This is a genomic window from Psychrobacter sp. KH172YL61, assembly GCF_007182895.1.
Classification (GTDB): domain Bacteria; phylum Pseudomonadota; class Gammaproteobacteria; order Pseudomonadales; family Moraxellaceae; genus Psychrobacter; species Psychrobacter pacificensis.
The window spans coordinates 1384120-1441790 of sequence record NZ_AP019516.1; the positions used below are offsets into that span (position 1 = coordinate 1384120).

Below are 57671 nucleotides of genomic sequence, written 5' to 3' on the forward strand. Positions count from 1 at the left end.
ATGGTGCTAAAAAACTTTTACAACAATGGCACAAGCAAGAGATTATCTTTTTGAAAACATGCTTTTATCTTATTAACGTGCGTCTTACTTTACGTTTTCAAAGCACGTTATTGATATATAAATAAAGAATCACAATTAGTTTCAAAAATTAGCATGGATAGCTGTTATAATTTGAGATTACTACAGATATAGTAGCCGTCAAATACAGTTGTCTTGGTAGTAGATAGCTATTAACTTTTACAGAAAAAACGCTTGATGAAACAAGTAGTTACTTAATTATTTACAATAATAACGTATTCGCGATAAAGTGGAATAACTTAAGAACAATGAATATTTATTTAGATACGTTTTATAAAGAAAACATATTATTGTATCTACCTTTTAGCCACTATAATTAAATTGACACTTAGAATAATTGGCACTCAAAACATAACTATATAATATTTAGGAGAGATTTCATGTCAAAAGGACAAACTTTACAAGATCCATTCTTGAATTCGCTGCGCAAAGATCGCATTCCTGTCTCTATTTTTTTTGGTTAACGGTATCAAGCTGCAGGGCCAAATTGAATCGTTCGATCAATATGTTGTACTCCTCAAAAATACAGTCAGTCAGATGGTATATAAACATGCCATCTCAACCGTAGTGCCAGCTCGTAACCCGCGTAGTAGTACAACCACTACAGGTACTGGCGCTCAACCTCAAGGCTTAGCGCAAACTGGCTATCAAGGTGGTGGCTTTGAGCGTGGCAGCAATCCTGCTGCGGGTGGTTTTGAAGAGCGTGGTTTTGCCTCTAGTCGTAGTGGATTTAATCGCGGAGGGTTTAGTCAAGGTCAAGAACGTGGCTTTGAGCGTGGTAGCTTTGGACAAGGTCAGGAACGCGGTTTTGAGCGCGGCGGCTTTGGACAGGATCGTGGTTTTGATGCATCGACAGACGGTACGGGCTTTGAAGAAAAGCCGGACAACGGATCGAATGATACCAATAGTTAATTAGCTGCACGCATTGAGTGTATTATCCAACTATACATTAAAAGACATGATTTATACGATTAAGACCTGCTAACATAGTGGGTTTTTTTTATATAAATAAGCAGATAGTTACTGTAAAAAATAATGGCTGTCTCCATTATATAAATGGTAGGCCATTATTAATATGAAACAGAGTATAGTAAAATACTAGGTTGATTCATTATAAAAATAGAGCAGATCCATGAGCGATACTACAACTGATTTGACCCATGAGCAATTTATCACAACGGCTATTGACGCGATTAATACTGAGATATCTGCATTAGCATTGTTGACAGAGCAGATAGATGACAGGTTTGCACAAGCATGTGACGTTATTTTGGCTTGTCAGGGTCGAGTGGTAGTAACGGGCATGGGTAAATCAGGATTGATTGGACGTAAAATAGCAGCGACTTTTGCCCTCGACGGGTACGCCTGCTTTTTTTATGCATCCTGGTGAGGCAGGTCATGGCGATTTGGGCATGCTGGTCAAAGGTGATGTACTGCTTGCTATCTCGAACTCTGGTGAATCCGATGAGATTAAGATGCTACTGCCAGTGGTCAAACGCTTACACATCCCCTCTAATTAGTATCAGCCGAGATAAACGCGGTATGCTGCCACGAGCGGCTGATATTGTTTTGACCCTTGGCCACTCACAAGAGGCTTGTCCGCTCAATCTTGCCCCTACATCGAGTACAACGGCTACCTTAGCGTTAGGGGATGCTCTAGCGGTCGCCTTGGTACATGCTCGTAACTTCACTTCTGAGGACTTTGCATTATCGCATCCAGCGGGCGCATTAGGTCGTCAACTATTGACGCGTGTCGAAGATTTAATGCATACCAAGTCAGAAGACTTACCCTTGATTCACCAACAAGCACCGCTACAGCAAGCACTATTTACGATGTCTGCTGGACGCTTAGGGATGACCGTGGTGACGGATGATAGTGATAAAGTCGTTGGCGTATTTACAGATGGTGACTTACGCCGTGGTCTTGAAAAAGGTATTGATCTACAAACGCCGATGAATGAGGTAATGGTCAGTAACCCACGCCATATCAGTAAAACAATGCGCGCATCGGATGCCTTGAGTGTCATGAATGAAAATGGTATCAGTCAATTACTAATTATTGATGATGAAGATCGTTTAGAAGCAGTCATCACGGTTCATGATCTATTACAAGCTGGTGTAAAGTAATTCATTAATAGTTGATAGAACGATTGGTTTTTCATATAAAATAGTTAGAAAAATATTCGTCAAAAGAGACAAATAATGCAAGATTTAATAAAAAAAGCCGGACAAGTAAAGCTATTGATCATGGATGTCGATGGGATTTTATCTAATGGTCAAATTATCTACGACGCAAATGGTATCGAAACCAAAGCGTTTTCAGTACAGGATGGCGTCGGTGTTAAGTCTCTAGCGCGTTATGGCATTTTAACTGCTATTATTACTGGGCGTAGCAGCGCTATGGTTGATAAACGTGCAACAGAAATGGGTGTCAATCATGTGGTACAAGGACGGGATGATAAGCTCATTGCACTAAAAGAGTTATTATCGTCTCTTGACCCTGCGCTCAATATTACTGCTGCCGACTGCGCTTATATGGGTGATGACTTGCCAGATATTAAAGCGATGCAAACGGTAGGGTTTGCAGCAACCGTACCCAATGCACACGCGGAAGTCATAAAACGCAGTGATATGGTCACCACTCGAGCAGGTGGTACCGGCGCAGTACGTGAAGTATGTGATCTCATCTTAAAGGGGTACGGACATTATCAAGACTTTATTGCACATTATACGCTTGATGAAACTCAAGCTCAGGATGAACTGTCGTGAATACACGTGTTCTCATTATATTAGCGTTGATTATTGCTGGTATTGCGGGCTGGTTTTTCCAGCAACAAGGGGATGTGTCGCCACCAGTCAATATCGAGACGACAGATGTCGATTATGAAGCCACTGATATCAAAGCAGTTCAGACAAATGAGCAAGGTGAAACTGAGTATGAACTTACTGCTGAGTCTTTAACGCATAATCCTGAGACCAATCAGGATGAGATGTCAGGCATCACGATGAATTGGGAGCCGTCAACAGAGCAGCGCTACCGTATTCAAGCAGGTAGTGCAGCCATCAGTCAGCAAACAGGGGAGTTGAGCTTATCAGGTGGCTTTACACTGGTTAGCGAAGGTAATAAAGAGGCGTCTGATATTGAGCCAATCAAAGTGACTGGTAGTACCCTAAAAGGCAATACAAAGTCTGGTCAAGTGTATAGCGATGAGCCCGTCAAAATTGAACAAGGGATGAATCGTTTTGAAGCATCCAGCATGACTGCCAATCTGGAAACGGGTGAATATGAGTTTGGGCAAGTTGCTGTCGCTTTTACGCCCGCTGATCGTCAAGACAAAGCATTATTTTAAACTAGCGTTTTCTACTACATTAAAACAGCAGCCATCATGAAGTTTGCAAATCCTATCAACAATTATGAAACGAGTTATTATATGAAATCTAAATTTTTGCCTACTTTATGCGCATCAATCTGCTCACATAAGCTACGTGTTGTTCCAACGTTTATGTTGTTAGCCCTACCATTGTATGGCCATGCACTGCCATCAGATGCCAATCAGCAAATCAAACTGCTAGCGGACAAGGCCACTTATAGTGAGCGTACTGGCGTCACTAGTTACTCAGGTAATGTCATTATTACTCAAGGCACTTTTAAAATGACTGCGGACAATATCACAGTCAATCTCGCAGCAGCGCAGCATTAATTCAGCGGTAGCGACGGGTCGTCCAGCAACTATGCAGCAGGTTGTGACGCAAGAAAAAGGCTTGGCAAAAGGTCAGGCAAATAAGATTGATTATAACGCGGTATCTGGCATTATCACTCTAACAGGAAATGCCAAGCTGGTTCAGAATGGGGCAAGTTTTGCCGGTAATGTTATTCGTTATAGTCTAAAAGCAGGTGATGTAGAAGCGACCGCTGGTGGTAATCAGCGAGTAGAGTTGGTATTTCCACCAAATAATAATACCAACCAAAGTGGCGTTCGCTAACCTAGCCAACCAAAGCATGAATAGGTTTTTGGTAGTATACGAATATCGTGAAAGCAAGAGTAAGCTATGAGTGACAATAAAAATATAGATTCTTCAGTATCAAATAGCAATACGGCGCCTGTCGCTCGCTTGACTATGCAAAATTTGGGTAAACGTTACGGCAAGCGCTGGGTAGTCAAAGATGTCTCGTTTTCTGTTGAGCAAGGCCAAGTTGTTGGACTGCTAGGCCCGAATGGTGCTGGTAAAACGACCAGTTTTTACATGGTGGTGGGACTGGTCAATATGGATAAGGGCCGTGTCACTCTAGGAAAAATGGATCTGTCTAAATACGCTATGCACGAGCGTGCTCGTGCTGGTATTGGTTATTTGCCGCAAGAAGCGTCGATTTTCCGTAAATTATCTATCGAAGACAATATATTGGCGATTTTGCAGACTCGTACAGAATTAAGTAAAGCTGAGCAGCAGCAAGAGCTTGAAAAGCTGATTGGCGAATTTCATTTAGAACATGTACGTACCTCACTTGGAATGAGTGTGTCAGGCGGCGAGCGTCGTCGCTGTGAAATTGCTCGTGCGCTAGCGGCGGATCCTAAATTTATCTTATTGGATGAGCCATTTGCCGGTGTAGACCCCATTTCTGTTGGCGATATCAAGGATGTTGTTTTGACACTGAAAAATCGTGGTATTGGTGTCTTAATCACTGATCACAATGTTCGTGATACGTTAGCCATCTGTGAAAAGGCTTATATTGTTTCAGAAGGGGCTATCATTGCCGAAGGTACTTCATCGGAAGTCTTAGAAAATGATCTGGTCAAATCTGTTTACTTAGGTAAAGACTTTCAAGTATAGCCCGCTGTGCTAAATCATTTTTACTCATATTCTTATCTACACGAACTGCTGATTTTAGCATTGCAACTAACTGATAAAGCCAGCAGTCAACATTTTCATTATATTTAGAATAACCTACGCTTAACGCTCTCCCCTTCTATCAGATACAGCTTTCGATACTCACAACTGGCTGATCGCGACAAACACTCTTACATTCCTACTCATCAAAGAGCGTACGATATTTTATTCATTATTCTCGACTAATCATCTGGATAAGGCTCATCATTTATGGCAAAAAATAAAAGCAGTTATGTCTGTCAGAATTGCGGCGCGCATTTTGGCAAATGGGCAGGGCAGTGTACAGATTGCGGCGAATGGAATAGCTTGGTAGAAGCGCCAAATGTCAGTATGCCGCATCACAATAAAAATACCGCCAAGCCTAATGCCGGCCGATCCACTTCTCGTAGTACTGCTGCACCAGTTGGTAACTACTCTGGCACTCACAGCGCAGTTATGCCACTTAACGCAGTCAGTGTGACGCTAGACACACGCTTGCCAACAGGCATTAGCGAGTTTGATCGTGTGCTGGGTGGCGGATTGGTAGCTGGTTCTGTCGTACTAATCGGTGGTGACCCGGGTATTGGTAAGTCAACCATATTGTTGCAGACAGCGACTAATATGGCACGTGCCGATTCTTTGGCAGGTAGCGCGCTTTATGTGACTGGCGAAGAGTCACTTGCACAAGTAGCTATGCGTGCCAAACGCTTAGATTTACCTGCTGATAGACTTCGCGTACTCGCAGAAACCAATGTAGAAACCATTTGTGCGGCCTTGACCCAAGAGCAGCCAGCCATCGCTATTATTGACTCTATCCAGACTATTTATACTGACGCCATCAATTCTGCACCAGGCGGCGTCAGTCAAATCAGAGAGTCTGCCGCGATCTTAACGCGCTATGCAAAGCAAACAGGTACAGCGCTATTTTTAGTGGGACATGTGACGAAAGAAGGCACTTTAGCAGGCCCACGTGTACTTGAGCATATGGTCGATACGGTATTGTATTTTGAAGGTCAGTCTGACTCACGTTTTCGGATGATTCGTGCAGTCAAAAACCGTTTTGGTGCGGTTAATGAGCTGGGTATTTTTGGCATGACTGACATGGGACTCAAAGAAGTTGCCAACCCATCAGCGATATTTTTGAGCCGTTATGATAAGCCCGTTGCTGGATCTGTTGTTATGGTTAGCCGTGAAGGGACTAGGCCATTACTGGTTGAAGTGCAAGCGTTGGTGGATGACTCCCAAGGACAGCCTAGACGCATGGCGTTGGGTTTGGACTTCCAGCGTTTGTCCATGCTACTAGCAGTGATGCATCGTCACGGTGGTATTCATACCAGTGGACAAGACGTCTATGTCAACGTTGTTGGTGGCGTCAAAGTCATAGAGACTGGATCTGATTTGGCAGTGTTGTTGGCATGTGCCTCAAGCATCAAAGAAAAGCCATTACCATCGTCATTAGCAGTGTTTGGTGAGGTCGGTTTATCTGGTGAAATCCGTCCAGTACCGAATGGTCAAGAACGCTTGAAAGAAGCAATGAAGCATGGTTTTAAACATGCGATTATTCCAAAGGCCAATGCACCTGCTAAAGGAGCTCCTCAGTTTAAGGGTATCAATGTGATTGCTGTTGAACGTCTTGACGATGCCATCGAAAGTGCGTTTGAGTTATAACCAATCTTGAAAAGTATAAAGATTTGATCAAAAAGCCCTTAACTCATGATAAGTTAAGGGCTTTTTTATATGCTATAAGTTTTAAAACTAAGGTCCTGAAACACGCTCAATAGCGACATTACCGACACCTTTATTAGTGATACCTAGGCGCTTAGCTGCACCATACGATAAATCTAATACGCGGTTGCCATGGAATGGACCACGATCGTTCACTTTTACTACAACGCTTTTACCGTTAGTTTTATTAGTGACTTTAACATAGCAGTTGAGTGGTAATGAGCGATGTGCTGCCGTCAAACCATTCATATCAAAAGTTTCACCACTAGCAGTTTTACGACCATGAAACTTACGACCGTACCAAGAGGCAAGACCAGTTTGCTTAAATTTACTAACAGAATTAGAGGCTACTGCGGTTAGACGCTCTAACACATCTTCATCATTAGTGACTTGAGTGGTATCACTCGCTAATAGTGAACTACTAAGTGCTAATGAAGTAGGCTGACGTGCTGATTTGACCAAACTTGATGCACCATCATGCTGACGGCTAAGCTCACCAAGTACACGATCGATATGGGAGGCGTTATCTTGTGAAATCATCGCAAGGGAGGTTTTTGCTTCTACAGCATTTACATTTGTAGCAACTGCAGAGCCAGCGAATAAAACTGCCGACATTGTAAGTAAACCAGATAAACGCTTATTCATAAATACCTCTATAACTTATACACCAAAACCTAACTCTAAATTTTTAGATTGAGTATGACAGCGTTAGACCAATCTAACAGTGAATCAAACTCTAGAATCTTTATATTAATCTATTGTTTTGATAGCGATTAATATTTAGGGCGAGACTCTTACAGGTTTCAATATATGGTAATTTTTCATTTTATGATCATAAGTAGCGGTAGTAATGACCGTAGTTACTTAGAACATGCTTAAATGATAGTCAGCGATATTCATTGAGTACTTATTTTTAACTTAGAGAGTAAGTACCAATGTCACTATATGTCGTATCTATAAAACTTCCGATATACAAACTTTCTGATATTGCTAAAGTAATGAAGGGTTTAAAAGTTTTTGCGTGATGCTTTGTTATTAAACCGTTAATTAAGTAGTGTATTTGAAAGTCTGAAATCTACAAGATGCTAACTATACGACCAATCTACAACCAAAGTATAATTAAATGCAAATTTTGTTAGTGGCTATGTACGGGTTATGTATCAAAGTACAGTAAAACGAGGTTAACGCAATTTTTTGTAAAAAACAAGAAATAAAATATTTCAGCCTTGATTTGCAATTCATTTTGGTTAAAAAAATCACTGCTAATGACAGTATGATACAAGTAATTAAATAACAATACTTTTATGTCTCATGACAGCATTTTGATAGGCTGGTCATGAATGGGGATTATGTAGTATCTATTAAAAGTAACAAAATATTAATAGTAGCAAAATCGCTGATACTTTGATTTAATCTAAACTTTGTTGTCATTAGTCATGCGAGAGTGCTTTATTTTATGCTCAGTGTTTTTGAGAGATATAAATGATGTGTGTTTGTCATATTTCAATGATAATTTACTAATGTTTTATATATAAGGTATTGTTTATCAGTGTTTTTAACCAGATTTGTGAGTGTGAATCGACATCAATAAGCCAAAACCTGCCATCAAAGTCACGATAGCGGTACCACCATAGCTGATGAAAGGAAGGGTACGCCAACAACAGGTAAAATACCGCCAACCATACCGACATTGACGAATATATAAACGAAGAAAGACATGGCAATAGCGCCCGCAAGCAGCCTGCTATAAATGTCAGGATGGGTGAAAGCGATATACAAGGCACGCGACAAAAGGCAAAAGTAAATAAACATCAGCAGCATGACACCTAGTAAACCAAATTCTTCAGAAAAAGCTGCAATAATAAAGTCAGTATGACCTTCTGGTAAAAAATGCAGATGCGACTGTGTGCCTTCTAAATACCCTTTGCCAGTGAGCCCGCCTGACCCAATGGCGGTCTTTGATTGGATAATATTCCACCCAGCACCTTGTACATCGGCTTCAGGATTGAGTAAGGTTAGGACGCGCGTACGCTGATAATCATGCAACAAAAGTTCCAAGCAAACGCAATAAAAGGTATCGCTAAAATCACAGCAGCAGAAATCAGACGCCAAGACAGACCCGCCAAGAACAGCACAAAAATGCCACTAGCAGCGACTAAAAGCGAAGTGCCAAGATCAGGCTCTTTTGCAATCAGCAATACAGGAACGATAATCAATGCCAGAGTGATGGCAATACTGGACGGTGATGGCGGAAGATCACGCTTGGACAAAAACCAAGCACACATCATCGGCATACCAAGCTTCATAAACTCAGACGGCTGCACACTACCAAACCCAGGTAAGTTGATCCAGCGCTGAGCACCCATACGCACTTCACCAATGATATCAACCAATACCAATAATATAAGACCTAATACATAAAACACAGGCGTAAAGGTACGGTAAAGGCTTGGCGGTATTTGTGCCATCGCAAACATTACGGTGAATGCCACACCGTAACTTACCATCTGACGTATGACCATGCCGATGTCTTGACTGGCAGCACTATATAAAATCGTCAGGCCAATGCAGCAAACCGTTAACAAAAGCAAGGTCAACCACGGATCGATGTGAATACGTTGCCAGATCGTCGGTGCATGACCTTGGCCTAAGTGATGGCTCTGACGTGAAAAACGGTATTGCGGGTTAGAAGACATAGGCAAAGTTTGGCTAGCAGTTGGAGTAAAAGGGAGAGGTTCTCTAAGCTGTCTTATATAAAATATGTGATGAGTATTTGACGGTCTCTATTCTAATAGAAGCTCACGGACAAAAACAAGCAGATACTTAACATCTAGGCAATAAAGTCACGTAATTATAAAAGTGATAAGGATAAGTGTTAATTACGAATATCCTGCCTCAGATTAGAGGCGATAGTTTAGCCTGCTTGCTGAAAATTTGATAGTATCGATAAAACGTTTTAGCGGTAGATTCCTGCAATGATAAAATCAAAAAACCATAACTATGGACAAATCCAGAAGCCTATTCTTGCACTGGTTGTTTGTATGAGTAGCATCAATGTTCATGCCGCTATTATAACTGATAGTAGTGAACGCCGTATCGAAGTGCGTCAAGGCAGTGGCGACACTAGCAATGCTTATATATCGCCTTCTAACAATGTCTCTAGTCAGCGCCCCTGGTGTCACTATGTTAAGTGGCGCAAATGCATCAAATGGCGATAGTATGCAAAGCTTGATTGCACAAAAGCAGCGTGATTTTGAAATTGATGCCAGTCTGTCTATCGAGGAAAACAAACGCGTCAATGTGAATCAACGAAGACCGACTTATAATACAACTTACCGTAATAACAGCTACAGCACAACGAATAACACCTATAATAGTGCTAATAACGATCTTACGAGCATGGACTTTAATGCATGGCTCAACAGTAACAGTTACCGTGCTAGGCAAGTAGCCGAATATCAGCGCTATTTGAGCGCACGTGTGGGTGCACAAAATGTACCACCACTGTCTCAGCTACTTACCACCGCGCGCAGCTGGGACAAATGCGGTTATGAGCCTTATCAGCTGCCACCGCGAGAGTTGTGGGCCAATATCGTGCCAACACTACACCTCTATAGTGAGCTAAAAATCAAGGCATTTTGCCTTTAAGTACTGAGATACGCTCGGTGTATCGTAGCCCTGGGCTGAACGACTGTGCTGGCGGTGCTGGCAGTAGCAAGCATATGAATGCAAGTGCCATGGATATTTGGGTGCCAGAGTACGAAGACAACCTATGGCGCCTCAGTACGATGCAGGATGGCTTGTGCCAGTTTTGGCAATATCAAGGACAGTCTTACAACTTTGGCTTGGGTTTATATGCCACAGGTGCGATTCATCTAGATACCGATGGTTATCGTAAATGGGGTTTTAACCATACCAGTAGTAGCTCTTATTGTCGCTATTAGATAGCTAAGGGTTAACGCGTCATAAGCAAGCGCACACTCAAATTAGTGACAATAAAAAAACGAGAAACAGTATAATATCGCTTATAAATTTTACAGCTAAATGATTGGTAGGGATGAGCTGGCTAGACGCGCAAGTTCACCAAAAAAATGTTTGGAATTTAATATTTATGTTCTAATATGAATATTTTCATTTACTATCTTTATATCCTTATCACTCTTCAAGGAAGAAGATTATGGTTATTATAAGCGGGATTTATGACAAAGCAGCATTCAGCAGTTGCAAGATGCAGTAAATCGAATGAAAGGAAACAACGTTTTTTCGCTCAAAATATATTTACACCACGTTAATAGGAATGGCATCATTTTCCATATTATTGGTGAGTGCCTGCAGTCCAGAACCCTATCCTGAAAACAGCTCGCTGGTGACAGATAAAACTGCGCTAACACGTGATAGCATCGCACAAAATTCTGAAAACATTGAAGACAGTATTAGAAACTCTTATGCTCGTTTGGCCTCAGAGCGCGCTGATGTATGCCCAAAGTTGATAGAAGAACAGGGTAGTCAGGTTATTGAGCGCGTTGCAGAAGTAATGGTAAACGATTATTGTGACTATTTCCTATATCCTCGAGAGGGTCAGCATATTTCAGTCGCCACCAACAATCGCCAAATCGAAGCCTTACTTATAGTTCCCGCGCTACATAACTTTGCTAATGGTGGTTATAAGGTCATGTCTTACGACAAGCATATCATTCGACTGAGCTATAATGGTGCCACCTATAAGCCTCAAAACCCTCAATTACGACATCGTAATGACCATTTCTGATAACTCTGATAAAGAGTATTCGTAGTCTTTTTGATAGCACAAGTCAGTCACAAGATAATAAGCACATGAGTGATGAGTCGGGCATACTGAATCGCTCATCACTCACGCTATTTGTTATCTAACTGAGTGAATTTAACCTAGCTTATTTCCCTCTTGTTATTTGGTCGTTTTTGTCGTAGCTTCTATCCCCTTCCAAGGATCGTCTTGCCCAACTGTCACGATTAAAAAGTTATCCGGATTTAAGGTATCGCGCAGCGTTTTGTTGACCCCCTGACAGCGTGACTTGATCAATACGGTTGACATAATCGGCCAAGTAAGTGTTTGGCAATTGATAGAAATTCATCATTCCTAACAACCCATTGATCCCTGCGTTACTTGCAAAACCCATCGGGAAGCTATTTTTGAGATTGTCTTTGGTCAGGCGTATCTCGTCCTGAGTGACTCCTTTTTCTAACGTGTCATCGATAACCGCTAAGCTTGCATCGATTGCCGCACGTGCTTTGTCATTACGTGTCGAAAAGCCAATCTGATAAGGCCCGCGTGCTAGCATCGGATTCATTGATCCTGAAATACCGTAGGTGTACCCGAGATTTTGTCTAATCTCAGTCATCAAACGGGCATTAAAGTCACCACCTGCCATTACCTCGTTACCAACCGCAAAATTGGTTTGCTGCTGCTGGGCTGTTGGATTGGTTGCACGTTTACTGCCTAATTGTCCCATCAATACGGTAGTTTGGGTACTTGGGAAGGGAATATGAATGTGCTGTGATTTAGTGAGAGGTTTAGGCTCAGGTAAATCAGCGGCAGCTTGACCAGCAGATAGTTTAGTCGTGATATCTTCAGCCAGTTTTTTCGCCTGTACCAAGGTCAGATTGCCTGTCATAGCGATAGAGGCATTTGCCGCCACTAAATACCGATTTTTAAAGTCTATCAGCTGTTGCTTCTGGATAGTTGGCACGCTCTCTAGCGTACCGACTGAGGGATGAGCGTAAGGATGACTGCCGTATAAAGCCTTATCAAAGGCAATACTGGCAAGACTGCCAGGGTCTTGTTTTTGCTGCTGTAAGCCAACGAGTAATCGTGACTTGTTACGTGCTAATACCTCGTCATTAAACGTAGGCTCACTCACCATTTGCGTCATCAAATCAACAGCTGGTAACAGGTGTTTATCGTCTGATAAGCTGCGTAGCGAAACAATGAACATATCCTTATAGGCACTACTGCCCAGATTGATGCCTAGTGTTTCAACAGCACGCGTGAACGCATCTTCATCTAAGCTTTTGGAGCCCTGCTCAAGCATCGTTGCGGTCATGTTGGCGATGCCAAAACCGTCTTTACTGATGCTGCCATCACGGGCACTACCAGCATTGAAACGTAAGTCCACATCGACGATCGGTAAGGCTGTGGTCTGAACGAACATGACAGGAACGCCAGCTTTGGTCTTAAACTCTTGAATCGTTGGCACTGTGACTTTTAAAGATTTGGCATCATCGATACTGGTAAGTTTAGATAAAGCTGCAATCGGCGCACTTGCATCAACAGCAGTAGGGGCTCGGTAATCTTCAGCGCCTGTAGTGTCGGCTTGGGCAGTATTAGCCAATATACTCAACGCAAAAACTATGCTGGTACTAAGGTATGATAGCTTTTTTAATGGGAGATTAGATGATGTAGAGGGCAAAGCATTACTCAAAGATTTGTGTGTTGCTTGAGAGTTATATTTATTCTGAAACATGATGTTCTTCTTATTAAGAATACGGTTATATCGTCGCTTTTATGAAACGTTCTGATAACAGGCAGTATTTATTGTGCTTTGGTAGTGTTCTCTTTCGGGGGCACAATATGCATCACCGTTAAGTTGTCCTTAACCAAATACTTCTTACTGGCAGCCTGAATGTCAGCGACACTGATACCATCTAGTTTGGTTGGTAACTTAGCAAGTAATCTGTCATCTAGCCCGATAGACTGTAGTGAGCCGATCATACGTGCTTGTCCCTTCCATGCTATCTTGTGCATATACTAGGCCAGTGACGGCATTGGTCTTGGCGCGACTGATTTCATCGGCAGCAATGGGATCGGTTTTGAGTTTTTCTATCTCTGATATTATGGCTTGTTGCGCTTGCTCTAAACTGACACCTTCACGTGGTGTCGCTTGAATCATAAATAGCCCATCGCCGCGATCTAACAAATCGTAAGAAGTACCAACCGTGGTCAGTAGACCTTGCTCACGTATCAATCGACTCTCCAAGCGTGCAGATAGACCGCCATCGAGTACGTCTTGAGCAAGCGAGAGGGCGTAAGCCTGTTTTTCATTGTTTGCGCCTGCTGTCACTAGGCTAGGTACGTTGTAACCCATAAGTAGGACGGGCACTTGCACCGCTTGCTCAGAGTCTACTTTTGATAACCACGAAAGCCTTTTTGAGTGACAGCGTTACGCTTAGGTACGTTGCTTGGCGCCAGCTCACCAAAATAGCGTTTGACTTGAGTGAGTACTTCTTGTGGTTGCACATCGCCGACGATGACTAAAGTAGCATTATTGGGTGCATACCATGTCTTGTACCAGTCTTTTAGATCCGAGAGTTTGATGGATTCTAGCTCACTCATGGGCCCAATGACAGATTCACCCTTTGGACTGTTAGGCAATGCTAGCAAACGAAATAATTCGTAAGCTTTGGCAAGGGGATTGTCATCAGTACGCTGACGTCGCTCTTCCATGACGACTTGGTGCTCTTTGGTAAACTCTTTGTCATTGAAGGTGAGGGTTTTTCATTCGATCTGCTTCAAGCTCTAACGCCAACGGCATACGATTGGCAGGAAATAGCTCGTAGTAGCCCGTATAATCATAGCTGGTAAAAGCATTGTTAACCCCGCCAAACTTGGCAATCAACCGCTCGTAATCATCACTTGAAACATCAGGAGTGCCTTTAAACATCATATGCTCAAGTAAGTGAGAGATGCCGCCTTTATCCAGCGGCTCATCTGCCGAGCCCACCCGATACCAAATCTGGGTCATGGCGACGGGTGCACGGTGGTCTTCTTTTATGACCACTTTTAGGCCATTTTCTAACTGGTATTCATGTCGACCTGACATATCCATTGTCAAAGCAGAGGGCTTTGCCTCATCAGTTGTTTTATTTTTACTAAATGCGCTTTGAGATGACCCATCTGTCGTGACCGTATTTTTTGTAGTGGTAGTCGTGCTAGAAGGTAATGCGGTGGTTTGACAGGCAGAAAATAATGTTGCCACCGTTAGAGCACAGGCGATACGTAATGGCGTAGTAGTGAGCGTTGAAGACAATGGCATGGTATGGTCTACTTATATAAAATAATGACTGAAGTGATGGACGTAATCATAGCAATACAATGCATCACAGTGATGTCTGTGTGCCAACCATGACACTAGCGGTCGGTCTAATATCTTGCGTCGTATTGCAACCTGCCACAGATAATACAGTTGTCGTTAGCAAAATCGCCACACTGATATTGGCAATGCTTTTATAGTGTTTAGAGAGTGATGACATAAGCGTTTCCTAATAAGAATTTTTAGATGAGTCTTGGTAGAGTAGGCGAAGTCTTGCAAGGAACAAGTCAGAATTTTGTGTCCAAACCTTAAGCAAAACTCTCTCAAATCATTATGTGATTTTTTGAGCAGATAATTTTTGACGACAGTCTACTATGGTAAGGGCTAAGCGCGACTTGAATTATGCTAAAATAGGCTAAAGTCCATGGTCATATAGCTGGCAAGCTTATGACAATCTAAAAATCCATTTACAATAAACAAATAATTAATAGCGATAACTTTTAGGGCAAACTTATGAATAACCCAAACAATAGCAACCGTGTGGTCATCAATCTTGATGATGGTCTCGATGATTTAGATGACGATGATATTACCTTACCCAGTCTACCGGTGCAATCGGTGCCAATCATTGATGAAACAGAGCGTGCTGCGCTACAAAGGGATAATACGGCAAATCCAGATGTCTCAAACAATCAGGCAGCAGAAAATATTGCTTTGGCCACGCCAATTGTTATGACAGAAGAGCATAACGTCCCTAAAGGTGCCTCTGAGAGCTTTTCAAGTGCTAAAGAGACAGGCACTACGAGCAAACCTAGCACTGCGACAACCATTCCTGCCATGCCATTACAAGAGCAACTTGGGGATACACCAAGGGTAAGTCCAGTCGCTAGCAGCAATACCCAAGCAGCCACGCCACAAGAGCCTGCTGCAGAGCCACCAGAAAATAAGAAAAAAGGCAGCTGGTTTAACCGTATGAAGACGGGGCTGAGTAAGTCACGTAAAAATTTGGCCGAAGGGATGGTCAGCATACTTATCGGTGGTAAAGAGATCGATGACGAGCTGTTAGAAGAGGTCGAAGATCAGTTATTGGTTGCTGATATCGGCGTTAATGCAACCAACCGTATCATCAAGAACCTGACCGAGCAGACTGCCCGTGGTGACTTGATTTATGCTCACTCACTCTATAAAGCCTTGCAAAGTGAGCTGGTTGATATCCTAACGCCTAAGGTTGAGCCGCTGGTGATCGATACCAGCAAAAAACCATTTGTTATCTTAGTTGTGGGTGTCAATGGTGTTGGCAAAACCACAACCATCGGTAAGCTCGCCAAGCGCTTACAAGGTGAGGGTAAATCAGTCATGCTAGCGGCAGGGGATACTTTTCGCGCGGCTGCCACCGAGCAGCTACAGATTTGGGGCGAGCGTAATCATATCCCAGTGGTGGCACAAGGTCATGGCTCTGATAGTGCTTCTGTCATTTTTGATGCGATGCAATCTGCCAAAGCAAAAAATATCGACGTACTCATAGCAGATACCGCTGGCCGTCTACAAAACAAGACACATTTGATGGCAGAGTTAGAGAAAGTGGTGCGCGTGATGCGTAAAGCTGATCCAAGCGCTCCGCATGAAGGTATGATCGTACTCGATGCTGGCACGGGTCAAAATGCCATTAACCAAGTTGAGCTATTTAACAAGATTGTACCATTGACAGGTATCACCATTACGAAGCTAGATGGTACGGCAAAGGTGGCGTGGTGTTTAACATTGCCGAAACGACAGACGTGCCTATCCGCTATATTGGTGTGGGTGAGTCGATTGATGACTTGCGCGCCTTTAGTCCGAAACAGTTTGTCGCCGCTTTGTTTGAGACAGATGACAAAGAGTAGAACCGCTATTTGTAACGGCTAAACAATCTTTAAAATAATTTGGAAATCAAAGCCATGATAGTGACCGAAGCATCTTTTGGATCGTATCGATTAACGCTCATTGCCCGTCTCGATGAGCATGACCAGCCTGTGCTCGTTGAAGCCAACTGGCTGCTGCCCGGTAATACTTGGCACAGCTCAAAATCTGTCCCCAAGCTTAAAAAATATTATGGCCTGACAGATGAAGACTTTACCTTTATAAACAGCAATAGCCTAAGCATGAAAGAGCCTACTCAAGCTTTACTGATAGAAACGATTTTCCAACTCAAAGATTATGCTGCTGGTAAACGCAAGACATTGGACTTGCCCTTAGATTTTTCTATGGGTACTGAGTTTCAACAAAGCGTATGGCGGGCACTACAAGAGATTGGCTATGGCGAAACCATCAGCTATGCCACCCTCGCGCAGCGTGTTAATAGCCCGAAGGGGTTCCGCGCGGTTGCACAGGCTAATGGCAAAAATCCTTTTAGTATCATTGTGCCTTGTCACCGAGTGATTGCAAGCGACGGTAAGCTTGGCGGTTATACAGGTGGATTAGATAAGAAGGAATATCTGCTGGCGCTTGAAGGGGTTAGGTGTAGAACGTAAAGATAAATATAACGCTTCAACTATTGAATGAGTGAGCAGAAAAAAGCACCAAACCGACAATTGATTGGTGCTTTTTCTGGGGGTGTTCTTGCCAGTATTTAGTTATTAAGCTGGCTATCCCTCAAGCTGCGCCATGACGTCAGCAGAGAAGTTCACGTTAGTATAAACTTCTTGCACATCATCCGCATCTTCTAACATATCGATCATCTTTAGGATTTTTTCAGCATCTTCCACATTGTCGATTTCAGCCGTGGTAGATGGTGACATGGTGACTTCAGCATTGTCAGAGACAAGACCAGCAGCGTTAAGCGCGTCTTGAACTTGACCGAAAGTTTCCCACTCAGTGATGACAAGCAAGCTTTCACCATCGTTTTCGATATCAACGGCGCCCGCATCTAGTGCCACCATCATGACTTCATCTTCTAGGCTTACATCATTAAAAGTGATCTCGCCGCGTTTGGTAAACAGATAAGCCACTGAACCTGAAGTACCAAGATTGCCATCACATTTGGTAAAGGCGTGACGGACTTCACTGACCGTACGATTGAGGTTATCAGTCATGGTTTCGACCAGTACCGCTACACCGCCGACACCGTAGCCTTCGTAACTGACTTCTTCCATTTTTTCATTATCACCGCCGCCTGTACCACGGTCGACAGCACGGTTGATCGTGTCGCGAGTCATATTGACTGATAGCGCTTTTTCGATAACAGCACGTAAGCGCGGGTTTTTGTCAGGGTCGGGGTCGCCTTGTTTGGCAGCTGAGACGATTTCACGAATAATTTTGGTAAATATTTTACCTTTTACTGCATCCTGACGGGCTTTACGGTGTTTAATATTTGCCCATTTTGAATGGCCTGCCATATAACATCCTTAAGGTTTACGTATTATTTTTTATGTGCAAGAAGGCGATGAATTACAGCCTTCGATGTCTGATCACCTTGTTTTATACTATCATTATTTTGTCTATATCAGGTAATAGCGCTACTTGCACGTTAACGATTTGTATGTTGTTGAGAGTGCTTTTTTGCTACACTGTGGCAAATTATAGATTGTATTCACTGTGATAAGTGAGCAATATTATAAACCAGTTTTAACTATTTTGACCAACTTGCCCTTATCCATCACATTTTAAGTCATGGAACGCTATCAAGCCATTGATTTTATAAAGTTACTGATTCTATGAAGCGACCAACTGCTGAAGCCCTAACACACTTGCGTAACCGTACGCATATTATTATTGAAGGTACAGATACCCGTTTGGGTAAGCTCTTTGATATTGTATTATTGATTGCGATTTTGACCAGTGTGGCTGTCGTCATGCTTGATAGTGTGTTGTACATGCGCTTGCAATATGGCACGTTGTTTTTTTTATGCAGAGTGGTTTTTTACGATTCTATTTACCATTGAGTATGCACTAAGGTTGTTTTCAGCACCCAATCGCTTGCGCTATGCGTTTAGTTTTTTTGGCATAGTGGATTTGTTGTCTGTTTTGCCAAGCTATCTCAGCTTACTATTTGTAGGTGTGCAGTATCTACTTGTCATACGAGTGCTACGTATCTTACGTGTATTCCGTGTCCTAAAACTTAAAGCCTATATGCAACAAGCAGGTTTTTTGGCTTCTGCACTCAAAACCAGTCAGCAGAAAATTACCGTTTTCTTCTTGTCGCTTGTGCTATTGGTAACCATCTTTGGTTCAATCATTTACGTAGTAGAGGGGCCTGAGAACGGGTTTACTAGTATTCCATTGTCTATCTATTGGGCGGTCGTCACGATGACGACAGTTGGCTATGGTGATATGTCGCCCAAGACGCCGTTAGGCCAAGCAATTGCAACCATGGTTATGATCACAGGTTATTCGATTATCGCTGTACCGACAGGTATTTTTACCTCTGAGCTGGCTCGTAATATGCGTCCGCAGCTTAATCCTGTCACTTGTCCGAACTGTGGTAAATTCGGTCATGCAGTGGGCGCAGACTTTTGCGATCGCTGCGGGCACGCGCTCCACATTTAATGACAGGTTTGACTGTTATTGCCAATTGATCGCTTATTATACGTCAATGTACTCATCAACGAGCGGCGAGAGGTCAGTCTCAACGCCAAGATTGACCAGATTCCAGTACTGTCCAGATACGGTACGGTCTAACATCATGGTGGTGGCAGAGGGCTGAAACTGACCGAAGTATTTTAATGAAGTGCGCATTTGGGCAATCACCTCATGGTGTATTTGACTGCTACCAAAATCAAATGGCCCTTCTTGGTATGGGCGGATAGATAGTGGTTTTAGACCAATAGATAGCCATTTTTCATAAAACTCGCCAGGGATGTTTTTATCATCATCACGGCGAATATCTAAGGCGACAAGGTCTTGCTCAAGCGCGGTCACATCGCCTTTGATAGCATGCTTGGCAAAACGACGGAATAGTTGGACCTCGCTATCACTGTAACTACGGATACCGCCGAAGTCATACGCCACAACACTACCATCCTGCCGAAAAGCAAAGTTGCCTGGATGCGGATCACAATGCATACGGTACAGACTAAATAGTTGTCCTGCGGTAAAATGAAACAAGCGCTTTGCTATTTTTTGCTTAATGGCATTGTCCCATGTTGCAGCGACGGTCAATGTCTCTCCTATCTCCTCAGTCAGTGTCAAAATCCGTCTAGAAGAGTGGCTGCTAATGACTTTTGGGATAATGAGACCTTCATCATCAGCATGAAAGGCACCAAATACACGCAGATTGTGCGCCTCTTTGGTATAGTCCAACTCGTCGTGTAGACTCTGTCGAATCTCATTAAATAACTGCTCTTGCAACTGCTTACTCATATTGAGCACACCTGCAATTTTTAGCGCCATGCGCACCTGTTTGAGGTCGCTATCACAGTTTTCATCGACATCAGGATACTGGACTTTGACCACGACCCTTTGTCCAGAAGGTAGCACAGCTTTATGGACTTGCCCAATAGATGCTGCGGCAAATGGCGTCTCGTCAAACTCACTGAACAGCTCTGCCATCGGTGCTTTAAGCTCACGCTCAACTTGTGCACGTATTTGCGCATAAGGCATGGGCGGTGCATCTTTTGGAGTTTTTCTAGGGCAGTTGCGACCTCAGGCGGGAACACGTCTTTGTACTGTGAGGCAATTTGTCCGACTTTCATCACCGCACCTTTCATCTCACCCAACGTCTCGGCAATCTGGATACCCACGTCTTGCATCAAGTCTGAGCGAGCTTGTAGGCGCTTTTCTTCGTCACTCGAGAGATGCTTAAACGAGTTTTTAGCGGCTTTGCCGGCGATGCTTGCTGTCATGCCAGCGAGTTTCATAAAGCGCTTTCCGGACGTTTTTGCCATTCATATCACCATATAGTGGATTGTTTTGCTCAGTCATAATTCTATTATTTTCATCAAACAATTACTGTTTAACTAATGTGTGAAAAATAAGAAGTTTTACTTTATTAACAAAGCTAGTAATCTATAAAATTAGAAAACACCTTAAGTGCTTGTATTGACTGAATAAATATTGCTTAGCCAGTAGTCTAGTGCCATCTCATAACCCATATGACCCAAACCACAGATGACACCGACTGCGACATCGCTCAAATAGGAATGATGCCTGAAAGGCTCACGTGCATGGACATTGGATAAATGGACCTCTATAAAAGGCTTCTGTGTCGCTAGTAACGCATCGCGTAGGGCAACTGAGGTATGGGTAAAGGCAGCAGGATTGATAATAACGGCATCAGCTTGGGCAGATTTTTCTGCTAATAAACCATAATATTGAATCTTATCTACTAGATCGCCTTCATGGTTTGACTGTACACAAATTAATTCAATGCTGTGCTGAGCGGCTCGTTCGACCAAGCGTTTTTCGATATCTACCAGCGTCATATGGCCATAAATTTCAGGCTCACGCTTACCCAATAAGTTCAGGTTGACGCCATTCACCAATAGCAGTTTGTGATTGAGGGTCTGATCGATGTGTTGGTCAGCAGGATTTTCTGCTGCTGTAGATGGAGAAGAGGACGTCATAGTAATCTCTATCGCTGTTTAAATATGTGAATGATTTATTATAATGAATAAGGTATGCATGACAAATAGGTTGCACACGCTGATCCAGCGTATCCCTTTATAATAGCAGCTTGTAGGCTGGGTTATAAAAAAATTACAGGAAAAACTCACCCATGCCTTAAAAAGCGTGTTAAAAGTCTTTATGTTGCTAAAAACCCGTGCTATGATATTTTTTATGCAATAAGTATTGCAAGTTTGTTACTGTCATTGATATGAGAGATAGTTTGCAAGATTGGCTTTCTTTTATATAAGCGTTTTAAAGATGACTGTGACTAGATTAGTACTCTTAAGTTTTTGATTTCATCATCTTAGATCCCGTTTATATGCAATGTTGCAAAGGAATTTGGGGCTAAGCGAACTTTTTTAGGAAGTAATATTATGTCAGCTCGTGAGCAAGGTATCGTTAAGTGGTTTAATGACTCAAAAGGCTTTGGTTTCATTCAACGTGACAGCGGAGAAGATATTTTTGTCCATTTCCGCGCGATTCAGGGTGATGGCTATCGTTCTTTAAAAGATGGCGAAAAGTTGAGTTCAGCGTAGTAGAAGGTGAAAAAGGCCTACAAGCTGAAGAAGTCAGAAAGTTAGAAGAGTAATCTATCCAGACATTAAAGCAGTTTAGTTATAATGTCTGTATGAACTACTGATATACTACTGAGTCAAGCCCGTATTGTCTTACCCATGTTGAGTGAACAACAGCATATTTGGTAGGTCAGGTATTGGGCTTGGCTTTTTTTATACCCGTATGTCTAGCGGCCATCTATAGATATAATGTTGCGACTACTATTGGTCACGCTTATGTCAGTATAAAATTTTATTGTGAGCTGATTTGTGATTGATAAAATACAAGCAACTAATTTAAAAGGATATTTTTTTGAGTAATTTTACAACGTTTACTGATTTGCCACTTTCAACCGCGACCCTGCGGGCAGTGAGTGATTTGGGATTCACGGAACTCACGCCGATTCAGGCGAAAATACTACCGCATACACTAGCAAGTCAAGATGCCATCGGACAGGCGCAAACGGGAACGGGTAAAACAGCAACGTTTTTATTGACAATCATGGAAGCGTTACTCAAACGTCCTTTTACGCATGATGAAACGCGTTATCTAGGTGAGCCGCGTGCCGTGATTATGGCGCCAACTCGCGAGCTGGCTCAACAGATATTTGAGGACTGCATTGCACTGACCAAATACACCTCATTACACAGTGTCTGTATTATGGGTGGGACCAATTACGAAACCCAGCAGCATGAGCTTGAGCGCCAATACGTTGATATTTTGGTGGCGACGCCTGGCCGTCTAATTGATCTTGCCAATAAAGGCATGGTGTATTTAGATCGAGTAGAGGTGCTGGTGCTTGATGAAGCAGACCGTATGCTGGACATGGGTTTTATCCCTGATATCAAGCGCCTTGTGGGGCGTATGCCCGCCAATACAGACCGTCAAAGCTTACTGTTTTCTGCTACTTTTAACCAAGATGTGATGAATTTGGCGTATCGCTGGTTGCATGAGCCGCAGTTTGTGGAAATCGAGCCAGAACACAAGACCAGCGAATTGGTTGATCAGCACTTTTACTTACTGACAGAAGATCAAAAACTCGAAGCCCTTCAGCGTATTATTAGTGAGGAGGCCGTTGAAAAGGTCATTGTATTCGCCAATCGCAAAGATCAAGTCAAGCGTCTCTATCATAAACTGCGTCAAGCGCATAAGATTGTCATGCTCTCAGGTGATGTAATTCAGCAAAACGTGAGAAATACTTGCAGCGCTTCAAGGATGGTCACACGTCTATCTTGGTGGCGACAGATGTTGCAGGGCGCGGTATCCATGTTGATGATATCAGTCATGTCGTTAACTATACCTTGCCCGATCAACCAGATGATTATGTCCACCGTATTGGTCGTACGGGCCGCGCTGGGCAAACAGGCATTAGCATTAGCTTTGTCAGTGAAGATGACGCATTTAATATACCAGCATTAGAGAAGCATTTAGAAACCAAGTTTACGCTTGAGCAGTGGCAGGAATAATTGCTATAAATAGGTAACACTTAACCAATAAACCCCTTAATATCATTTTTGATATTAAGGGGTTTTTGTACGCTTGGTAAAGTCCGCGCAGTACTCGAGTTATGTGTTAGAAATTATTGACCATGATGCATGGAGGTGGCGTCATCACCCATATCATGCATGCTATGATCCATATGATTATCCATGTCTTGCATATCATGATCCATAGCTGGCGTCATATCGTGATTCATCTGATCTATATTATGAGCATCTGTCTCAGACATCATAGCAGAGTGGCTACTATGATCCATCTGTGCGTGTCCACCACCATGCCCGCCATGCATGTTTGCCATGACCATAGGAACGACAGCAACTGCCAAACCTGAGAGTACCATCACCGCACCATTTAACTGCCTTAAGCGAAAACGACCAATCTTGTCACGTAACCAGCCGACTGTCTCGTGCGTTGCAACTAACATCGGCACCGTGCCAAGACCAAAAACAAACATCAACGCTGCACCGCTTAATGGGTTGTGAGCCACCACCGCGATGAGTAGGGCGCCATATACCAAACCGCAAGGCAAAAAGCCCCAAAGCAAACCAGCTGTCAATGCACGTGGAAAGGTGTTTAGGGGAAAGACCTTTTGGCGTAGCGGGCTGAGGTATTGCCAAAAGCGCATACCAAAACGCTCGAGCTTATTCAAAAAGGTGCGCCAAGCATGGTCACACCCACAAAGACCAACACTGCGCCCAGTAAAATACGTGGCAAGCTATTGCCTTTCATGAGTGGCTCTAACACCGTCGTACCGATAAATCCTGCCAGCAGACCTAACAGTGCATAACTGCTCAGACGGCCAAGATGATAGGTGGCCACCAGCGCGCGGCGTTTAGTAGGACTGACATCTTTCATAGACAGACCAAATGCCGTCACAAGACCGCCACACATACCCAAACAATGCGGCGAGCCAAAAACCCCATCAGTAATGCCGCAGCAAGTAAAGCCATGGTCATGGATGCATCTCCTAAAAGTCATAAAGGCCGTATCTATAGACACGATTATTATCTAACGAAAGCTCATCATTACACGATGAAAAGAGAGAAGAATAAAGGTTAGATTTTTGTGTTTTTCTCTACATCAGTACGAACGAGCGCATCTTTATCAACGTTATCATCTGACGGCTCGGTATCAGCAGAAGGCTGAGACTGCACCGCGCGCTCATGAGCCTGCATGGTTTGCCTGCGCTCTTGACGATCATCCAATATGATACGCTGTGATGCATTGTCCAAATCTTCGAACTGGTTTGATTTTACCGCATAACGCACCGCCCAGATGGCAACCACAAATAGCATGAGACTTAATGGGATTAATAAAAATATACTGAGCATGGTAACTCTCTTCAATAGCAGTGTCTTTTATTATTATACACCCATCGCAAATGCAGTGGATGATCTGTAGCGATTAGAATGAGGCGTAGCATCATATGACGATATTAGCTGCGCGTTTAGTATAAAAACCTATTCATCAGATGCTTTTTTGGCACTGCCTCGCGGTGTTAGGAGCTGCTGTGAAGTCACATCATCGGCGTGACGACAGTTCATTTGCGGACGTATCACATCCCGTAGATAGGCGGCGATTTCATAAACAGCCCGCCGTGAATGACTTAGGTTTTGCGCAGGTTTCATCCAGTCGCGTCTCACTGGCAATGGTGCGCTAAGCGGTGTGCTATTAATACCATTCAAGGCAAACTGTCTGCGCGCACGTGCCATATGATAACTATCAGTAATAAGGTAAACGTGATGAAGCGGAATACGCTTGGCTGTAAAACGGGCGTTTTCGCACGTATTCATACTGGCATTTTCGCTTATCAGCCCATCGATACCATGCTCAATGAGCCATTGACCTAGCCAAGGGGCTTCAGCGCCGCTTAGTACAATAGGTAAGGGAAGATCGTGATAGGCCCCAGCCGCGGTACGGACACGATTCAGGCTATAGCGATTGAGGATGATTTGATTGTTATTATCATTAGTTAGACCACCGCCTAATACCACGTAAGCAGTCGGCGGAGAGCTCATAGCAGCAGAAGGCATTTTTGGTAAAGGAAGAAGCGCAAATATATAGACAACGGCTTGTGAAAATAGCGGTGTGAACAAACTGATTAGGACTAAAATAACAGACGTCGAGCCTAATACAAAGGTAATATTGATGATACGGAATAGCTTCACCATTCGTTCGGCTGAACGCAAATAGTTTCGCCATAAGCGTTTAGACCATGATTGTTTAGACCACATGCTCAGGATATCCAATTGAGCCATCAGCATTCACCCAAACTGGCTCACGTGATAGCTGAATTGCAAATTTCTCATAGACGATGTTGGCGATATAGCGCTGTGCTGTTTCCACATCTTCTTGAGTTGCTTGATAAGGAGTATGATTGGTCAGTACCAGCGCCTGATGTTTATGAGTCATGATAGGTGCGATGCCGCCCCCTTTTAATCCTGCTTGCTCGATGAGCCAACCTGCGGCAACTTTTACCATCGCGTCAGGCATCGGATAACCAACGATAGCTGGATAAGTTGTTTGCAGCGCCGTAAATTGATCTTGACCAATAATAGGATTTTGAAAAAACTGCCACAGTTAGGTAGCTGTTTTGGGTCTGGTAGCTTTTGTTGTCTAATATCTATAATGGCTTGCATAACGTCATGAGGGATTGGCTTGCTCGCGCTCTTGTTGTTCCGCATAGCGCTGCGCCACAGTCTGTACATCTCCATAGCTGGCTAAAATATGGGTGGGATCTGTATGCAGTCTAAAAGCCACGCGGCTGATCAGCCATGTATTTGGCGTGCGTTTAAAGATACTATCACGATAGTCAAATTGACAGTCGGCCGCTGATAAATGGTGCCAAGTTTGTGTCGGTAAATGATAGGCGCGTACATATTGTAAGCAGTCTTCTAATTGCACACCGTACGCACCAATATTTTGTACTGGCGCTGCACCAGTTAGGCCAGGTATGAGCGCAAGGTTTTCTAACCCATACCAGCCTTGATTGACTGTATGTACGACTAGATCATGCCAGTTTTCGCCCGCCATTACTTCGATATCAACATAATCGTCGGTTTGTGCAGTCAAATGAATACCGCGCATTTTGGGTTGCAATACCACTGCATTTAACGCTGCTGGTAATAAAACATTGCTACCGCCAGATAAGACAAATAATGACAGCTGATGCTCTACATCCTCTGCATAGGTTGCCATAAAGTCATCAAGCTGTGCCTCATTGGTCAACGTCACTACAGAGTCAGCGACACACGACAGTGCCATCGTATTGCTATGTGCCAAATCGACTGAATTACTGACTAACAGAGTCGCTGATGAGTCATTTATAGTCATGGTCTGAGCGTCGAGATCAAGGCGTGCAGCTTGGGTCATAACATAGCCTATGGGGCAAAAGGATAATAAATAATAAGGTAGCTATAGTTGATTCAATTTAAAAGAGATACAAGGCAGTTGAGTACAGACGTAACTGTGTTACTTCAAGCACGGTTAACGCTGCAGCTCTTTTATAGAGGATTAACCATATTATAGAGGATACCGGATGCAAGAGTAGCAGAAATATAGAATTTATAGCTAGCAAGCCTTCCAGCTTTCGATCCAAGCTTGGGCGCTTGATTCGATGCGCTCGATCACCTCTTCGAAATCATCGTTATCGCCTTTATATGGATCTGGCACATCACTGCCGCAATAGGTAGGGTCTTCTTCACTAAATAGGGCCAGCTTTGCCAAGTCCTCTTCTGACTCTGCCATGTCGTCTTTAATGGCTTGTAGGTCAGCCAAATTCTGTGAATCCATGGCTAAGATCAAATCAAAATCACGGAAGTCATCGGCGCTGACTTGGCGTGCAACCAATTTATTAATTTTGTAGCCATGTGATTTCGCATGGCGCTGCGAACGTGGGTCAGGTTTGTCGCCGACATGTGAATCACTGGTACCTGCTGAGTCTATCTTTATTGAGAGTCCAGCAATCGCCGCTTGCTGACGGAAAACTTCCTCAGCGGTAGGGGGAGCGGCAGATGTTTCCTAAACAAACCAATAATACAGACGAGGGAGTACAGGCTTTCATCAGCATAATATGACCTTCTATAACAAAAAAACATGCTATAAGAAACCAGCACTGTTAATGCGGCTTTTATTAGCATGCAATCGATTGAACCAACGACTAGCGTAACGCTTAATCGCTTGAATGGCAAGGACAGAGACTAGACAATAGCGTCACTTAATACTGGGTTTATGACAATGCTATAGGTAACTGGGTGATGCGAGGGTAATGCTGTATCAATCTTGATTGCTTTTGAAGCGCTGTAAGTCACGGCGCTCTTTTTTGTTGGGCTTATTATCAGGACGAGCAAGGTTGGCCAGTTTGCGCTGTTCAGCATAATAAGCACGCCGCGTTTCGCTCTCTTTGGTCTCTGAGTATAGCACCTCAGCGGCGGTCGCATTGCCCCGCTGTGCAGATAGCGCCTCAACAATGACAGTCTTTTCAGTCATGGCGGTCGCTGAGCCTTGACGAATGGTTAGCTCATCGCCGACTGAAATCTCTTTACTGGTCTTGACGCGGCTGCCACCATAATGCACACGTCCGCTTTCAATGGCTTGCTTGGCAAGGGGTGCGTGTGCGGTAAAACCGAGCGGCCCATAACCATTTATCGAGACGAATTTTGACCAAACCTTGGGTGTTATCATCAGTATTTTTTTTCATAAAGCTCACTCTGTATTTGTTTTTATATCAAATAATATGAGGGCATATTTGGTATTTACAAATAAGGTTTTGTGTTCGTCGCCGTCTGTAGCAGATTATAGAGAGTAAAAAGCGACCCATCATATGACAAGTCGCTTTTATAATAAGGTCTAAATATATCCCGTTAAGTCATTATTTCAAAAATAACTGATAGCCAATATTGTCATTGACCGTCGTGCAGTCATAGCCGATGTCTAGTAAGGCGTCTTGTAGCTGACGAGAGTTGCTTTCTGAGGCTTGTAGACCAACCAGTACACGGCCTTCAGCGGCACCATGGTTGCGGTAATGGAATAAAGTGATATTAAAGTCATCGCCCAATTTTTCTAAGAAAGTCAGCAGGGCGCCCGGACGCTCTGGGAATATCACTTGTAGTAACTGCTCGTTTTCGACCTTAGCGTGACCACCAATCAAATGACGGATATGTGACTTGGCGATATCATCGTCAGTCAGATCGTGAGCGGTATAGCCATCATTTGCCAATTGAGTACTAATAGTTTGACGCTCTTTTTCACCTTCTTTTAATGCAATACCGACAAAGATTGAGGCAGGCTCCATTGAGTCTGGTGACTTTTGCTATCGGCACGGTAGTTAAACTCAGTAATATTACGACCGTGCAGACTGCGGCAGAAGTTCAAGAAAGCGCCAGTTTGTTCTGGTATAGTAACCCCAAAGATAGCTTCTTTTTTCTCGCCAATCTCAGTGCGCTCAGCAATATAACGCAGACGGTCAAAATTCATATTAGCGCCGCAAATGATGGCCGCGCAGTTTTTGCCTTGAATATTGTTCGCTGTGATATATTTTTCATACCAGCAACTGCCAACGCACCTGCAGGCTCTACGATACTGCGGCTCTCCTCAAACACATCTTTGACTGCTGCGCAGACTTCATCGTTGCTACAGGTGACGACGTTAGGCTCCACGATAGGGCCTGAATTGTCACTTTTCTGAGTACGCACGACGTCAAAAGGCAGTTCACCAATTTGCGCGACTGCCACGCCATCGACGAACAGTCCGACTTGCTCAAGTTTGACACGTTCACCCGTTTCAAGTGCGGCTTTTAGGCAAGCTGATTGTTCCGCTTCTACCGCGATCACTTTGACATGCGGTGCCACTTCTCCCAAAAATGCGGCGACACCTGAGATGAGACCGCCACCACCAACGGCAACAAACACATAATCCATGTTACGCCACTGTTGGGTCAACTCAAGCGCGATGGTTCCTTGCCCAGCAATCACCAATTCATCATCATAAGGCGGTATAAAGGTCAGGCCCTCGCGCTCAGCACGATCTATTGCATAGCGGTTTGCTTGATCAAAACTATCGCCATGCAGATCGACATTGCCACCAAGCGCTCTGACGGCTTCTACCTTAATATCAGGCGTAGTCGTTGGCATAACGATGATGTTGTTTAGTGACAGTTTGCGCGCAGAGTAAGCCACGCCTTGAGCATGGTTGCCTGCTGAGGCGCAGATAACGCCGCGCGCTTTTTGCTCATCGCTTAGCTGACTGATACGGTTGTAGGCACCTCGTAACTTAAAAGATTTGACAGGTTGTAAGTCTTCACGTTTAAAACGAATGTCATTGGCAAAACGTTGGGTCAGCTTGGGCGCCGTTTCAAGTGGTGTTTGAATCGCAACGTCATAGACGGTGGCTTGTAGTATGGCTCGTACCCAGTGTGACAGCATAGTAATCCCTAAACAGAATGAATATAAAAATGAAATAGATTAGCCTATGCTGATTTTGAGTATCTTGCAAGACTCAATTGCAGTTTTCTTGGGATTTTATGCCTGAATGAATATAAAGTGAAAGCGTGTGGTGAAGAACGTTGTGAGATAAGTATTATATGACTACCGAATTAGAATTGTGATTGCGCTAACATCGATCAATATCATCGGTTATAATAGCCACGCATTTTATTTGTTTTAGCCTTTTACTTTTTTTAAGACCATACGTTTATTTTCCAAGGATTTATGATGAGTGATCAGCAAGCACAAAAGCAAGCCGCCGCCCGCGCTGCCCTAAGCTATATCGAAGATGATATGATACTTGGGGTGGGGACGGGTAGTACGGTCAACTGTTTGATTGAGTTGTTGCCACAATTGAAGCTTGCTGGTGCGGTTGCCAGCTCACAGGTGACTGAAGACAAACTGCGTGCGCTTGGTATCGAAATTGTTGATCTAAACTTTGCTGGTACGCTTGATGTTTATATCGATGGTGCTGATGAGGTCAATGAGCACTTGCAACTTATCAAAGGCGGCGGCGGTGCATTGACTCGCGAAAAGATCGTCGCGGCTGCTTCCAAAAAGTTTGTGTGTATGGTTGATGAGAGCAAAAGCGTTGAGATCTTAGGTCGCGCGTTTCCAGTGCCGATTGAAGTCCTGCCGCAAGCGCGCTCTTATGTCGCGCGTCAATTAGCAAAATTGGGCGGTGAGCCTGTCTATCGTGAAGACTTTGTCACTGATTACGGCAACGTTATTCTAGATACTTATGACTTGGATGTGAGTAATCCAATCGCGCTTGAAAAGAGCTGAATAATATCGTGGGTGTGGTCTGTAATGGTATCTTTGCGGCAAACCAAGCGGATGTGCTATTAAAAGCCAGTGCAGATGGCGTAACAACGCTTACGCGCTAATACAGTCTCAAGAATACAGTCTCAAGCCATTTTTACAGATAAAAAGCCGTCCAAATCTGAACGGCTTTTTTATTTATGAACGGACTAATAACTTATCTTACTGTTTTTTACACGGTAAGTTAGGCAGGTAGTTTGATTTTGTCTTTTAGCAAAAACTCCATCAAGGCTTTTTGCGCATGTAGACGATTTTCGGCTTCATCCCACACAACAGAGCGCGGATCATTTAGCATATCATGAGATCTCCTCACCACGATGGGCGGGCAGACAGTGCATAAACACCACTTCAGGGTCGGCTTTGTCTAGTAGAGACGGCGTCACTTGATAAGGGGCAAAACGACGTGCGCGCGTATTTTGCTCGGACTCTTGACCCATACTTGCCCATACATCGGTGACAATCAAATTAGAATCTTTGGCTGCGTCTTGTACGTTTTCGACCAAGCTCACGCAATGTGAGAAGCGTTCCATAAGTTTCGGATCAGGCTCGAACCCATAAGGCGCTGCCACGCGTAATTCAAAACCAAACTGATTGGCGGCTTGCATAAATGACGAGCACATATTGTTGCCGTCACCGACCCACGTGACGATCTTATTTTCGATGCTACCGCGATGCTCATAATAAGTCTGCATATCAGCAAGCAATTGACAAGGATGGTATTCATCGGTCAACGCATTGATAATAGGGACGCTTGAGTATTCAGCAAAGGTCTCGACTTTTTCGTGCCCAAAGGTACGAATCATAATGATATCAACCATGCTGGAGATCACGCGTGCTGAGTCTTCTAATGGCTCACCGCGACCGAGCTGCGTATCGTTGGGTGATAAAAATATAGCATTACCACCAAATTGACCCATGCCGGTCTCAAATGAGATACGGGTACGCGTTGAAGATTTTTCAAATATCATGCCAAGCGTACGACCAACGAAAGGCTGATATATCTCGCCTGCGTGTTGCATCTTACGCAATTCGCTTGCGCGTTTGATTAAGTTTTCTAGTTCTTGTTTGGTTAAATCAGATAAGGTTAAAAAATGGCGCAAACTCATAGTAATCCTAGCAGTCGATCGCAGTCAGTGAAACGTCATCAGTCTTCAATATCATCGCGTCAGTGCGTATACTGGGTTGACAACAAACTTTTAGTATAGCGTATTTACTTTCAATGTAAACGTGCAATTTTATCAAGATCGAATGGCTTGCTAAATAGACCGAAATCGCATTAGCAAGCCATAGTACTCGTATGCTAATGCCTGTGCCGTTAATGATTATGCCTGTGTACGGTTTGGACGTATGCTGAGGCGACATAACAGCTCATAGCTAATCGTTCCAGCATGACCTGCCACTTCATCGACACGCGGCGCATCGCCCCAGAGCATGACTTTGCTATCCAAAGCAAGGCTTTCAGGCGTTTTGCTGACATCAATGACGATCATATCCATTGCCACACGCCCAATCACAGGACAACGGTAGCTTTGATTGTCGTTAGTATCGATGACGGTGACATAAGCGTCGTCACTTATTACACGCGGGTAGCCGTCTCCGTAACCCACACTCACGAGAGCGGTTCTGGTGTCTTGCTGCGCACGCCAGCGGCTACCATAGCCGATCGCATCATTGGCACTGACCGTTTGTAATGCCATAATTTGAGCACTAAATTCCATCGCGGGCTGCAAGTCTAACTCTTGTGCGCTTTTATCGACGACAGGCGAGCTACCGTATAAGATGATGCCTGGGCGTACCCAATCATAATGGTACTCTGGGAAGTTGACGATGCCAGCAGAGTTGCATAATGAGCCTTTGATATCTAGGCTAATGGTATCTTTCAAAGTCGCAAGTACGCTTGAGAAGCGCTCAATCTGCATGGCATTTAATGGATGGTCATGATCATCAGCATTGGCAAAATGGGTGGCTAGGATCAGCTGATAACCTGCTTCATGCAAACGCTTGGCTGCTGATAGCACACCCTCAGCATTGAAACCCAAACGGTTCATACCTGTATTATATTTTAGCCAAACCACATTAGTTGCACTACCAGCTGGCGGGAAGTTTTGTAGTGCCCATTCTAACTGTGGTCCGTGGTGAATCACGCAGCTAATATCATGATCAATGGCTTGTTGCCACTCATCAGCGCTAAATGCCCCTTCTACTAGACCAATGGTTTTCTCCCAACCTAATTGTCTGGCTTCTAATGCTTCGGTTAAAGTCGCAACCCCAATACCATCTGCTTGCTGCAGGGCTGGTAATACCGCCGCCACGCCATGCCCATACGCATTGGATTTGACCATCGCTAAGACTTTTGCTTGCGGTGCGCGTTGTTTTACTTGATTGAGATTATGAGTAATGGCTTTTGGTTTTATGGTAATGGTGCGCATAATCGCCTTCTTTATGAGTAGAATTATGAGTGATAAAGCCAGTACAGCATCAATGGAGTTGATACTATACTGGCTATGTGGTTAAAGCTACTTACTAACTTGTGAGTAAGCCAAAATCGGTATGGGCTTACATTTTACTAAGACTTAAATGTTATAACGCTGATTACTCATCATTCTCAAAACTGACGCCTTGATAGTATTCTGGCGTTAGATTAATGAAGCGGGTGAATTGACCTTCAAAACCCAAGCGTACGGTACCAATAGGGCCGTTACGCTGCTTGCCGATAATAATTTCCGCCACACCTTTGTGGTCTGAGTTTTCATTATAAACCTCATCACGATAGATGAACATAATCAAATCGGCATCCTGCTCAATTGCACCAGACTCACGTAGATCCGACATAATTGGGCGTTTATTTGGACGGTTTTCTAGACTACGATTAAGCTGTGACAACGCAATCACGGGACATTCAAGCTCACGTGCGAGCGCCTTTAGACTGCGCGAAATCTCAGAAATCTCGCCAACACGGTTGCCATCTAGGCTCGGCACTTTCATCAGCTGAAGATAATCGACCACGATAGCACCCAAGCGCCCATCATGGTTTTTGGCAATACGTCGACAGCGTGAGCGCATCTCGGATGGCGGCAAGGCGGTACTGTCATCAATATATAAATGCTTAGACTGTAGATGCTGAATGGCGTTCATCATCTTTGCCCACTCATCTTCATTCATTTGCCCAGAACGTAGATGCGTCTGGTTAATCGCGCCCCATGAAGACAGCAAACGCATGACAATAGACTCTGCCGGCATCTCCATCGAAAACACCACAACAGGCAAATCTTCATTAAATAAAATCCCTTCTGCCAAGTTCATTGCAAAAGTGGTTTTACCCATAGAAGGACGAGCGGCGACGATAATCAAGTCGCCTGATTGTAGCCCTTGCGTTTTATTATTCAGCTCGACAAATGGCGTTTGTAAACCAATCATGCCATCGGGGTTGGATTTTAACTCTTGAATCTGATCGATAACATTGGTTAAGACCGAAGTAATACCGACAGGGCCACGCTGTTCCGCGCGTTTGTTATGCTGCTCATTGATACTAAATATCTTACCTTCGACATTGTCCAAGATATCACTAACGCTTTGGTCTTTCGGATTGTAGGCCAGCGCTAGCATATCATTACCCGTGGTAATGAGCTGACGCAGCGTTGAGAGCTCACGTACGCGCTGAGCGTAAGCGGTCAGGTTAAACAAGGTCGCCGGACTTTGGCTCAAAATATCAGCTAAGTAGCTGTCCCCACCTGCACCTTTGAGTAACTTTTGCGCCTCTAACCAGTCGTGTACCATGACCGTATCATAAGGCTCATTAACGGCTGCAAGGGTGAGCAATCGCATCAAAAATATATTGATGTCGCCCCGCATAAAAGTCATCTTTGGTGACGATATCGGCAATCTTGTCGTACGCCTCTTCGATACTCATCAAAGACGCGAGCAATGCCTTTTCAATATCGATATTGTGCGGCGGTGTCTGATTGAGTAAGTCGTCGGTTTTGTCGTTTTCTGCCATGAGTGCCTAATGAGTCAAAATGGGTATAAAAAAAGATGTCGATGGTAGCGCAAAACAGATATGGTACATCTCTACGGTAGATGTACCAAAACGTGGTTTTAGATTTGCCTGCAAATGCTACAATCAGAAGCGAAAGTTTAACACATAATGTGATTTTTTAGGCTGGGTAAGCAACTAAATCTACAGTGATTGTTATGCATAAAATAAGAGACCGCATCCATTGTCTAAACGTAACAACTGAAAATATTGACGATAAATATAATAAAATCAAAAATTTAAATAAAATAAGGCTATTGCTATGACAGAACAAAAACGACCATTATTAATCACGACAGGTGAACCTGCGGGCATTGGAATGGATGTCGTATTGAATCTGGCGGCAGAGGGCAAGCTGCAAGATTTTGACCGTCCCATTTGGGTAACCGCTGATGCGAGCACGATGCAAGTCCGTGCAGAGGAGTTGGTTTCAGCTGGCGTGTTGACAGAAGTGCCTATTTGGCAAACCATTGACAACGAGGCTGGTGACTTTGATATGGACGCGGCCGAGCAGATAGCACAGCAGGATATAGATGCTGATAGTGCTTTTATTTTGCTTAACGTCCCTTGTGCAGGACCAGTTACTGGCGGACAAATCAATATTGCCAACTCAGCGATGGTGGCTCAGCAATTAGACATTGCTCATCAGTTAGCAGTAAATGGAACAGTTGCCGCTATCGTCACAGGTCCTTTACAAAAATCAGCGCTGATAGATGCTGGTATCAAGCTATTGGATGGCACTATGTTTAGCGGTCACACCGAGTTTTTTATGCAGCAAAGTGGCTGTGAGAAAGTGGTGATGATGCTTGCCAATCAAGCGATGAAAGTCGCGCTTGTCACTACACCATTTGCCATTAAAAGACATACCTGCTGCCATCACCGCGGATAATGTACGTCAAACAGTACAAATCGTTGTCAATGACATGAGAGAAAAGTTTGGCCTCACGCAGCCTCGTATTTTGGTGTGCGGTCTCAATCCACATGCAGGCGAGGGCGGGCATTTGGGTATGGAGGAGATTGAGATTATCAATCCAGTCTTACGAGAGTTCACCGATGCAGGCGTCAATATTTCAGAGGCGATGCCAGCCGATACGCTGTTTACCCCCAGACACTTAGCAAACTGCGATGCAGTCATCGCCATGTATCACGATCAAGGGTTGCCCGTACTCAAATCACACGGCTTTGGTGATACGGTAAATCTCACCTTAGGACTGCCTTATATTCGCACCTCTGTCGATCATGGTACGGCGCTAGACTTGGCGGGACGCGGCGGCGCAAGTGCGACGAGTTTATACCAAGCATTGAAGATGGCTAATGAAATGGCGGATAAGTCGCTTACTAATTGATATATTTGTTATGGCTCATCGCCGTATAGGTATTGTTCACGTCGTACTTGATTATTTTAGTGTGAATAATACCTATTTATAAATAATCAAAGACGACTTAATATAAGTGGTTCCATTATACCGGTCTGTTTTAAGTGGTCTGTTAATAGGTTCAAAGGGTTAAATAGCTGGTTCCCTTGGAGCATACTCATGTAGAACTGCATGTAATAACACTAATTTGGACTTTGATAATGAAAAGGATAAACCATACATTGTTGTGGTTTAATATTGTTGTAACAACGGTAACTTTACTTATTTAATAGAAGAAAAAACAAAATCAATTAGCGATGTTTAAACTGGTATTCATTGATGGTCACTTTAATTAGATATAAAGTAAGTAAACAAAAAGTCAGTAAGGTAATTGATAACGTGTCTAAACGAACCATAAGTATGTTGGCTAAAGAACTGAGTGTAAATGTCGAAACAATTCGCTTTTATGAACGCAAAGGCTTAATTAAACAACCACCAAAGCCTATGCAGGGCTATAGACATTACCCGAAAGAAACGGTAAATAGAATACATTTTATCAAGCGTTCTCAAGAATTAGGTTTTACGCTAAATGAGATTGAAGGGTTACTTGCGTTAAACGATAGTCCATGTAGTAAAGTACAAGAATTAGCTAATAAAAAACTGATCGCAGTACAAAAAAAGATGGCTGACTTGTTGTTGTTAGAACACGCTTTGGAAGAACATTTAGGACAATGCCAAAATAATGATGACGATAGCCACTGCCCAATAATTGATTCGTTGCAACCGAAGTAAATGATTCACTTAACTACCATTTCCCACTAAAACAGCATATCCAATTTTACTTCTGCGCCTTAATTCAAGTTAGCTTATTCCCCGTATCTGTCGTAGCAGATTATCAAAGATAAATTTTTATAAATCACCCTTGACTCCGTACTTAGGTACATGCAATACACTTGCATTATCTAATGAGGTATCTATATGAATCAAAAGAATCAAACCTTCCAATGATAGGAGGCATCATAGCAGCATTAGGCGCAGGCGTATGCTGTGTAGGTCCCTTGCTCCTGTTATTACTTGGGGTAAGTGGCTCATGGATTGGTAATTTAACTGCATTTGAACCCTATAGGCCATTATTTATCGCATTTGTAGTGTTGTTGTTTGGTTACTCAGGTTGGAAAATTTACCGTCCTGTAGAAGAGTGTGAGCCGGGAACGGCCTGTGCAATTCTAAGAAACAGCAACAACGAAAAGTCATTTTCTGGCTGAGCGCTATAGTTGCGACAATTTTAGTGACCAGTAATTATTGGATACTTTTGTTTGCTTAATATACAGATCAAGAAATTTATAACATTTTAAAATTTGGAGCTAATTATGAAAAAATTATTATTAACCGCACTGCTTTCACTTTCTAGTTTTGGTGCTTTTGCTGAAGTAAAAACAGTTACACTGGAAGTGCCAACGATGAACTGTGCGACATGTCCAATCACAGTTAAAAAGTCATTAGAAAATGTTGATGGCGTTGAAAATGCGAAAGTTACCTACAAGCCTAAGCTAGCTGTTGTTTCTTTTGATGACACTAAAACCAACATCAATGCATTAATTGCAGCGACTACCAACGCTGGCTACCCTTCAAATTTAAAAAGTGAAAATAAGTAATATTTAGCCCCTTAGAACTAGTTACGCGTATCGGAGATAAAGCAGGCTCTATAGGTGCACTTGTTTCGGCAATGGGATGCGCCATGTGTTTTCCCGCGATAGCTAGTCTTGGTGCGGCAATTGGGATGGGATTTCTTAGTCAGTGGGAAGGGGTATTTATCAATACGTTGTTACCACTGTTTGCAGTATTAGCGCTGGTAATGAATATCTTAGGCTGGTTTAGCCATCGTCAATGGCACCGTAGTTTTATCGGTTCAATTGGCCCCATTTTGGTTTTACTCTCTTTATACCCTTGGTTCCAGTACGGGTGGAGTTCATACGTTACTTATACGGGGCTAGGACTAATGGTTGCTGTATCAATTTGGGACATGGTTTCTCCTGCGAATAAACGCTGTGATGATGAAACTTGTACCGCTTAACTTTTAAGAGGAATAAAATATGTCAACGAATAGTTGTTGCTCGCCAAATGACATCCAGCCAGAACAATTACATGTAGCCATTATTGGTAGTGGTTCAGGGGCCTTTGCCAGTGCGATTAAAGCAGCAGAAGGCGGAGCAAGAGTTACTATCATTGAAGGAGCCGATGTAATCGGAGGTTGCTGTGTAAATGTCGGCTGTGTTCCTTCAAAAATATTGATCCGTGCTGCGCAATTAGCGCATCAGCAACGTACTAACCCGTTTGATGGTTTAGAAAATATTCAGCCACAACTTAGCCGCTCCTTATTAGCACATCAGCAAAACGCTCGCGTCGAAGAACTACGCGATGCTAAATATCAACGTATTTTAGAGAGTAATCCCGCGCTATCTTTACTTAAAGGTTATGCACGTTTTAAAAATCAAAATACCTTGCTAGTTCACAAGTCTGATGGTAGTGAAGAAGAGCTGGTTGCAGATCGCATTTTAATTGCAACAGGCTCTACACCAAGCATTCCGCCAATTAAGGGTTTAGTTGATACACCTTATTGGACATCAACAGAAGCCTTATTTGCAGAAGAGTTACCGAGTAGTCTAGTTGTCATCGGCTCCTCCGTTGTTGCTCTGGAAATTGCGCAAGCTTATGCCCGTTTAGGTAGCCGTGTGACAATTCTAGCCAGACATACCCTTTTATATGCTGAAGATCCGTTATTAGGTGAAAAACTGGCAGAGTGCTTTGAAAAGAAGGTATTAGGGTACTTAATAATACGCAAGCAAGTCATGTTTCTTATGATAGCAATGGTTTTCATTGGAAACTAACGAAGGAACATTAATCGCTGAAAAATTGCTTATCTCTACGGGTCGCCATGCAAATACTGGAAAGCTTGGTTTAGAAAATGTTGGTGTTGAAACAGATAAAAGTGGTGCCATTGTTGTTAATAGTATGATGGAAACATCAACAGCTAACATTTATGCCGCTGGAGATTGCTCCAATATGCCACAATTTGTTTATGTTGCTGCTGCTGCCGGAAGTAGGGCTGGAATTAATATGACAGGTGGAAATGCGCAACTCGACTTATCTACCATGCCTGCTGTTATATTCACCGACCCACAAGTTGCTACGGTAGGTCTAACCGAAGTACAAGCTTCAGCGGTAGGAATAAATACGATAAGTCGTGTACTTGATATGGAAAACGTACCAAGAGCTTTAGCAAATTTTGAAACGGATGGTTTTATCAAGTTGGTAGCTGAAGAATCCACGGGAAAACTGATAGGCGCACAAATTTTAGCCCATGAAGGCGGAGAACTGATTCAAAGTGCGGCTCTTGCTATTCATAATAAAATGACAGTCGAAGAATTGGCAGGTCAACTATTTCCGTATTTGACGATGGTTGAAGGATTGAAGTTATGCGCTCAAACCTTTAGCAAAGACGTTAAAGAGCTATCTTGCTGCGCAGGGTAATCATTTAACGGTAATGTACTTACAGAAATGTTAATGGAGTGCCATTAATAGCTGTTATTTCAAATAATTTTCTAGCGGTTTTTTCTCAAAATCTTCAGGATACATAGTAATAAAATTCTTCATTTCATTTCTGAATGTGTCTGTATCCCGCTTACCCTCGCCTGACAAACGATGGTAATTATTATAGTCCGCTTCAAATTTCTTTGAGCGCACGATAGGAGGCTGCGCAAAATTCATCCCAGTAGTGCTATGACATTTTTAGAGTGTATCGACTATATAAGGGTAAGACTTTTTAACGCTGTCTCTTGTTTTTCTAAGGCTGTGAATTTTTCAATAGTTGGCTGAGTCTGTGACACTATATTTTCCTTTGTTATTATCAATAAAGAATTTATGGATTATTCAATTCTCTATAATAATGGCTCTACGCAGAGCTTTTAAGTATTGGTTTTAAGACCTAAAATGAGTGAGTACCTATACCAGTCATACATTACCTTCCAGTTCACATTTTATAAACATACTCAAGTATAAAAGTATTTTCCGTATAGAGTGACTATGACGCTAGTTCTTTTATTTGTACTGATCAATATTCACTTGTTTATTCATTACGCTTACTTTCCAAAAATATCATATCAATTATAATCAACGCTACACCGACACAGACACCTATATCTGCAACATTGAAAGAGGATAATTCCAGACATCAGCATAATGCACATGGATAAAGTCAACCACTTTACCAATTCTTAAACGATCGATTAAGTTGCCAATCGCACCACCAAGCATTAAGGCCAACCCCATAGATAATAGCTTGGCTGCACGTGGCGCTTTGATTAAATAAACCGTTAAAAGATAGCCATTACAAAGCTAAGCCTGAGAAAACCATTTCTGCCAACCGCCAGCGTTGGCTAAAAGCTAAATGCTGCCCCATAGTTATAAGCGAGTGTCCAGTTGAGAAATGGTTCAATGACCGGTACGGGGTCATTGAACGCTAATGTGGTTTGGGCCAACCACTTAGTCCATTGATCAAGTATTAATACCATTATCGCCAACAAATACCAGATAAAGCGCGACTGCCATTGGCAACCATTTTGGCATTTTGTCCAACTTATCTTTAGGTGTTATTGAGTTGCCTGAAGTCACGTACATAGCTTTAGGCGTATGATTCATGGTTTTAGAGTCAATCGATTGATGAGTACTACTCACAGCTATAGGTACTTTATTGTCAGCAATATTAGTACTAGCCGATTCAACGCTATTCAATTTAGTACTATCTAATCTGTCGGTAGATTCAGTCATAGTTGTTTTCTTTATCTGTGTTTATACAATGAACAATGTTAAACGTATATGTTTTGGTATACGACTATTAATCGCGCCACTTTATAAACGGCTCCACTTACCGCTCTGGTATTATGAAACTTACGGTAATAATTTTTGGGGCTGTCCTAGATAACTAGTTCAAACCCTGTTTAACCCATTGTTTTAATTGTAGTAATTGCGACTTTGGGTCACTGTGATTAAAACGCCACTCACATTCCTTTAAATAGAAGTGAAAATGCTCTTTTGGAACTCCGTTAAACTTACGTAGATGCCGTTTAGCTTGGTTCCAAAAGTTCTCTATACCATTAATGTGATTCTTATCATTAACAAAGGTTTTGGAGTGGTTAATACGATAATGAGTAAACTCACTGACATCTAATGCGTTATAGCTTTTAAATGAGTCAGTATAAACAATGCTATCAGGCTTCACTTTTTCTCTTATAATGGGGATCAAAGTATCTGCTTTAGCATTGGGTATAATACAAGCGTAGACCTTGCCATTACGCTTTAATAGACCAAACACGGGCACTTTGCTACCAGCACCTCGCCCTCGCTTGCCTTTACGAGTGCCACCAAAGTATGATTCGTCTACTTCGATTTCGCCTTCAAATAGACCAGGGTCTTGACTATTCTCGTAAATAAGCAGTCTTAGCCTATGAAAGTAATAACTGGCTGTGGTTTTATTAACACCAACTAAGCTTGCTGCTGTTCTCGCGGTAGAACCGGCAACAAATAGCTCGATGAGTCTGTTTTGTTTATACCAACTTAGTTTACTCTTTCTCATAGTGCTATCCTAAATAATTTTACTCATCTAGGACAGCCCCTTCTTTTTAATCTATTCAAACAATCTTTATTCGATATAAATATTAAGCATTTAACATGCCAAGACGTATTTAGAACCAATTCTCCATAAAAAAATCCTGCCTTGAAGTAAGACAGGATTTTTTTTATCGCAAGGCTAATTTTCTAGCCTATGCTATTTACAACTTAGAATGCTTTAGTAATTGTAAATACAGCACCAGTCTCTACACCACGTTTGTACGGGTTGGTGTCGGCGTCAATATTTGTGCCGACAGCAGCAAGCTCAGCTGACAGGTCTTCAACAGAAGCAAAGCTGTAAGTCACACCAACTTTCCAGTCGATGTAGTTATCATCGCCACTAGCGTTATCACTGAAATCATAATCGTCAGCAGTGGTATAACCTAAGCTTGCTACACCACCGAAAGATGCGCTCAATGGCATGCTATAAGTCAGGTTTAAATACCATGCATCAGTATCTAAGCCAAAAAAATCATTAGTGAAATTCACGCTTGCAAGCAAACTGTCACCAACAGTGATGGTGTCTGCAAAACCTAGACGTGCATACAGCTCAAGCCAATTCAAATCAGAAGCACTTGGATAGCCGTAGTACCATAAACCGACATCTAAAACTGGTTTAGACGCCAAAGAGCCAAGTTCAGTGCTATAACCTACATATGGATCGAGCTCTAATGAGCTACCAAAGCCGACATTCGAGCCCCAGACACCTGCGTATAAGCCAGAGCTATGGGTTAATCCATAACCAACTTGAACGGCAGGGTCGCTTTCAGTTTGTGTCATACCACGATAGCGGTAATCTGAAGTCATTGCTGCAGTACCAGAGAATGATACATCGCTTTCAGCTGCCATAGTCAAGCCACTTGCACAAGTGAGTAAAGATGCAGCCACTAATGTAGAAAGTTTAAAGTTCATGTTGGTATTCCCCCAAGCTGTTTATTACAAATGTTCAAATCGAAATGATTTGACTCTGAACTTGTTATTGAAATAGCAAAGGGCGTGCCAACTTTATTAAGTTACTGTTTTATCTTATTTCTTTGCAATAAAACTGCAATAACTTACAAAACCAACTTTGAAGCATTATTGTATTGCACAAATATTGGGCGATTTATTGATTTTGCACCAAAACAAATCAAACTGTATCAAATTGTTTGTAAATAGGAATTATTCTTATACAGTTTATATTCTGCACGATGCAATAAAAAAAACCAACCGCAGTTGGTTGGCTTTTTAAGTATTTTCTTCTGAGCAAAGCATGAAAAATTATTTTTCCATATTTGATAGGATTGATGTTCTGACATCATCCAATGTGGCATTGATGGTGAGCATCACGGCATCGGCACATTGTTTGATCGCAGTGTCAGGATCTTTTAGACCATTACCCGTCACTGTGCAAACGATCACCGAACCTTCAGCGATTTTACCTGCTTTAATATCACGGATTGCACCGCCGATTGAAGCCGCCGATGCAGGCTCAACGAATACGCCTTTACTTCTAATACTCTTGGATTAGGTTTGGTCATTTTGGGGCTGTCCTAGATAACTAGCTCAAACCCTGTTTAACCCATTGTTTTAATTGTAGTAATTGCGACTTTGGGTCACTGTGATTAAAACGCCACTCACATTCCTTTAAATAAAGGTGAAAATGCTCTTTTGGAACTCCGTTAAACTTACGTAGATGCCGTTTAGCTTGGTTCCAAAAGTTCTCTATACCATTAATGTGATTCTTATCATTAACAAAGGTTTTGGAGTGGTTAATACGATAATGAGTAAACTCACTGACATCTAATGCGTTATAGCTTTTAAATGAGTCAGTATAAACAATGCTATCAGGCTTCACTTTTTCTCTTATAATGGGGATCAAAGTATCTGCTTTAGCATTGGGTATAATACAAGCGTAGACCTTGCCATTACGCTTTAATAGACCAAACACGGGCACTTTGCTACCAGCACCTCGCCCTCGCTTGCCTTTACGAGTGCCACCAAAGTATGATTCGTCTACTTCGATTTCGCCTTCAAATAGACCAGGGTCTTGACTATTCTCGTAAATAAGCAGTCTTAGCCTATGAAAGTAATAACTGGCTGTGGTTTTATTAACACCAACTAAGCTTGCTGCTGTTCTCGCGGTAGAACCGGCAACAAATAGCTCGATGAGTCTGTTTTGTTTATACCAACTTAGTTTACTCTTTCTCATAGTGCTATCCTAAATAATTTTACTTATCTAGGACAGCCCCTTACTTGAGCCTATGGATGAGGTACTACTCAATCATCGCTCTTTGGTTGAAACGGTGTTTGGGGAGCTTAAAAACTTGTGTCAGATTGAGCATTCACGCCATCGTAGTGTCACGGGGTTTATCACAAACTTGCTGTCAGGTTTAATTGCTTATTGCTGGTTTCCCTATAAACCCACCATCAAAAATATGCCTCAGCAGGGACAGGTAGCAACATTGTAAATAGTGTCAATGAGTTACAATGTGGCTTATCCCGAACTGGGGTTGTAAATAGACAAGTCCATACAGACAGTGAATTGGTCAATTCGAATATTGGAAATAATAGGTAGCCCTTCATGTCCCTTAAGAGCGCAGAAAAGTCTCCGTCATTAACGCAAAATAAATCGTCGAAAAAATCTTATCTGTTGGCGTTCGCTTTCAGCGCGGGTTCATTATTGACAGGGCTAGCAGCGACTGGGCTGACGGCCGTGCCAGTGGCATCGCAAGCGGCAGGATTGGGCGATTTATTTGGTAATAAAAGTGCTGCCCAACCGAAATTTTTGCCTGTTGATGAAGCGTTTCAAGTTAGCAGCAGCAGCAAACCGACCAATAATGGCACGCGCTTAGCCATTAAATTTGACATTACGCCTGAGCACTATGTTTATAAAGACCAAATTAAGCTAACGCTGCCTGCAGGCGTGAGCGCCGCACCTTTACCTTTAGCCAAAAGCCAGTCTCCATCGACGATCCAACTTTTGGGCAAGTATTGGTATTTGACCAAGCCAATATGGTTGCTACTACCATTTTGAGTAGTAGTAATGGCAAGGCGATAAATAATGCCGCCGTGACGATAGGTTGGCAAGGCTGTGCCAAAGCGGGTCTATGCTATCCACCGGAGAAAATAAAAACCACAGTCAATATTGCTGCTGCGTCACAATCGGCAGCCAATAGTTCAAGTAGTACTGCTACAGGTTCTGCGAGCAATAACAGCAATGCAGAAACTGCGCAAGCCTCTACAGATGGGACAGTTACCAATAGTCTTGCTACAGAGCAAACTACGCCAGATGACGAGGTGATTGATTACGCTTTGTTAGATGACGAAGCATTAGATGCAGAGCTTGGTGCAATCAATACCATCTCTGGTGCCGATGAAGAAGTGGTAGGCGATAATGTCACAAGTGAAGCAGCGAACAATGACGCTGTCATAAATAATGCTGCTGCAACGAACAATACCGTTGTTGGCGATAATGCGATTGATAGCGACCCTTTTGGCTTAGCCTCGCATCCGTGGTTGGCATTGGTGTTATTGTTCTTGGCAGGATTGGGCTTGGCATTGACACCATGCGTGTTACCGATGCTACCGATTGTTGCCAATATCGTCGCGCGTGAAGACAATCCAACGGTAAAACGCGGTGTTATTTTAACGACCAGCTACGCTATTGGTGTTGCCATCGCTTATGGTATTTTAGGCGCGGTCATTGCGGTATTTGGCGAATCGTTAGGCATTATCGGTTGGCTACAAAATCCGATTATTTTAATTGGGTTTGCCATCGTTTTTGTCTTATTAGCCCTTTATATGTTGGGCGTATTTAGCATTCGTCTGCCGAGATTTATCAGTAGTAAAATGCAGGGTCTAAGCCAAGCGGGGGATAGCAAGCTTGGTAGTACGGGCGGCAGTTTAATTGCGGGATTCTTATCGGCGCTCGTGGTATCGCCTTGTGTTTCGGCACCCTTATTTGGGGCGCTGCTTGCTGTATCAACGATTGGAAGTCCATTACTTGGCTTTGCGGCTTTATTTATGCTCGGTTTTGGTTTATCAGCGCCGCTTATTTTAATCGGCGCGACCCAAGGTAAAATCATGCCAAAAGCGGGTGAGTGGATGAACTGGGTCAAGCAGGGCTTTGCTTTGTTGCTTTTTGCCGTGGCATTGTTATTAATTGAACGCGTCTTTATCTCGCCTGTGATGCTGATGGTTTGGGCGCTGTGGTTTATGGTCGTGGCGATGTGGGCGTGGAGCTGGCTAGGCAAAGGTCGGATGCTGACCCAAGCGCTAGGCTTAATCGCTGGTATTTGGGCGACGTGTTTAATCGTCGGCGCCGCATTGGGCAATGACGACAGCTTGCATCCGCTTGCCTCCCTAACTGCGGTTCCGGTGCTGCAGACAACTGCTGGTCAACCAGCCACCAGTAATGCAACCGATAAGACGGTCACGACGCTGGCTGAGTTAGATGCCATTGTCGCCGCCAATCCTAAAGTGCTGGTCGATGTCACCGCCGAATGGTGTATTGCATGCCGGACTATGGAGAAAAACTTATTTCATAATCGCCCTGCGCAAATGCAAGATTGGCAATTGGTCAGACTTGATATCACGGAGACTACGGCTGATTCAAAAGCAATCTTAGCGCGTTATAAACTATTTGGTCCGCCAGCATTGCTGTATTATCAAGACGGGCAATTGGTCAATCAGCAAGTGGGTGAAATCGGGCGCGCAGCGTTTGAGCAAACCTTAACCGCGCTAAATTAATCGTTTAAATGTAGATAAATTCCACATCATTTCTACCCATTAAAAAGCCAACGTCCTTTGATAATAGGACGTTGTCTTTTCAATCTTACTAAATAGCCTTTTTAATATAGACGCTAAATCCTTGGTTTAACGTTATTTATTACTATTCATTTAACTACTTAACCCCAGTTCGGGATAAGCCACATTGTAACTCATTGATACTATTTACAATGTGGCTACCTGTCCCTGCTGAGGCATGTTTTTGATGGTGGGTTTATAGGGAAACCAGCAATAAGCAATCAAACCTGACAGCAAGTTTGTAATAAAACCCGTCACACTACGATGGCGTGAATGCTCAATCTGACACAAGTTTTTCAGCTCCCTAAACACCGTCTCAACCAAAGAGCGATGATTGAGTAGCGCCTCATCTATCGGCTTGAGTAATTGGGGTTTCATATTACGCCGAAGTTTGGTTATCAACGTGGTATCATTGTGTTTTGTGAGCCACTCGTTTAGGGCTTTACTGATATAGCCTCTATCCCCAAACACCTTGCCAAACACAGGCGTTGCCATATCCTTAACAGGCACTCTGTCATCCGTATTACCCGCAGTGACTTTAACAGATACAAGCTCGCCCTTATGATTGATAATGGCGTGCAGCTTAAAGCCATAGAACCAGCCCATGCTGCTTTTGCCTCGGGTTGCAAGTCCCTTAACGACTTTATGACGGTAGATACGCTTGTTATGACAAACTGCTATCTTGGTTGAATCAATATAGCTGATGCCCGTACAGTCGCCCATCATGCTTTGCAAGTAGCTGCACAGTGGCATGATACTGCGCGGCACAAGCTCTATAAATCGCGAGTAGCTCGGCAGATTTGGAAACGCCCGTTTCATCATGCCAAGCATGTGATGGTAGTAAAACGCCTTAAACTGTCGATACCGCAGTTGATGAAACAGTACCAAGATGGTCATAATCTCTGCTACACTTATCTGGCATGCTCTTAACCTTTGGTGTCCCGTTGCGATTAAATGAGCGTCAAACTCAGGTTTGAATTGCTGATAAAAGTCGTCAATATGGCAGTATAGTTCGGTTAGGTTGTCCATGTAAGAAGTCCTTGTTGTGAAGTTTGTCTTGGTAAACTCACTTTAGCAACTTCGGACTTCTTTTTTTATCTTTTTTATCTTTTTTTTCAGCCTACTTTTGAACCACTACCCGGATATAAATGTAACTATGAATAAAACAACTTTTAAAATATCGAAGATGGACTGCCCTTCGGAGGAAAACCTAATCCGAATGAAATTAGAGGGCCACTCGAATATTGAACATCTTGAGTTCGACATTCCTAACCGTCAATTAACTGTGTTTCATCATGACAATATAGAAGGGATAGAGACTGCTATTCATGACCTAAAATTAGGAGACACCCTACTCTCGACCGAAACCATTGACCCCTCTGATCCCAACAATAATTTTAAAATTGATGCTGACTCTAGTCACAAAAAAGATGCTGAGCAAAGAAAGCTACTATGGATAGTGCTGGTCATTAACTTTGCTTTCTTTATTATTGAAATGAGCACGGGACTGATTTCTCGTTCGATGGGGTTGGTCGCCGACAGCTTAGATATGTTAGCAGATAGCTTCGTGTACGGAATTAGCTTATTTGCGGTCGGTGGAACGGTCATTAAGAAAAAACGGATTGCTAGAATTGCCGGATATTTTCAAATTACGCTAGCGATTCTTGGTTTTTTAGAAGTACTAAGACGTTTCTTTGGCAATGAGCAGTTACCTGACTTTTCTACCATGATAGTCATATCGATTCTTGCGCTAATTGCAAACTTGATTTGCCTCTATTTACTACAAAAATCGAAAAGCAAAGAAGGAGAAGAAGCCCATATGCAAGCCAGTATGATTTTCACTTCAAACGATGTGATTATCAATTTAGGGGTAATTGTTGCAGGGATTTTGGTTAATTGGTTACACTCTAGTACGCCTGATTTGATTATTGGTAGCATCGTATTTGCTTTAGTTATTCAGGGCGCCTTTAGAATATTGAAGTTGAGTAAGTAGCTTAATTAAACCGCTAAGTGTAAAGTAACTGGGTTTGAAGCAAATAAACATCATAAGGATATGAGACCTCAAGCAATGATTGAACAAACTTTAAATCTAGTCACCACCAAAGACCATCAGCAAGTTGCCGTTTGGCGAATAATAGATGATGAAGTCTTTGATAAGAATCTGGGAGACCTTCCTAAATTTTGTGTAAGTATTTAATCTAAACGTCAGTTACACAGAATCTGGGATGGTCTCTTCAAGTCCCTCACTAGCGCACCGATCATAGATAGAATATCTATGGTAAGTACATCATGAAGTACACTGTGGCTATCTCAGCAAGTTGAAACCTTAATACCATTAGCTCACAGCCAAGAGTTCAAGTCCTCATTAGGGTACCATCCTTATTCCCATTATGGGTCTTATGCTAGATGGTTCGAGAACAAAAAAGTGCCATGTCGGTTGTGATACATTTTAGATGACTTATAGATAAACTACCTCAAAAACACAGCCTAATTATGAGCTGTGTTATAATTTGCCATTATAACACCAGCACATTGCTATCATCTCTCATTTATCTTTTATCCATTAAGACTCTCTTATGTCCAACTCTACATTTGATGCTCAAGCCATTTCTAACAGTTTACGTACAGCCAAGCACCAACCGCGTAAGCGCTTTGGTCAAAACTTCTTGCATGATACCAGCGTCATTCGCGAAATCGTGGAAAGCATTCGTCTCGAGCGCGATGACAATTTGATTGAGATTGGGCCTGGTATGGGCGCATTGACCGAGCCTTTATTGGCAGAAGTAGATGCGATGACAGTCGTAGAGTTGGATCGCGATTTGGCAGACAGCTTGCGCATTCGTATTGGTGCCAATAGCCATCCAAATTTTACGATTATTAAAGATAACGCCATGCATGTGGACTATCGTGAGCTTTACAGCGAGGAGCGCGGTAAGCTACGTGTCGTCGGGAACTTACCATATAACATCTCAACGCCTATTTTGTTTCATTTGCTTGAGTTTGCTGATGTCATTCAAGACATGCACTTTATGCTACAAAAAGAAGTGGTTGAGCGCATCACAGCCGACGTTGGTAGCAAAACTTACGGTCGTCTGTCTGTGATTATGCAGTATTACTGTGATACAGATTATTTGCTGACTGTGCCTCGCGGCGCTTTTAATCCACCGCCCAAAGTCACCAGTGCCGTTTTTCGCCTAACGCCGCATATTGACAAACCGATAGTAGCAGAGGATGAAGAGTATTTTGCCATTGTGGTACGTGAGACCTTTAACCATCGTCGCAAGACGCTTCGCGCTATCTTCAAAAAATCAACCTTGCTGCCGACGCTGAGTGAGGATGATTTTGCCGCTTGCGGTATCGACCCACAGGCACGTCCTGAGACGTTGAGCGTTACAGATTTTGTCAATCTAAGCAATCAGGCTCGTCAATAGACGTTTAATGTAAATAATGACCAATTATTATATAAAAATCATAGAGGGATTATGAGTTTTCGCCATCAATATGTCATTGGTGACCTACAAGGTTGCCACGCGGCTTATCTACAATTACTAAAGACATTAGATTTTGATCCTAATCAAGACAAGTTATGGTTCGCCGGTGATTTGGTAGCGCGTGGTGAGGACTCATTAAATACCTTACGCGACGTCAAAGCGTTGTGTGAGCAGGGCGCTGCAGCAACGGTATTAGGCAATCATGATATCAATTTAATTGCAGTCTGGCGCGGCGCTGCAAAACTCAAGAGCAAAGACAAAACTGCGCCAATTTTTGCAGCGGATGACTGTGATGAATTGCTTGAGTGGTTACGCAGGCAGCCGATATTGGCGTATCCAGATGAGCATACGGTGTTGGTACATGCAGGGATTCCACCACATTGGAGTATTGAGGCAGCAGCAACATATGCAAAGAGCTAGAATCGCAGCTGCAAGGGGAGCTTAGAGCAGCTTGATGAACTACCGCCAAATCTCTATAGTAAAAAAGCCGATAAATGGCATTCAGGTATTGAAGGCTTTACCAGAATGCGAGCAATTGCCAATTACTTTACTCGTATGCGCCTGTGTCAGCAGGATGGTTTGCTTGAGTTTGATTTTTAATGCTGGGCTAGATGAGCCTATGCCAACCGATTTTTTACCATGGTTTGAGTGGCAAGTACCGCGCACGCGTAAGATACTATTTGGTCATTGGGCCGCGCTACAAGGCGAGATTGATTTACCACATGCGCGTGCACTCGATGGTGGGTGTGTATGGGGCAACTGTCTGTTGGCGTATCGTCTCAGCGACGGCAAGGTAATAGCCTCAAGTGCACAGTGCCCGAGTTCATAACGTAGGCTACAAATACCCGGACTACAAATACCTTAGTATAAAAGCCTAAATAATCTTTTTTAAATAGGTCCGCAAAAGCCGTCTGTTTCAAGTGGGCTATTGATTAATTAACAGCCCTGTTTTGATGGTTCTACTGAGATATACTCAGATGATTGAGTTATGCTCAAATGATTCATAAGGTGTCTAACTGAGTCATTAAGGAATAACGTCGTACCTGAATAATAGGACAGCGGCGGTTGACGCGACCAGTAGCCCAAGAAATATAAATAATAAGATAGGGGCTGTAGTAGATAAGGATTAAATATCACACCATTTTCTCAGGAATTTTAGCTGATTAGATGGTGAACCATAGTTAAATCTAAACTCACATTCTTTTAAAAAATAAATGGAAGTTCTTCTTATCGATCCCATTATACTTTCTGAGTGTTCGTTTAGACTGATTCCAGAAGTTCTCAATGCCATTGATGTGATTGTTTTTACCGCAAGTGAACTCTTTAGAGTGATTGACTCTGAAATGTTTAAACTCGCTCACATCCAGTGCATTGTAACTTCGATAGCTATCCGTATAAACAAAGCTGTCAGGCTTGATTTTACGCTTAATAACAGGCATTAGAGTAGTCTGTTTGGTGTCTACTACGACAATGGTATACACCTTACCGTTTCGTTTTAGAATCCCAAATACAGCGGTTTTACCAGCAGCCCCGCGACCTCTTTTGCCTTTGCGTACACCGCCGAAGTAACTTTCATCTAATTCGACCTCACCATCAAAAAGCTCATCAGCTTCTAATGAGAGATGGTAATCTATCACAAGTCTTATTTTATGATAAAAAGTGCAGCAGTATTAGGCTGAATATCAAGCAAATCTGCGGCTGTTCTAGCAGTCACTTCAGCCGTAAAAACTCTAACAGCCTTCGCTGTATTTTTTTTACTTAGTTTACAATGGGTTATCTTCATAAAAGTAGTCTAGCATAGTGCTTATCTACTACAGCCCCATAAGATATTATCTTGAGTTAACTTTTCTTCAAGCTCAGAGTAACCTAAGTCATCAAAGGTGATGTAGTTTGTGTCATGACTGATGTTAGAGTATTCGAACTTCCTCACACATTCAATAAAGTATTCAATAAACCAGTATGGCCAGTGTTCTGGTTTGAATGGTGAGATCTCTCCTAACTGCGCATGATCAGACAGTCTATGCCAATTGCTGGCGCTTAAGTTAAGACTGTGCATACGCCAATCTTCAAAGCGGCATTGACTGACCTGCTCAACAGCAACGACGTCTACTTTTTTATGGTTCCTATCTTTAAATATTCTTTGCATAAGAGAAAATACAACGTCTTTTGCGCCTTCTAAGCATTGAAGGAAGCTTTTTCATCATTGCATAGAAAACCTGCAATTTTATTATTTTTATTGTAGACATGCGAGTGTCTTTGGATATGCTCAAATACAGATCTATCGGTGGTATTAACTCTACTAACATAGATGAGTCTTACAAGGGAGGTTGATGCAACGTCCTTCATAGATTCTTCCAGTTTGCTATGGCTGGCTATATTCATTCTTGTCCTTGTTTAGTGATCTATCCCAATATCTTATTGAGCCCGCTCTTCATTATTTTAGATGATTTTTGAATCCTAAGTTTGTTGAGCTGTGCGAGAGTTTTGCTTCTACGTCCATATTTTCAAGATTAAGGGGTAAAAGCTTTAGCTAAGTTGTGTGAGTGTTTCAGGCCTTGTACCAAATAGTTTTAATCTCAATAATTCACCAAGCATAAAGCCGCCCAAGCGAGCCTTTTAATCAGGCAGCTTTGGCGGCTTTTTAGGTTTTGGCAAAGGTGTTTTGGCATCGACAGTAGACTTGCCGTCAGCATCCGCATGATTTGACTTGTGACCAACAGTATCCTCATTATCGATGGTATTGAGCGTCTTGGTGACTTTGTCATATTGGATATCGTCGGTATAAGGCGTGCTATTTAGCTCTTCATCTGCCAGACCATCATCAAGATTGACAACCTTCTTAGGAGAGTTGTGAGGTTGGGTGTGATCGCCTTGTGGTTGACTGTCATAGTATATGTCTGTACTCGCTTCCGCGTTTTGCGCTACTGCTTGCTTAGACTCGGGTAATATTCTGACATCAGACAATCGGCGTACCACATAATTGCTTGGTATGGCTTTTCCATTTTTTTGTGCTGAAGTGTCATCAAATATCATGTGACCTTGACTATCGATTCGTGCATATTTCATTGGCTTGTCGCGTGGCCAGAAAAAGTCAGAAGGATGGCTAATGATATGTCCAAAAACTAGCTTTGTGAGACGACTCCATTCAAAGAAACGCACTTCTTTTGAACGTAAAGCAACAAATAACGCCAGCGAAAAACTGACTATCAAGTTGACCATACCAATAAGCGCCACACCCAATATAGAAATCAGAATGAGGCTCCAGCTGATGTCATCAGCAGATATATTGAACAATCCGTGTGCCAAGTTCGCTGATGCAAAAGCAATGTGGCGAATATCAATTGGTAAGCCGAATATGTAGCCGATGGTTGCTGTACTACCTAAGAAAACCCCGAATAAAAAGTTACCCATGATAGCGCCCAAGTTCGCTTCTATAAAGCCGCCTAAGCGCTTAAGCCATGATACAGGCAGTATATATTGTAGTAGTTTATGGCGTTGAATACGCGCACCTACTTTGTTATAGACCGCTAAATTGTCGTAATAACCGGCGATCAAACCCGCTAAGAACAAATATACGCCAGCGATAGCCGCATGAGGAAGCGCTAATGAGTGAAATGGATCCAAGTCATGGAGTAGATGACCTGCTTTTTCGGTACCAATCATCGGTGCGCCTGTGTACTGTAACCAAGCAAAAGAGATGATAAGTGGGTATCGCTAACATAACGTTGCCCATGATAGCGATGAACTGAGTACGTAAAATATCAACGACCAACTCTGATAGCTTATTTAGCTGATGAGACTTCTTGCCAGAGCCTTCAGATATAGTAGAAGCAATAGCAGCAGCGGTCATGGCTGGTTGCTTGGTAGCGACCGTTCCGCGAATCACGTGAATGAACACAAAGCCCAAGCCATAAATCATACTGTTAATAAATGCTCGACCCATCGGTGCGAGCGCCAATTGGTAAGCCAGTATTTTTATGGTGGCCATAAAGGCAATGACAAAACCGCCAATAGAGGCCTTTTTGAGCATCTTTTGATAGCCAGTCTTATCGGTGCTGATATAGTGTTCACCCACGCGACTGGCATTTTCAGTGACTTTACGTGACAGCAGTTTTGTGTTGTTATCAATCAAATGGCCAATGCTATAGCGGCGATTGGTAGTGGTGATCAGGGTCTGGATCAACTCAATGACGGCGCGATCTCTTCTTTGATTGTCGTCTGTGACAAGTTCTGTCAAGATACGCATGCGCTGCAAGCTTTGATCTAAGCGCAGCATCATATTGGTCAAACGAATAGAAATACCTGTTTTGTAGATCCGTTTGCGGATAGTCGCAACGATATCTTCGCATTGCTCAATCATAACCAGCAATGGCGCTGGATCAACGGCTTGCTCTGGGGTAATGTCGGTTAAGGTATCAAGCTCGTGCGCTTGTCTATATTGATTAACAAAGAGCACCGCTTCTTGGTTTTGAGCAACAAAAGAAGCAGAGTAGTTGAGCATCTGCGGATAAGAATCCATCAAATCAGGATGTAAGCCAAGACCGCTGATGCGATAAGACAAAATAATAATCGCATTCAAAATACTGTTTTTTGCCGTGGCAACCAAGTCTAGGTGTTTTTCTTCCACCCTCAGAAGCTGCACGAGTTCGTCCCATTTTTTTGTCTCAATATTGGCAAGCCAGCGCTCATCAGTACGCTTATCAAACAAGTAACCAACCAGTTCAACGACGGAGTCATCTTGAGGGAGTATCGGCAAAAACCGATGTCCGACCAATCGTCTTAAGCTATTAAAGAATCCTTGATCCGACATAATACCTGTATCGGTATATAGCGAGATTTGACGATATTGGATAATCAATTTCAGGACAAAGCTAGAGAGTCCATCGCCGTATTCTGGATGTTGATGGAGAATATCAATAAGGGTTTGAATGTTTTGGTTGGCTAAAGCAGGTTCTTTGTCGCTGACTCGTAGTTCATCGATCAAGCGTTTGAGCACCGCAGGATCGGGCACATCACTTAGGGCTGTAATCTGTTGTAATATGCGTTTTAATTCTGACACGTCGCACCCTTTATTGTGGTTGTTTCAATCGTTTTTATTATTTAACACTGTGCATGATATTGTTAGGAATCATGGCTTTTTATGGCACTTAAGTGACACCTTATCTTGCGCTATTTTAATCGTAACCACGCATCGATAGTGAATTATTTTGTTAGCAGTTATTTTGCCAAAAAAAAGGACAGTCATTGAACTGTCCTTTTTCATGGTTTTATCGGGTCTTCATAATGAGCATTTAGCTGGCTGGTACATCAAAGTAGTCAAGATCAAAGTTCATCATCGGGTCACTACCAGCTTTGACCATCTGTGCATGCGCATTGATACGTGGCAAGATACGGCCAACGAAATAATCAGCAAGCTTGGCTTTGTTGGTGTAGAACTCACCCTCTTTGCCATTGGCGGCCTCGACCATCAACGCAAACATGTATGAGTAAGCAAGGTAGCCAAACGCATGCATGTAGTCAACCGCGCAGCCATTGATTTCGTTTTTGCGTTCGCCAATATTGTTCAGCACCGTTGTGGTGAGCTCTTCAATCGTATCCGCTGCATCTAAAGTAGCTTGTTTGATACCATGATCCGCTTGCATATTGTTAACAAAATCACGAATCTCACCCAAGAAATGGGTGACATATTTGCCGTTATTTTTTGCCACTTTACGGCCTAACAGATCAAGTGCCTGAATACCGTTGGTGCCTTCATAAATCTGCGCAATACGAGTATCACGAACGATTTGCTCCATACCCCATTCGCGGATATAACCATGACCGCCAAATACTTGCTGGCAATCAACCGTGGCTTCTAGTGCTTTGTCGGTTAAGAAGGCTTTGGCAACTGGCGTCAGTAGGGCAACGCGCCGCCGCGGCTTGAGCGGCCTCTGGGTCAGTACTAAACTTTTCTTCGTCAAGGTTTTTGGCGACATACATGGCAAAGCAGCGTGACGCTTCGGTGTTGGCTTTGGCATTTAGCAGCATGCGGCGCACATCAGCATGGTGGATGATGGCATCGGCAGGTTTTTCTGGGCTTTGGATTTGAGTGTCACTGCGACCCTGACCACGGTCATTGGCGTATAATGCTGCGTTTTGATAAGCCAGCTCAGAGCCACCAAGACCTTGCAGACCCATGGTCACACGCTCATAGTTCATCATAATAAACATAGAAGATAATCCGGTGTTTTCTGCGCCAACCATCCAGCCTTTGGCGTTATCAAAGTTCATCACGCAAGTGGCAGACGCTTTGATACCCATTTTGTGCTCGATAGAGCCAACCGCCAAGGTGTTGCGCTCAAGCTACCATCTTCATTGACCAAGAATTTTGGCACGACAAACAATGAAATGCCTTTTGAGCCTTCTGGCGCATTGGGGGTTTTTGCCAATACCAAATGAATGATATTGTCAGTGAGGTCATGCTCACCACCAGTGATAAAGATTTTGGTACCAGAGATATTATAGCTACCATCATCGTTTGGCACGGCTTTGGTTTTGATGATACCGAGGTCAGTACCCGCATGCGGCTCTGTCAAGCACATGGTACCAGACCATTCACCGTTATACATTTTTTCTAAGTAAGTCTGTTTTTGTTCTTCAGAGGCAGCGGCATTCAGACACAGCGTTGCACCGACGGTTAGGTTAGGGTATAGGGCAAACGATTGGTTGGCCGTAAAAACCATCTCTTCGGTGAGCATGGTAACCATTTTCGGGAAGCCTTGACCGCCGTATTCAGCGTTACCGCTTAAGCCAACCCAGCCTGATTCAGCATACTGTTTGTACGCGTCTTTAAAACCTGTTGGCGTAGTAACAACGCCGTCACCCTCAAAGGTTGCACCTTCTTCGTCACCGCTACGGTTGATAGGCAACAAAACGTTTTTTGACAGTTTTGCCATTTCTTCTAAAAATCATATCGACGGTTTCGGTATCGACATGAGCTAGGTTTTCGTTATTTTGCCAAAATTGTGGCGCTTTAAATACATCATTTAATATAAAACGCATGTCATTAAGAGGGGCGTTATAAACAGCCATAAACATTCCTTTGGTTTAAATAGATAAAATTGGAGTTGTTAAGATTATCAACTGTTCTCTTGATGTAACCTTAGCGATTCATGTTCAAAGTTTAACAAATAAGCTTGTAGGCGGGTGTATTTCTTCGTGAATTGTGCGTGCACCAAAAGTTAGCAGCCACTATTGCAGTCATTGAGTAGGTTTTGGACAGAGCAACTACTTATAAAAAAGCACGCGACTGGTTGCTATCAACGATCATAATCAGCATAGTAAGACCCATACCAAAAAAATCGGCAACACAGCTTGGTATGTTGCCGATAAAAATACGATATGAGAGGGATTTGGGGCTAATTAAAAAGCAAACTGGTCTACATCCATGCTCATGTATGGCTCAACGCCTGTGCTGATACGCTGTACATAGGTCGTGGTGCGTGGTAGTAGTTTAGTGAAATAGAACTGAGCCGTTTTAACCTTGGCATCATAGAATGCTTTTTCACCAGTGCCGTCGGCAATAGCGGTTTGAGCAACCAATGCCATACGCGCCCATAAATAAGCCAAAGTTACATAACCACTAAAGTACATGTAATCAACCGCGGCAGCGCCAACAGCGT

General features: G+C 43.0%; 38 protein-coding genes and 26 pseudogenes (2 of these 64 only partly in view). 32 read left to right on the forward strand and 32 right to left on the reverse strand.

Annotation, left to right across the window (positions count from 1 at the left end; translation table 11 throughout):
- The 8 genes and pseudogenes from miaA to radA form a co-directional block, all read left to right on the forward strand.
- Nucleotides 1-54, forward strand: partial view of a tRNA (adenosine(37)-N6)-dimethylallyltransferase MiaA gene (gene miaA, locus PKHYL_RS07400; RefSeq protein WP_240366384.1) — the final stretch only. It extends 1095 nt beyond the left edge of the window; only the last 54 of its 1149 coding nucleotides appear in the window; its start codon lies off the left edge, out of view; the stop codon is at nucleotides 52-54.
- Nucleotides 55-458: 404 nt separating this feature from the next.
- A pseudogene (hfq, locus tag PKHYL_RS07405) lies at nucleotides 459-990 on the forward strand (RNA chaperone Hfq).
- A gap of 220 nt (nucleotides 991-1210) precedes the next feature.
- Nucleotides 1211-2205, forward strand: a pseudogene (locus PKHYL_RS07410) (KpsF/GutQ family sugar-phosphate isomerase).
- A gap of 75 nt (nucleotides 2206-2280) precedes the next feature.
- Entirely contained in the window at nucleotides 2281-2847 is a 567-nt protein-coding gene (locus PKHYL_RS07415; RefSeq protein ID WP_071001685.1) for a KdsC family phosphatase, read from the forward strand.
- Nucleotides 2844-3428, forward strand: coding sequence for an LPS export ABC transporter periplasmic protein LptC (lptC, locus tag PKHYL_RS07420; RefSeq protein ID WP_058024069.1), 585 nt, complete (start codon nucleotides 2844-2846; stop codon nucleotides 3426-3428). Before PKHYL_RS07415 ends, lptC begins: the two co-directional genes overlap by 4 nt.
- A 153-nt stretch (nucleotides 3429-3581) precedes the next feature.
- Nucleotides 3582-4062 (forward strand): annotated as a pseudogene (gene lptA, locus PKHYL_RS07425) (lipopolysaccharide transport periplasmic protein LptA).
- A 66-nt stretch (nucleotides 4063-4128) separates the two neighbouring features.
- On the forward strand, nucleotides 4129-4908 hold the full coding sequence (gene lptB, locus PKHYL_RS07430) for an LPS export ABC transporter ATP-binding protein (RefSeq protein ID WP_071001684.1): 780 nt from the start codon (nucleotides 4129-4131) through the stop codon (nucleotides 4906-4908).
- A gap of 267 nt (nucleotides 4909-5175) precedes the next feature.
- Entirely contained in the window at nucleotides 5176-6612 is a 1437-nt protein-coding gene (gene radA / locus PKHYL_RS07435) for a DNA repair protein RadA (RefSeq protein ID WP_240366385.1), read from the forward strand.
- A gap of 87 nt (nucleotides 6613-6699) precedes the next feature.
- On the opposite strand, the gene PKHYL_RS07440 is transcribed toward radA, so the two are convergent.
- Together PKHYL_RS07440 and rodA are read right to left on the reverse strand one after the other, a co-directional pair.
- A complete protein-coding gene (locus PKHYL_RS07440; RefSeq protein ID WP_071001681.1) occupies nucleotides 6700-7314 on the reverse strand; it encodes a septal ring lytic transglycosylase RlpA family protein in 615 nt (204 codons plus the stop codon).
- 910 nt (nucleotides 7315-8224) lie between these two features.
- Nucleotides 8225-9365 (reverse strand): annotated as a pseudogene (rodA, locus tag PKHYL_RS07445) (rod shape-determining protein RodA).
- A gap of 345 nt (nucleotides 9366-9710) precedes the next feature.
- Here rodA and PKHYL_RS07450 point away from each other — a divergent pair.
- The 4 genes from PKHYL_RS07450 (at nucleotide 9711) to PKHYL_RS07465 (ending at nucleotide 11437) form a co-directional block, all read left to right on the forward strand.
- Entirely contained in the window at nucleotides 9711-9887 is a 177-nt protein-coding gene (locus PKHYL_RS07450; protein WP_240366386.1) for a hypothetical protein, read from the forward strand.
- Nucleotides 9853-10317 carry a hypothetical protein gene (locus tag PKHYL_RS07455; protein WP_240366387.1) on the forward strand — a complete coding sequence of 155 codons (465 nt, stop codon included), beginning with the start codon at nucleotides 9853-9855 and terminating at the stop codon, nucleotides 10315-10317. Before PKHYL_RS07450 ends, PKHYL_RS07455 begins: the two co-directional genes overlap by 35 nt.
- Nucleotides 10308-10613, forward strand: coding sequence for a D-Ala-D-Ala carboxypeptidase family metallohydrolase (locus tag PKHYL_RS07460; protein ID WP_240366388.1), 306 nt, complete (start codon nucleotides 10308-10310; stop codon nucleotides 10611-10613). The genes PKHYL_RS07455 and PKHYL_RS07460 overlap by 10 nt, the downstream gene beginning before the upstream one ends.
- A gap of 353 nt (nucleotides 10614-10966) precedes the next feature.
- Nucleotides 10967-11437 (forward strand): hypothetical protein, encoded by a 471-nt coding sequence (locus PKHYL_RS07465; protein ID WP_240366389.1) that lies wholly within the window; start codon nucleotides 10967-10969, stop codon nucleotides 11435-11437.
- A gap of 229 nt (nucleotides 11438-11666) precedes the next feature.
- Here PKHYL_RS07465 and PKHYL_RS07470 read toward each other — a convergent pair whose 3' ends face one another.
- The 3 genes and pseudogenes from PKHYL_RS07470 to PKHYL_RS07480 all read right to left on the reverse strand — a co-directional run bounded on the left by PKHYL_RS07470 (nucleotide 11667) and on the right by PKHYL_RS07480 (nucleotide 14955).
- Nucleotides 11667-13046 (reverse strand): M16 family metallopeptidase, encoded by a 1380-nt coding sequence (locus tag PKHYL_RS07470; protein ID WP_240366390.1) that lies wholly within the window; start codon nucleotides 13044-13046, stop codon nucleotides 11667-11669.
- Nucleotides 13047-13237: 191 nt separating this feature from the next.
- Nucleotides 13238-14738 (reverse strand): annotated as a pseudogene (locus PKHYL_RS07475) (M16 family metallopeptidase).
- Nucleotides 14739-14802: 64 nt separating this feature from the next.
- Nucleotides 14803-14955, reverse strand: a complete 153-nt coding sequence (locus PKHYL_RS07480; protein ID WP_186474399.1) for a hypothetical protein — start codon at nucleotides 14953-14955, stop codon at nucleotides 14803-14805.
- 617 nt (nucleotides 14956-15572) lie between these two features.
- On the opposite strand from PKHYL_RS07480, the pseudogene ftsY reads away from it, so the two are divergent.
- Together ftsY and PKHYL_RS07490 are read left to right on the forward strand one after the other, a co-directional pair.
- Nucleotides 15573-16618: pseudogene (gene ftsY, locus PKHYL_RS07485) on the forward strand (signal recognition particle-docking protein FtsY).
- A 54-nt stretch (nucleotides 16619-16672) separates the two neighbouring features.
- Nucleotides 16673-17245, forward strand: coding sequence for a methylated-DNA--[protein]-cysteine S-methyltransferase (locus PKHYL_RS07490; RefSeq protein ID WP_240366391.1), 573 nt, complete (start codon nucleotides 16673-16675; stop codon nucleotides 17243-17245).
- Nucleotides 17246-17359: 114 nt separating this feature from the next.
- Here the strand turns inward: PKHYL_RS07490 and PKHYL_RS07495 are convergent, their stop codons facing one another.
- Complete coding sequence (locus PKHYL_RS07495) at nucleotides 17360-18109, reverse strand: YebC/PmpR family DNA-binding transcriptional regulator (protein WP_093070005.1); 750 nt, start codon at nucleotides 18107-18109, stop codon at nucleotides 17360-17362.
- A gap of 318 nt (nucleotides 18110-18427) precedes the next feature.
- Between PKHYL_RS07495 and PKHYL_RS07505 the strand changes: the two are divergent.
- Nucleotides 18428-19259 (forward strand): annotated as a pseudogene (locus PKHYL_RS07505) (ion transporter).
- 36 nt (nucleotides 19260-19295) lie between these two features.
- Here the strand turns inward: PKHYL_RS07505 and PKHYL_RS07510 are convergent.
- A pseudogene (locus tag PKHYL_RS07510) lies at nucleotides 19296-20569 on the reverse strand (ABC1 kinase family protein).
- A gap of 168 nt (nucleotides 20570-20737) precedes the next feature.
- Entirely contained in the window at nucleotides 20738-21274 is a 537-nt protein-coding gene (gene aroQ / locus PKHYL_RS07515) for a type II 3-dehydroquinate dehydratase (RefSeq protein WP_093070019.1), read from the reverse strand.
- A 417-nt stretch (nucleotides 21275-21691) separates the two neighbouring features.
- On the opposite strand from aroQ, the pseudogene PKHYL_RS07520 reads away from it, so the two are divergent.
- Nucleotides 21692-21906: pseudogene (locus tag PKHYL_RS07520) on the forward strand (cold-shock protein).
- 278 nt (nucleotides 21907-22184) lie between these two features.
- Nucleotides 22185-23338: pseudogene (locus PKHYL_RS07525) on the forward strand (DEAD/DEAH box helicase).
- Between the two features lie 113 nt (nucleotides 23339-23451).
- Here PKHYL_RS07525 and PKHYL_RS07530 read toward each other — a convergent pair.
- From PKHYL_RS07530 to ilvA, 7 genes and pseudogenes are all read right to left on the reverse strand, one after another.
- Nucleotides 23452-24350: pseudogene (locus PKHYL_RS07530) on the reverse strand (sulfite exporter TauE/SafE family protein).
- A gap of 77 nt (nucleotides 24351-24427) precedes the next feature.
- Nucleotides 24428-24703, reverse strand: a complete 276-nt coding sequence (gene ccoS, locus PKHYL_RS07535) for a cbb3-type cytochrome oxidase assembly protein CcoS (RefSeq protein WP_058024050.1) — start codon at nucleotides 24701-24703, stop codon at nucleotides 24428-24430.
- Nucleotides 24704-24832: 129 nt separating this feature from the next.
- Nucleotides 24833-25606, reverse strand: a complete 774-nt coding sequence (locus tag PKHYL_RS07540) for a YdcF family protein (RefSeq protein WP_071001661.1) — start codon at nucleotides 25604-25606, stop codon at nucleotides 24833-24835.
- Nucleotides 25596-26705 (reverse strand): annotated as a pseudogene (murB, locus tag PKHYL_RS07545) (UDP-N-acetylmuramate dehydrogenase). The gene PKHYL_RS07540 and the pseudogene murB overlap by 11 nt, the downstream one beginning before the upstream one ends.
- A gap of 237 nt (nucleotides 26706-26942) precedes the next feature.
- Nucleotides 26943-27441: pseudogene (locus tag PKHYL_RS07550) on the reverse strand (low molecular weight protein-tyrosine-phosphatase).
- A gap of 206 nt (nucleotides 27442-27647) precedes the next feature.
- Nucleotides 27648-28071 (reverse strand): annotated as a pseudogene (locus tag PKHYL_RS07555) (RNA-binding S4 domain-containing protein).
- A 171-nt stretch (nucleotides 28072-28242) separates the two neighbouring features.
- Nucleotides 28243-29794, reverse strand: a pseudogene (gene ilvA, locus PKHYL_RS07560) (threonine ammonia-lyase, biosynthetic).
- A gap of 288 nt (nucleotides 29795-30082) precedes the next feature.
- Between ilvA and rpiA the strand changes: the two are divergent.
- Nucleotides 30083-30741, forward strand: a pseudogene (gene rpiA, locus PKHYL_RS07565) (ribose-5-phosphate isomerase RpiA).
- A 119-nt stretch (nucleotides 30742-30860) separates the two neighbouring features.
- On the opposite strand, the pseudogene argF reads toward rpiA, so the two are convergent.
- The 3 genes and pseudogenes from argF to dnaB all read right to left on the reverse strand — a co-directional run bounded on the left by argF (nucleotide 30861) and on the right by dnaB (nucleotide 34673).
- Nucleotides 30861-31782: pseudogene (gene argF / locus PKHYL_RS07570) on the reverse strand (ornithine carbamoyltransferase).
- A gap of 216 nt (nucleotides 31783-31998) precedes the next feature.
- Nucleotides 31999-33105: an alanine racemase gene (alr, locus tag PKHYL_RS07575; RefSeq protein WP_071001654.1), complete on the reverse strand. Its 1107-nt coding sequence runs from the start codon at nucleotides 33103-33105 to the stop codon at nucleotides 31999-32001.
- A 163-nt stretch (nucleotides 33106-33268) separates the two neighbouring features.
- Nucleotides 33269-34673: pseudogene (gene dnaB, locus PKHYL_RS07580) on the reverse strand (replicative DNA helicase).
- Between the two features lie 298 nt (nucleotides 34674-34971).
- Between dnaB and pdxA the strand changes: the two are divergent.
- From pdxA to merA, 6 genes and pseudogenes are all read left to right on the forward strand, one after another.
- Nucleotides 34972-36055, forward strand: a pseudogene (pdxA, locus tag PKHYL_RS07585) (4-hydroxythreonine-4-phosphate dehydrogenase PdxA).
- Between the two features lie 429 nt (nucleotides 36056-36484).
- Nucleotides 36485-36856 (forward strand): Hg(II)-responsive transcriptional regulator, encoded by a 372-nt coding sequence (gene merR / locus PKHYL_RS07590; protein WP_033011277.1) that lies wholly within the window; start codon nucleotides 36485-36487, stop codon nucleotides 36854-36856.
- A gap of 212 nt (nucleotides 36857-37068) precedes the next feature.
- On the forward strand, nucleotides 37069-37329 hold the full coding sequence (locus PKHYL_RS07595; RefSeq protein ID WP_442966150.1) for a mercuric transporter MerT family protein: 261 nt from the start codon (nucleotides 37069-37071) through the stop codon (nucleotides 37327-37329).
- 105 nt (nucleotides 37330-37434) lie between these two features.
- On the forward strand, nucleotides 37435-37719 hold the full coding sequence (gene merP / locus PKHYL_RS07600) for a mercury resistance system periplasmic binding protein MerP (protein WP_008110847.1): 285 nt from the start codon (nucleotides 37435-37437) through the stop codon (nucleotides 37717-37719).
- A 71-nt stretch (nucleotides 37720-37790) separates the two neighbouring features.
- Entirely contained in the window at nucleotides 37791-38138 is a 348-nt protein-coding gene (gene merC / locus PKHYL_RS07605; protein ID WP_240366394.1) for an organomercurial transporter MerC, read from the forward strand.
- Nucleotides 38139-38205: 67 nt separating this feature from the next.
- Nucleotides 38206-39595, forward strand: a pseudogene (merA, locus tag PKHYL_RS07610) (mercury(II) reductase); the annotation flags it as partial.
- Between the two features lie 54 nt (nucleotides 39596-39649).
- On the opposite strand, the gene PKHYL_RS07620 reads toward merA, so the two are convergent.
- The 8 genes and pseudogenes from PKHYL_RS07620 to PKHYL_RS07645 all read right to left on the reverse strand — a co-directional run bounded on the left by PKHYL_RS07620 (nucleotide 39650) and on the right by PKHYL_RS07645 (nucleotide 43922).
- Nucleotides 39650-39832 (reverse strand): hypothetical protein, encoded by a 183-nt coding sequence (locus PKHYL_RS07620; protein WP_071001648.1) that lies wholly within the window; start codon nucleotides 39830-39832, stop codon nucleotides 39650-39652.
- A gap of 426 nt (nucleotides 39833-40258) precedes the next feature.
- Nucleotides 40259-40393: a signal peptidase II gene (locus PKHYL_RS18715; protein WP_442966134.1), complete on the reverse strand. Its 135-nt coding sequence runs from the start codon at nucleotides 40391-40393 to the stop codon at nucleotides 40259-40261.
- A 107-nt stretch (nucleotides 40394-40500) separates the two neighbouring features.
- Complete coding sequence (locus PKHYL_RS18720) at nucleotides 40501-40602, reverse strand: hypothetical protein (protein ID WP_442966135.1); 102 nt, start codon at nucleotides 40600-40602, stop codon at nucleotides 40501-40503.
- 16 nt (nucleotides 40603-40618) lie between these two features.
- On the reverse strand, nucleotides 40619-40891 hold the full coding sequence (locus tag PKHYL_RS18725) for a hypothetical protein (RefSeq protein WP_442966136.1): 273 nt from the start codon (nucleotides 40889-40891) through the stop codon (nucleotides 40619-40621).
- A 154-nt stretch (nucleotides 40892-41045) separates the two neighbouring features.
- The gene (locus tag PKHYL_RS07630) at nucleotides 41046-41696 is read right to left on the reverse strand and encodes an IS1595-like element ISPssp3 family transposase (RefSeq protein WP_212564466.1); all 651 of its coding nucleotides are present in this window, start codon (nucleotides 41694-41696) and stop codon (nucleotides 41046-41048) included.
- A 203-nt stretch (nucleotides 41697-41899) separates the two neighbouring features.
- Nucleotides 41900-42643, reverse strand: a complete 744-nt coding sequence (locus PKHYL_RS07635; RefSeq protein WP_071001644.1) for a TorF family putative porin — start codon at nucleotides 42641-42643, stop codon at nucleotides 41900-41902.
- 348 nt (nucleotides 42644-42991) lie between these two features.
- Nucleotides 42992-43219: pseudogene (locus PKHYL_RS07640) on the reverse strand (threonine synthase); the annotation flags it as partial.
- Nucleotides 43220-43271: 52 nt separating this feature from the next.
- On the reverse strand, nucleotides 43272-43922 hold the full coding sequence (locus PKHYL_RS07645) for an IS1595-like element ISPssp3 family transposase (RefSeq protein ID WP_071001643.1): 651 nt from the start codon (nucleotides 43920-43922) through the stop codon (nucleotides 43272-43274).
- Between the two features lie 67 nt (nucleotides 43923-43989).
- On the opposite strand from PKHYL_RS07645, the pseudogene PKHYL_RS07650 reads away from it, so the two are divergent.
- From PKHYL_RS07650 to dsbD, 3 genes and pseudogenes are all read left to right on the forward strand, one after another.
- Nucleotides 43990-44181, forward strand: a pseudogene (locus PKHYL_RS07650) (transposase); the annotation flags it as partial.
- 113 nt (nucleotides 44182-44294) lie between these two features.
- A complete protein-coding gene (locus tag PKHYL_RS07655; RefSeq protein WP_269778295.1) occupies nucleotides 44295-44747 on the forward strand; it encodes a protein-disulfide reductase DsbD domain-containing protein in 453 nt (150 codons plus the stop codon).
- Nucleotides 44705-46462, forward strand: coding sequence for a protein-disulfide reductase DsbD (gene dsbD, locus PKHYL_RS07660; RefSeq protein ID WP_269778296.1), 1758 nt, complete (start codon nucleotides 44705-44707; stop codon nucleotides 46460-46462). Before PKHYL_RS07655 ends, dsbD begins: the two co-directional genes overlap by 43 nt.
- Before the next feature lie 204 nt (nucleotides 46463-46666).
- Here the strand turns inward: dsbD and PKHYL_RS07665 are convergent, their stop codons facing one another.
- The gene (locus PKHYL_RS07665) at nucleotides 46667-47548 is read right to left on the reverse strand and encodes an IS982 family transposase (RefSeq protein WP_071001640.1); all 882 of its coding nucleotides are present in this window, start codon (nucleotides 47546-47548) and stop codon (nucleotides 46667-46669) included.
- 127 nt (nucleotides 47549-47675) lie between these two features.
- Here PKHYL_RS07665 and PKHYL_RS07670 point away from each other — a divergent pair, with 127 nt between their 5' ends.
- The 5 genes from PKHYL_RS07670 to PKHYL_RS18735 all read left to right on the forward strand — a co-directional run bounded on the left by PKHYL_RS07670 (nucleotide 47676) and on the right by PKHYL_RS18735 (nucleotide 50839).
- Complete coding sequence (locus tag PKHYL_RS07670) at nucleotides 47676-48512, forward strand: cation transporter (RefSeq protein WP_102091635.1); 837 nt, start codon at nucleotides 47676-47678, stop codon at nucleotides 48510-48512.
- A gap of 60 nt (nucleotides 48513-48572) precedes the next feature.
- Nucleotides 48573-48716, forward strand: coding sequence for a hypothetical protein (locus tag PKHYL_RS07675; RefSeq protein ID WP_178377961.1), 144 nt, complete (start codon nucleotides 48573-48575; stop codon nucleotides 48714-48716).
- Nucleotides 48717-49095: 379 nt separating this feature from the next.
- Nucleotides 49096-49950, forward strand: coding sequence for a 16S rRNA (adenine(1518)-N(6)/adenine(1519)-N(6))-dimethyltransferase RsmA (gene rsmA / locus PKHYL_RS07680; protein WP_071001639.1), 855 nt, complete (start codon nucleotides 49096-49098; stop codon nucleotides 49948-49950).
- Nucleotides 49951-50001: 51 nt separating this feature from the next.
- Complete coding sequence (locus PKHYL_RS18730; RefSeq protein WP_442966137.1) at nucleotides 50002-50430, forward strand: symmetrical bis(5'-nucleosyl)-tetraphosphatase; 429 nt, start codon at nucleotides 50002-50004, stop codon at nucleotides 50428-50430.
- Between the two features lie 163 nt (nucleotides 50431-50593).
- On the forward strand, nucleotides 50594-50839 hold the full coding sequence (locus tag PKHYL_RS18735) for a hypothetical protein (RefSeq protein ID WP_442966138.1): 246 nt from the start codon (nucleotides 50594-50596) through the stop codon (nucleotides 50837-50839).
- A gap of 297 nt (nucleotides 50840-51136) precedes the next feature.
- Here the strand turns inward: PKHYL_RS18735 and PKHYL_RS07690 are convergent.
- The 5 genes and pseudogenes from PKHYL_RS07690 to PKHYL_RS07715 all read right to left on the reverse strand — a co-directional run.
- Nucleotides 51137-51793: pseudogene (locus tag PKHYL_RS07690) on the reverse strand (IS1595 family transposase).
- 21 nt (nucleotides 51794-51814) lie between these two features.
- On the reverse strand, nucleotides 51815-52156 hold the full coding sequence (locus PKHYL_RS17400; RefSeq protein ID WP_269778297.1) for a hypothetical protein: 342 nt from the start codon (nucleotides 52154-52156) through the stop codon (nucleotides 51815-51817).
- A 470-nt stretch (nucleotides 52157-52626) separates the two neighbouring features.
- Nucleotides 52627-55069, reverse strand: a pseudogene (locus PKHYL_RS18100) (site-specific recombinase).
- 232 nt (nucleotides 55070-55301) lie between these two features.
- A pseudogene (locus PKHYL_RS07710) lies at nucleotides 55302-57081 on the reverse strand (acyl-CoA dehydrogenase C-terminal domain-containing protein).
- Nucleotides 57082-57411: 330 nt separating this feature from the next.
- Nucleotides 57412-57671, reverse strand: a pseudogene (locus tag PKHYL_RS07715) (acyl-CoA dehydrogenase C-terminal domain-containing protein) (it continues 1531 nt past the right edge of the window).

Coding starts and splice junctions, on each gene's coding strand:
- PKHYL_RS07495 (WP_093070005.1), bottom strand. CDS start 18,109: ATGGCAGGCCATTCAAAATGGGCAAATATTAAACACCGTAAAGCCCGT.
- PKHYL_RS07620 (WP_071001648.1), bottom strand. CDS start 39,832: ATGAATTTTGCGCAGCCTCCTATCGTGCGCTCAAAGAAATTTGAAGCG.
- aroQ (WP_093070019.1), bottom strand. CDS start 21,274: ATGACGTCCTCTTCTCCATCTACAGCAGCAGAAAATCCTGCTGACCAA.
- PKHYL_RS07455 (WP_240366387.1), top strand. CDS start 9,853: ATGTTAAGTGGCGCAAATGCATCAAATGGCGATAGTATGCAAAGCTTG.
- merP (WP_008110847.1), top strand. CDS start 37,435: ATGAAAAAATTATTATTAACCGCACTGCTTTCACTTTCTAGTTTTGGT.
- PKHYL_RS07670 (WP_102091635.1), top strand. CDS start 47,676: ATGAATAAAACAACTTTTAAAATATCGAAGATGGACTGCCCTTCGGAG.
- merR (WP_033011277.1), top strand. CDS start 36,485: ATGTTGGCTAAAGAACTGAGTGTAAATGTCGAAACAATTCGCTTTTAT.
- rsmA (WP_071001639.1), top strand. CDS start 49,096: ATGTCCAACTCTACATTTGATGCTCAAGCCATTTCTAACAGTTTACGT.
- PKHYL_RS07540 (WP_071001661.1), bottom strand. CDS start 25,606: ATGTGGTCTAAACAATCATGGTCTAAACGCTTATGGCGAAACTATTTG.
- PKHYL_RS18715 (WP_442966134.1), bottom strand. CDS start 40,393: ATGGGGTTGGCCTTAATGCTTGGTGGTGCGATTGGCAACTTAATCGAT.
- PKHYL_RS07480 (WP_186474399.1), bottom strand. CDS start 14,955: ATGTCATCACTCTCTAAACACTATAAAAGCATTGCCAATATCAGTGTG.
- radA (WP_240366385.1), top strand. CDS start 5,176: ATGGCAAAAAATAAAAGCAGTTATGTCTGTCAGAATTGCGGCGCGCAT.
- lptB (WP_071001684.1), top strand. CDS start 4,129: ATGAGTGACAATAAAAATATAGATTCTTCAGTATCAAATAGCAATACG.
- ccoS (WP_058024050.1), bottom strand. CDS start 24,703: ATGCTCAGTATATTTTTATTAATCCCATTAAGTCTCATGCTATTTGTG.
- PKHYL_RS18730 (WP_442966137.1), top strand. CDS start 50,002: ATGAGTTTTCGCCATCAATATGTCATTGGTGACCTACAAGGTTGCCAC.
- PKHYL_RS07655 (WP_269778295.1), top strand. CDS start 44,295: ATGTCCCTTAAGAGCGCAGAAAAGTCTCCGTCATTAACGCAAAATAAA.
- PKHYL_RS07645 (WP_071001643.1), bottom strand. CDS start 43,922: ATGAGAAAGAGTAAACTAAGTTGGTATAAACAAAACAGACTCATCGAG.
- alr (WP_071001654.1), bottom strand. CDS start 33,105: ATGCGCACCATTACCATAAAACCAAAAGCCATTACTCATAATCTCAAT.
- PKHYL_RS07635 (WP_071001644.1), bottom strand. CDS start 42,643: ATGAACTTTAAACTTTCTACATTAGTGGCTGCATCTTTACTCACTTGT.
- PKHYL_RS18725 (WP_442966136.1), bottom strand. CDS start 40,891: ATGACTGAATCTACCGACAGATTAGATAGTACTAAATTGAATAGCGTT.
- PKHYL_RS17400 (WP_269778297.1), bottom strand. CDS start 52,156: ATGCAAAGAATATTTAAAGATAGGAACCATAAAAAAGTAGACGTCGTT.
- PKHYL_RS07450 (WP_240366386.1), top strand. CDS start 9,711: ATGAGTAGCATCAATGTTCATGCCGCTATTATAACTGATAGTAGTGAA.
- PKHYL_RS07595 (WP_442966150.1), top strand. CDS start 37,069: ATGATAGGAGGCATCATAGCAGCATTAGGCGCAGGCGTATGCTGTGTA.
- PKHYL_RS07440 (WP_071001681.1), bottom strand. CDS start 7,314: ATGAATAAGCGTTTATCTGGTTTACTTACAATGTCGGCAGTTTTATTC.
- PKHYL_RS07665 (WP_071001640.1), bottom strand. CDS start 47,548: ATGGACAACCTAACCGAACTATACTGCCATATTGACGACTTTTATCAG.
- PKHYL_RS07490 (WP_240366391.1), top strand. CDS start 16,673: ATGATAGTGACCGAAGCATCTTTTGGATCGTATCGATTAACGCTCATT.
- PKHYL_RS07675 (WP_178377961.1), top strand. CDS start 48,573: ATGAGACCTCAAGCAATGATTGAACAAACTTTAAATCTAGTCACCACC.
- merC (WP_240366394.1), top strand. CDS start 37,791: ATGGGATGCGCCATGTGTTTTCCCGCGATAGCTAGTCTTGGTGCGGCA.
- PKHYL_RS07415 (WP_071001685.1), top strand. CDS start 2,281: ATGCAAGATTTAATAAAAAAAGCCGGACAAGTAAAGCTATTGATCATG.
- PKHYL_RS07630 (WP_212564466.1), bottom strand. CDS start 41,696: ATGAGAAAGAGTAAACTAAGTTGGTATAAACAAAACAGACTCATCGAG.
- PKHYL_RS07465 (WP_240366389.1), top strand. CDS start 10,967: ATGGCATCATTTTCCATATTATTGGTGAGTGCCTGCAGTCCAGAACCC.